General features: G+C 32.7%; 75 protein-coding genes and 1 tRNA gene (2 of these 76 cut by a window edge). 22 read left to right on the top strand and 54 right to left on the bottom strand.

The annotated features are described in order from the left end of the window. Both ACX119_RS05510 and ACX119_RS05505 read right to left on the bottom strand, forming a co-directional pair. Positions 1 to 1,313: the 5' portion of a hypothetical protein gene (locus ACX119_RS05510; RefSeq protein ID WP_459350300.1), read on the bottom strand. It extends 427 nt beyond the left edge of the window; the window shows 1,313 of its 1,740 coding nt (coding positions 1-1,313); the start codon lies at positions 1,311 to 1,313; the stop codon falls past the left edge of the window. Positions 1,314 to 1,316: 3 nt separating this feature from the next. Further along, entirely contained in the window at positions 1,317 to 1,577 is a 261-nt protein-coding gene (locus ACX119_RS05505) for a hypothetical protein (protein ID WP_459350299.1), read from the bottom strand. A 168-nt stretch (positions 1,578 to 1,745) separates the two neighbouring features. On the opposite strand from ACX119_RS05505, the gene purS reads away from it, so the two are divergent. Then, a complete protein-coding gene (purS, locus tag ACX119_RS05500; RefSeq protein WP_459350298.1) occupies positions 1,746 to 2,006 on the top strand; it encodes a phosphoribosylformylglycinamidine synthase subunit PurS in 261 nt (86 codons plus the stop codon). Positions 2,007 to 2,026: 20 nt separating this feature from the next. On the opposite strand, the gene ACX119_RS05495 is transcribed toward purS, so the two are convergent. Next, on the bottom strand, positions 2,027 to 2,407 hold the full coding sequence (locus ACX119_RS05495) for a hypothetical protein (protein ID WP_459350297.1): 381 nt from the start codon (positions 2,405 to 2,407) through the stop codon (positions 2,027 to 2,029). A gap of 132 nt (positions 2,408 to 2,539) precedes the next feature. On the opposite strand from ACX119_RS05495, the gene purQ reads away from it, so the two are divergent. The 11 genes from purQ to ACX119_RS05440 all read left to right on the top strand — a co-directional run bounded on the left by purQ (position 2,540) and on the right by ACX119_RS05440 (position 10,740). Then, positions 2,540 to 3,220 carry a phosphoribosylformylglycinamidine synthase subunit PurQ gene (gene purQ / locus ACX119_RS05490; protein WP_459350296.1) on the top strand — a complete coding sequence of 227 codons (681 nt, stop codon included), beginning with the start codon at positions 2,540 to 2,542 and terminating at the stop codon, positions 3,218 to 3,220. Further along, positions 3,217 to 5,382 carry a phosphoribosylformylglycinamidine synthase subunit PurL gene (gene purL, locus ACX119_RS05485; RefSeq protein WP_459350295.1) on the top strand — a complete coding sequence of 722 codons (2,166 nt, stop codon included), beginning with the start codon at positions 3,217 to 3,219 and terminating at the stop codon, positions 5,380 to 5,382. Before purQ ends, purL begins: the two co-directional genes overlap by 4 nt. Then, on the top strand, positions 5,375 to 6,808 hold the full coding sequence (gene purF / locus ACX119_RS05480) for an amidophosphoribosyltransferase (RefSeq protein WP_459350294.1): 1,434 nt from the start codon (positions 5,375 to 5,377) through the stop codon (positions 6,806 to 6,808). The genes purL and purF overlap by 8 nt, the downstream gene beginning before the upstream one ends. Then, a complete protein-coding gene (locus tag ACX119_RS05475; RefSeq protein WP_459350293.1) occupies positions 6,809 to 7,054 on the top strand; it encodes an Lrp/AsnC ligand binding domain-containing protein in 246 nt (81 codons plus the stop codon). It abuts the gene before it with no gap. 67 nt (positions 7,055 to 7,121) lie between these two features. After that, positions 7,122 to 7,403, top strand: a complete 282-nt coding sequence (locus ACX119_RS05470) for a DUF427 domain-containing protein (protein ID WP_459350292.1) — start codon at positions 7,122 to 7,124, stop codon at positions 7,401 to 7,403. A gap of 216 nt (positions 7,404 to 7,619) precedes the next feature. After that, positions 7,620 to 7,955 carry a hypothetical protein gene (locus tag ACX119_RS05465; protein ID WP_459350291.1) on the top strand — a complete coding sequence of 112 codons (336 nt, stop codon included), beginning with the start codon at positions 7,620 to 7,622 and terminating at the stop codon, positions 7,953 to 7,955. 45 nt (positions 7,956 to 8,000) lie between these two features. Then, entirely contained in the window at positions 8,001 to 8,825 is an 825-nt protein-coding gene (gene purC, locus ACX119_RS05460; RefSeq protein WP_459350290.1) for a phosphoribosylaminoimidazolesuccinocarboxamide synthase, read from the top strand. A 21-nt stretch (positions 8,826 to 8,846) separates the two neighbouring features. Continuing rightward, the gene (locus ACX119_RS05455) at positions 8,847 to 9,149 is read left to right on the top strand and encodes a hypothetical protein (protein WP_459350289.1); all 303 of its coding nucleotides are present in this window, start codon (positions 8,847 to 8,849) and stop codon (positions 9,147 to 9,149) included. Between the two features lie 329 nt (positions 9,150 to 9,478). Beyond that, positions 9,479 to 9,982, top strand: coding sequence for a helix-turn-helix domain-containing protein (locus ACX119_RS05450; protein WP_459350288.1), 504 nt, complete (start codon positions 9,479 to 9,481; stop codon positions 9,980 to 9,982). Between the two features lie 39 nt (positions 9,983 to 10,021). Then, positions 10,022 to 10,336 (top strand): hypothetical protein, encoded by a 315-nt coding sequence (locus tag ACX119_RS05445; RefSeq protein WP_459350287.1) that lies wholly within the window; start codon positions 10,022 to 10,024, stop codon positions 10,334 to 10,336. Beyond that, on the top strand, positions 10,336 to 10,740 hold the full coding sequence (locus tag ACX119_RS05440; RefSeq protein ID WP_459352000.1) for a PPOX class F420-dependent oxidoreductase: 405 nt from the start codon (positions 10,336 to 10,338) through the stop codon (positions 10,738 to 10,740). The genes ACX119_RS05445 and ACX119_RS05440 overlap by 1 nt, the downstream gene beginning before the upstream one ends. A 75-nt stretch (positions 10,741 to 10,815) precedes the next feature. Here ACX119_RS05440 and ACX119_RS05435 read toward each other — a convergent pair whose 3' ends face one another. Both ACX119_RS05435 and ACX119_RS05430 read right to left on the bottom strand, forming a co-directional pair. Then, positions 10,816 to 11,157 (bottom strand): hypothetical protein, encoded by a 342-nt coding sequence (locus ACX119_RS05435; protein ID WP_459350286.1) that lies wholly within the window; start codon positions 11,155 to 11,157, stop codon positions 10,816 to 10,818. A gap of 102 nt (positions 11,158 to 11,259) precedes the next feature. Continuing rightward, on the bottom strand, positions 11,260 to 11,745 hold the full coding sequence (locus tag ACX119_RS05430; RefSeq protein WP_459350285.1) for a DUF4352 domain-containing protein: 486 nt from the start codon (positions 11,743 to 11,745) through the stop codon (positions 11,260 to 11,262). A gap of 373 nt (positions 11,746 to 12,118) precedes the next feature. Between ACX119_RS05430 and ACX119_RS05425 the strand changes: the two genes are divergently transcribed. Continuing rightward, on the top strand, positions 12,119 to 12,793 hold the full coding sequence (locus ACX119_RS05425; RefSeq protein ID WP_459350284.1) for a hypothetical protein: 675 nt from the start codon (positions 12,119 to 12,121) through the stop codon (positions 12,791 to 12,793). 716 nt (positions 12,794 to 13,509) lie between these two features. On the opposite strand, the gene ACX119_RS05420 is transcribed toward ACX119_RS05425, so the two are convergent. The 25 genes from ACX119_RS05420 to psmA form a co-directional block, all read right to left on the bottom strand. Next, positions 13,510 to 13,632: a hypothetical protein gene (locus ACX119_RS05420; RefSeq protein ID WP_459350283.1), complete on the bottom strand. Its 123-nt coding sequence runs from the start codon at positions 13,630 to 13,632 to the stop codon at positions 13,510 to 13,512. 207 nt (positions 13,633 to 13,839) lie between these two features. Next, entirely contained in the window at positions 13,840 to 14,472 is a 633-nt protein-coding gene (locus ACX119_RS05415) for a hypothetical protein (RefSeq protein WP_459350282.1), read from the bottom strand. A 110-nt stretch (positions 14,473 to 14,582) separates the two neighbouring features. Further along, the gene (locus ACX119_RS05410; RefSeq protein WP_459350281.1) at positions 14,583 to 15,032 is read right to left on the bottom strand and encodes a DUF2299 family protein; all 450 of its coding nucleotides are present in this window, start codon (positions 15,030 to 15,032) and stop codon (positions 14,583 to 14,585) included. 116 nt (positions 15,033 to 15,148) lie between these two features. Then, complete coding sequence (locus tag ACX119_RS05405) at positions 15,149 to 15,376, bottom strand: hypothetical protein (RefSeq protein WP_459350280.1); 228 nt, start codon at positions 15,374 to 15,376, stop codon at positions 15,149 to 15,151. Positions 15,377 to 15,389: 13 nt separating this feature from the next. After that, on the bottom strand, positions 15,390 to 15,635 hold the full coding sequence (locus ACX119_RS05400; protein ID WP_297592188.1) for a hypothetical protein: 246 nt from the start codon (positions 15,633 to 15,635) through the stop codon (positions 15,390 to 15,392). 177 nt (positions 15,636 to 15,812) lie between these two features. Beyond that, positions 15,813 to 15,889, bottom strand: a tRNA-Asn gene (locus tag ACX119_RS05395). A gap of 73 nt (positions 15,890 to 15,962) precedes the next feature. Next, a complete protein-coding gene (locus tag ACX119_RS05390) occupies positions 15,963 to 16,250 on the bottom strand; it encodes a hypothetical protein (RefSeq protein WP_297592189.1) in 288 nt (95 codons plus the stop codon). 15 nt (positions 16,251 to 16,265) lie between these two features. Continuing rightward, positions 16,266 to 16,823, bottom strand: a complete 558-nt coding sequence (locus ACX119_RS05385) for a 50S ribosomal protein L6 (protein WP_459350279.1) — start codon at positions 16,821 to 16,823, stop codon at positions 16,266 to 16,268. Continuing rightward, a complete protein-coding gene (locus ACX119_RS05380; RefSeq protein WP_459350278.1) occupies positions 16,813 to 17,205 on the bottom strand; it encodes a 30S ribosomal protein S8 in 393 nt (130 codons plus the stop codon). The genes ACX119_RS05385 and ACX119_RS05380 overlap by 11 nt, the downstream gene beginning before the upstream one ends. Before the next feature lie 4 nt (positions 17,206 to 17,209). After that, the gene (locus ACX119_RS05375) at positions 17,210 to 17,389 is read right to left on the bottom strand and encodes a 30S ribosomal protein S14 (protein ID WP_316505232.1); all 180 of its coding nucleotides are present in this window, start codon (positions 17,387 to 17,389) and stop codon (positions 17,210 to 17,212) included. Then, complete coding sequence (locus tag ACX119_RS05370; protein ID WP_459350277.1) at positions 17,389 to 17,910, bottom strand: 50S ribosomal protein L5; 522 nt, start codon at positions 17,908 to 17,910, stop codon at positions 17,389 to 17,391. The genes ACX119_RS05375 and ACX119_RS05370 overlap by 1 nt, the downstream gene beginning before the upstream one ends. A gap of 4 nt (positions 17,911 to 17,914) precedes the next feature. Then, the gene (locus tag ACX119_RS05365) at positions 17,915 to 18,631 is read right to left on the bottom strand and encodes a 30S ribosomal protein S4e (protein ID WP_459350276.1); all 717 of its coding nucleotides are present in this window, start codon (positions 18,629 to 18,631) and stop codon (positions 17,915 to 17,917) included. Beyond that, positions 18,631 to 19,107, bottom strand: a complete 477-nt coding sequence (gene rplX, locus ACX119_RS05360) for a 50S ribosomal protein L24 (RefSeq protein ID WP_459350275.1) — start codon at positions 19,105 to 19,107, stop codon at positions 18,631 to 18,633. The genes ACX119_RS05365 and rplX overlap by 1 nt, the downstream gene beginning before the upstream one ends. A 4-nt stretch (positions 19,108 to 19,111) precedes the next feature. Next, positions 19,112 to 19,534, bottom strand: coding sequence for a 50S ribosomal protein L14 (locus ACX119_RS05355; protein ID WP_297592203.1), 423 nt, complete (start codon positions 19,532 to 19,534; stop codon positions 19,112 to 19,114). Between the two features lies 1 nt (position 19,535). Beyond that, positions 19,536 to 19,859, bottom strand: coding sequence for a 30S ribosomal protein S17 (locus tag ACX119_RS05350; protein WP_459350274.1), 324 nt, complete (start codon positions 19,857 to 19,859; stop codon positions 19,536 to 19,538). Further along, the gene (locus ACX119_RS05345; RefSeq protein WP_459350273.1) at positions 19,856 to 20,122 is read right to left on the bottom strand and encodes a ribonuclease P protein component 1; all 267 of its coding nucleotides are present in this window, start codon (positions 20,120 to 20,122) and stop codon (positions 19,856 to 19,858) included. The genes ACX119_RS05350 and ACX119_RS05345 overlap by 4 nt, the downstream gene beginning before the upstream one ends. Then, entirely contained in the window at positions 20,119 to 20,325 is a 207-nt protein-coding gene (gene rpmC / locus ACX119_RS05340) for a 50S ribosomal protein L29 (protein ID WP_297592209.1), read from the bottom strand. The genes ACX119_RS05345 and rpmC overlap by 4 nt, the downstream gene beginning before the upstream one ends. Continuing rightward, entirely contained in the window at positions 20,322 to 21,077 is a 756-nt protein-coding gene (locus ACX119_RS05335; protein WP_459350272.1) for a 30S ribosomal protein S3, read from the bottom strand. Before ACX119_RS05335 ends, rpmC begins: the two co-directional genes overlap by 4 nt. Positions 21,078 to 21,079: 2 nt before the next feature. Next, positions 21,080 to 21,538, bottom strand: coding sequence for a 50S ribosomal protein L22 (locus ACX119_RS05330; protein WP_459350271.1), 459 nt, complete (start codon positions 21,536 to 21,538; stop codon positions 21,080 to 21,082). A gap of 5 nt (positions 21,539 to 21,543) precedes the next feature. After that, a complete protein-coding gene (locus ACX119_RS05325; protein ID WP_297592215.1) occupies positions 21,544 to 21,939 on the bottom strand; it encodes a 30S ribosomal protein S19 in 396 nt (131 codons plus the stop codon). A 44-nt stretch (positions 21,940 to 21,983) separates the two neighbouring features. Then, positions 21,984 to 22,250 (bottom strand): 50S ribosomal protein L23, encoded by a 267-nt coding sequence (locus tag ACX119_RS05320; RefSeq protein ID WP_297592216.1) that lies wholly within the window; start codon positions 22,248 to 22,250, stop codon positions 21,984 to 21,986. Next, positions 22,247 to 23,059, bottom strand: coding sequence for a 50S ribosomal protein L4 (rplD, locus tag ACX119_RS05315; protein ID WP_459350270.1), 813 nt, complete (start codon positions 23,057 to 23,059; stop codon positions 22,247 to 22,249). The genes ACX119_RS05320 and rplD overlap by 4 nt, the downstream gene beginning before the upstream one ends. Further along, a complete protein-coding gene (locus ACX119_RS05310; protein ID WP_459350269.1) occupies positions 23,059 to 24,051 on the bottom strand; it encodes a 50S ribosomal protein L3 in 993 nt (330 codons plus the stop codon). Before ACX119_RS05310 ends, rplD begins: the two co-directional genes overlap by 1 nt. A 205-nt stretch (positions 24,052 to 24,256) precedes the next feature. Beyond that, positions 24,257 to 25,069: a putative RNA uridine N3 methyltransferase gene (locus ACX119_RS05305; RefSeq protein WP_459350268.1), complete on the bottom strand. Its 813-nt coding sequence runs from the start codon at positions 25,067 to 25,069 to the stop codon at positions 24,257 to 24,259. Positions 25,070 to 25,101: 32 nt separating this feature from the next. Further along, positions 25,102 to 25,839 (bottom strand): archaeal proteasome endopeptidase complex subunit alpha, encoded by a 738-nt coding sequence (psmA, locus tag ACX119_RS05300; protein WP_459350267.1) that lies wholly within the window; start codon positions 25,837 to 25,839, stop codon positions 25,102 to 25,104. Positions 25,840 to 25,891: 52 nt separating this feature from the next. On the opposite strand from psmA, the gene ACX119_RS05295 reads away from it, so the two are divergent. Continuing rightward, on the top strand, positions 25,892 to 26,308 hold the full coding sequence (locus tag ACX119_RS05295) for a DUF371 domain-containing protein (protein ID WP_459350266.1): 417 nt from the start codon (positions 25,892 to 25,894) through the stop codon (positions 26,306 to 26,308). Positions 26,309 to 26,552: 244 nt separating this feature from the next. Beyond that, the gene (locus ACX119_RS05290) at positions 26,553 to 26,891 is read left to right on the top strand and encodes a hypothetical protein (RefSeq protein ID WP_459350265.1); all 339 of its coding nucleotides are present in this window, start codon (positions 26,553 to 26,555) and stop codon (positions 26,889 to 26,891) included. A 16-nt stretch (positions 26,892 to 26,907) separates the two neighbouring features. Here the strand turns inward: ACX119_RS05290 and ACX119_RS05285 are convergent, their stop codons facing one another. From ACX119_RS05285 to bioA, 6 genes are all read right to left on the bottom strand, one after another. Then, positions 26,908 to 27,558, bottom strand: coding sequence for a Snf7 family protein (locus ACX119_RS05285; RefSeq protein ID WP_459350264.1), 651 nt, complete (start codon positions 27,556 to 27,558; stop codon positions 26,908 to 26,910). A gap of 94 nt (positions 27,559 to 27,652) precedes the next feature. Next, complete coding sequence (locus tag ACX119_RS05280; RefSeq protein ID WP_459350263.1) at positions 27,653 to 28,762, bottom strand: redoxin family protein; 1,110 nt, start codon at positions 28,760 to 28,762, stop codon at positions 27,653 to 27,655. A gap of 4 nt (positions 28,763 to 28,766) precedes the next feature. Continuing rightward, a complete protein-coding gene (locus ACX119_RS05275) occupies positions 28,767 to 29,501 on the bottom strand; it encodes a cytochrome c biogenesis CcdA family protein (RefSeq protein ID WP_459350262.1) in 735 nt (244 codons plus the stop codon). A gap of 201 nt (positions 29,502 to 29,702) precedes the next feature. Continuing rightward, a complete protein-coding gene (locus tag ACX119_RS05270) occupies positions 29,703 to 30,833 on the bottom strand; it encodes an aminotransferase class I/II-fold pyridoxal phosphate-dependent enzyme (protein ID WP_459350261.1) in 1,131 nt (376 codons plus the stop codon). Next, positions 30,817 to 31,788, bottom strand: a complete 972-nt coding sequence (gene bioB / locus ACX119_RS05265) for a biotin synthase BioB (RefSeq protein ID WP_459350260.1) — start codon at positions 31,786 to 31,788, stop codon at positions 30,817 to 30,819. The genes ACX119_RS05270 and bioB overlap by 17 nt, the downstream gene beginning before the upstream one ends. A gap of 75 nt (positions 31,789 to 31,863) precedes the next feature. Then, positions 31,864 to 33,147 (bottom strand): adenosylmethionine--8-amino-7-oxononanoate transaminase, encoded by a 1,284-nt coding sequence (gene bioA, locus ACX119_RS05260; RefSeq protein WP_459351999.1) that lies wholly within the window; start codon positions 33,145 to 33,147, stop codon positions 31,864 to 31,866. 113 nt (positions 33,148 to 33,260) lie between these two features. Here bioA and bioD point away from each other — a divergent pair, with 113 nt between their 5' ends. Continuing rightward, positions 33,261 to 33,947 (top strand): dethiobiotin synthase, encoded by a 687-nt coding sequence (gene bioD / locus ACX119_RS05255; RefSeq protein ID WP_459350259.1) that lies wholly within the window; start codon positions 33,261 to 33,263, stop codon positions 33,945 to 33,947. Between the two features lie 29 nt (positions 33,948 to 33,976). Here bioD and ACX119_RS05250 read toward each other — a convergent pair whose 3' ends face one another. From ACX119_RS05250 to ACX119_RS05240, 3 genes are all read right to left on the bottom strand, one after another. Then, entirely contained in the window at positions 33,977 to 34,525 is a 549-nt protein-coding gene (locus tag ACX119_RS05250; RefSeq protein ID WP_459350258.1) for a hypothetical protein, read from the bottom strand. Continuing rightward, positions 34,525 to 35,919 (bottom strand): hydroxymethylglutaryl-CoA synthase family protein, encoded by a 1,395-nt coding sequence (locus ACX119_RS05245; protein WP_459350257.1) that lies wholly within the window; start codon positions 35,917 to 35,919, stop codon positions 34,525 to 34,527. The genes ACX119_RS05250 and ACX119_RS05245 overlap by 1 nt, the downstream gene beginning before the upstream one ends. 105 nt (positions 35,920 to 36,024) lie before the next feature. Then, positions 36,025 to 36,729, bottom strand: a complete 705-nt coding sequence (locus ACX119_RS05240; protein ID WP_459350256.1) for a DsbA family protein — start codon at positions 36,727 to 36,729, stop codon at positions 36,025 to 36,027. 206 nt (positions 36,730 to 36,935) lie between these two features. Here ACX119_RS05240 and ACX119_RS05235 point away from each other — a divergent pair, with 206 nt between their 5' ends. After that, positions 36,936 to 37,892, top strand: coding sequence for a TackOD1 domain-containing metal-binding protein (locus ACX119_RS05235; RefSeq protein WP_459350255.1), 957 nt, complete (start codon positions 36,936 to 36,938; stop codon positions 37,890 to 37,892). Here ACX119_RS05235 and ACX119_RS05230 read toward each other — a convergent pair. Both ACX119_RS05230 and ACX119_RS05225 read right to left on the bottom strand, forming a co-directional pair. After that, the gene (locus ACX119_RS05230; RefSeq protein WP_459350254.1) at positions 37,882 to 40,572 is read right to left on the bottom strand and encodes a polysaccharide deacetylase family protein; all 2,691 of its coding nucleotides are present in this window, start codon (positions 40,570 to 40,572) and stop codon (positions 37,882 to 37,884) included. The two genes, ACX119_RS05235 and ACX119_RS05230, sit on opposite strands and share 11 nt — an antisense overlap. Further along, a complete protein-coding gene (locus ACX119_RS05225) occupies positions 40,550 to 42,382 on the bottom strand; it encodes a glycosyltransferase (protein ID WP_459350253.1) in 1,833 nt (610 codons plus the stop codon). The genes ACX119_RS05230 and ACX119_RS05225 overlap by 23 nt, the downstream gene beginning before the upstream one ends. A gap of 404 nt (positions 42,383 to 42,786) precedes the next feature. Between ACX119_RS05225 and ACX119_RS05220 the strand changes: the two genes are divergently transcribed. Next, positions 42,787 to 43,833 carry a type II glyceraldehyde-3-phosphate dehydrogenase gene (locus tag ACX119_RS05220; RefSeq protein WP_459350252.1) on the top strand — a complete coding sequence of 349 codons (1,047 nt, stop codon included), beginning with the start codon at positions 42,787 to 42,789 and terminating at the stop codon, positions 43,831 to 43,833. Between the two features lies 1 nt (position 43,834). On the opposite strand, the gene ACX119_RS05215 is transcribed toward ACX119_RS05220, so the two are convergent. Beyond that, complete coding sequence (locus ACX119_RS05215; RefSeq protein ID WP_459350251.1) at positions 43,835 to 45,091, bottom strand: hemolysin family protein; 1,257 nt, start codon at positions 45,089 to 45,091, stop codon at positions 43,835 to 43,837. A 146-nt stretch (positions 45,092 to 45,237) separates the two neighbouring features. Further along, the gene (gene thrC / locus ACX119_RS05210) at positions 45,238 to 46,575 is read right to left on the bottom strand and encodes a threonine synthase (RefSeq protein ID WP_459350250.1); all 1,338 of its coding nucleotides are present in this window, start codon (positions 46,573 to 46,575) and stop codon (positions 45,238 to 45,240) included. Positions 46,576 to 46,679: 104 nt separating this feature from the next. Between thrC and ACX119_RS05205 the strand changes: the two genes are divergently transcribed. Continuing rightward, positions 46,680 to 47,054 carry a hypothetical protein gene (locus ACX119_RS05205; RefSeq protein WP_459350249.1) on the top strand — a complete coding sequence of 125 codons (375 nt, stop codon included), beginning with the start codon at positions 46,680 to 46,682 and terminating at the stop codon, positions 47,052 to 47,054. A 302-nt stretch (positions 47,055 to 47,356) separates the two neighbouring features. Here the strand turns inward: ACX119_RS05205 and ACX119_RS05200 are convergent, their stop codons facing one another. The 3 genes from ACX119_RS05200 to ACX119_RS05190 form a co-directional block, all read right to left on the bottom strand. After that, the gene (locus ACX119_RS05200; RefSeq protein ID WP_459350248.1) at positions 47,357 to 47,686 is read right to left on the bottom strand and encodes a hypothetical protein; all 330 of its coding nucleotides are present in this window, start codon (positions 47,684 to 47,686) and stop codon (positions 47,357 to 47,359) included. Between the two features lie 70 nt (positions 47,687 to 47,756). Then, complete coding sequence (locus tag ACX119_RS05195) at positions 47,757 to 48,209, bottom strand: hypothetical protein (RefSeq protein ID WP_459350247.1); 453 nt, start codon at positions 48,207 to 48,209, stop codon at positions 47,757 to 47,759. Positions 48,210 to 48,253: 44 nt separating this feature from the next. Then, positions 48,254 to 48,802 carry a resolvase gene (locus ACX119_RS05190; RefSeq protein ID WP_459351998.1) on the bottom strand — a complete coding sequence of 183 codons (549 nt, stop codon included), beginning with the start codon at positions 48,800 to 48,802 and terminating at the stop codon, positions 48,254 to 48,256. Between the two features lie 576 nt (positions 48,803 to 49,378). Here ACX119_RS05190 and ACX119_RS05185 point away from each other — a divergent pair. Next, positions 49,379 to 49,576, top strand: a complete 198-nt coding sequence (locus ACX119_RS05185) for a hypothetical protein (protein ID WP_459350246.1) — start codon at positions 49,379 to 49,381, stop codon at positions 49,574 to 49,576. A 41-nt stretch (positions 49,577 to 49,617) separates the two neighbouring features. Then, positions 49,618 to 50,439 (top strand): hypothetical protein, encoded by an 822-nt coding sequence (locus tag ACX119_RS05180; protein WP_459350245.1) that lies wholly within the window; start codon positions 49,618 to 49,620, stop codon positions 50,437 to 50,439. Here ACX119_RS05180 and ACX119_RS05175 read toward each other — a convergent pair. Genes ACX119_RS05175 through ACX119_RS05165 form a run of 3 tightly spaced genes read right to left on the bottom strand, consistent with a single transcriptional unit; the run spans position 50,432 to position 52,813 of the window. Further along, a complete protein-coding gene (locus tag ACX119_RS05175; RefSeq protein ID WP_459350244.1) occupies positions 50,432 to 50,740 on the bottom strand; it encodes a zinc ribbon domain-containing protein in 309 nt (102 codons plus the stop codon). The genes ACX119_RS05180 and ACX119_RS05175 overlap by 8 nt on opposite strands. After that, a complete protein-coding gene (locus tag ACX119_RS05170) occupies positions 50,737 to 51,846 on the bottom strand; it encodes a thiolase family protein (RefSeq protein WP_459350243.1) in 1,110 nt (369 codons plus the stop codon). Before ACX119_RS05170 ends, ACX119_RS05175 begins: the two co-directional genes overlap by 4 nt. Position 51,847: 1 nt before the next feature. Continuing rightward, complete coding sequence (locus tag ACX119_RS05165) at positions 51,848 to 52,813, bottom strand: LLM class flavin-dependent oxidoreductase (protein WP_459350242.1); 966 nt, start codon at positions 52,811 to 52,813, stop codon at positions 51,848 to 51,850. A gap of 101 nt (positions 52,814 to 52,914) precedes the next feature. Here ACX119_RS05165 and ACX119_RS05160 point away from each other — a divergent pair, with 101 nt between their 5' ends. Continuing rightward, positions 52,915 to 53,061, top strand: a complete 147-nt coding sequence (locus ACX119_RS05160; protein ID WP_459350241.1) for a hypothetical protein — start codon at positions 52,915 to 52,917, stop codon at positions 53,059 to 53,061. A 10-nt stretch (positions 53,062 to 53,071) separates the two neighbouring features. Here ACX119_RS05160 and ACX119_RS05155 read toward each other — a convergent pair whose 3' ends face one another. The 5 genes from ACX119_RS05155 to ACX119_RS05135 form a co-directional block, all read right to left on the bottom strand. Further along, on the bottom strand, positions 53,072 to 53,740 hold the full coding sequence (locus ACX119_RS05155) for a nucleotidyltransferase family protein (RefSeq protein WP_459350240.1): 669 nt from the start codon (positions 53,738 to 53,740) through the stop codon (positions 53,072 to 53,074). A 62-nt stretch (positions 53,741 to 53,802) separates the two neighbouring features. Beyond that, complete coding sequence (locus ACX119_RS05150; RefSeq protein WP_459350239.1) at positions 53,803 to 54,039, bottom strand: hypothetical protein; 237 nt, start codon at positions 54,037 to 54,039, stop codon at positions 53,803 to 53,805. A gap of 1 nt (position 54,040) precedes the next feature. After that, positions 54,041 to 54,166 (bottom strand): hypothetical protein, encoded by a 126-nt coding sequence (locus ACX119_RS05145; RefSeq protein ID WP_459350238.1) that lies wholly within the window; start codon positions 54,164 to 54,166, stop codon positions 54,041 to 54,043. Positions 54,167 to 54,173: 7 nt separating this feature from the next. Further along, the gene (locus ACX119_RS05140) at positions 54,174 to 54,566 is read right to left on the bottom strand and encodes a hypothetical protein (protein ID WP_459350237.1); all 393 of its coding nucleotides are present in this window, start codon (positions 54,564 to 54,566) and stop codon (positions 54,174 to 54,176) included. Positions 54,567 to 54,600: 34 nt separating this feature from the next. Continuing rightward, a protein-coding gene (locus ACX119_RS05135; RefSeq protein WP_459350236.1) for a 5-(carboxyamino)imidazole ribonucleotide synthase crosses the window boundary here: on the bottom strand, positions 54,601 to 54,718 show its final stretch. Its footprint extends 1,025 nt past the window's final position; 118 of the gene's 1,143 nt are visible here — the last part of the coding sequence; the start codon falls outside the window, past its right edge; it ends in the stop codon at positions 54,601 to 54,603.

Here is a 54,718-nt window from a genome sequence, read left to right as displayed (position 1 = left end):
AGGTATTTCTTTAGTTTTGGGTATCTACTTTCATAGAATTTCAGTTGTCCAATATTCTCTATTTGTTTTGATATTCCAAATCTTTTAGCAAAACCTAATCTATCTTTTTGAACTTTATCAAACAACCAACGCCAATCTTCACCTAGAATGTTCTTTGATGCTCTTTTGATAATTACTAAATTTGCCTGATGTCTTACACCATCATACAAATCTTGGGGGTTTTGATAATCGCCCAAAAACCATGTTTTGAAGTGTCTTGCTTCTGGTATGAAATCAAAGATTGCTTTCTTTGATAGACCTGCTTTTGCTTCACCTGATAGTTTAGAACTAGGTGCAACACTTCTCAGTTCATTAATTACGATTGCAACTTTATGATGGGATTTCTGTTTCTTAGTCCAATACTTTCTTTCTTTACCGACATCTGATTCTTTTAGAGGGGTAAAATGTCCTGATTTATTCATCAAGAATTGAATCATTTTGATTATTGCAGTTAGTGTTTCAAATTTATCAACTTGACCCTCAAAGATTGCAGGGTTCATTACAACGATTCTGGATTCTTTTCTAGCATCAAGAACTATCTTAGTAAATTCATTCTTGAAAATTTCAGTTCTGTTTGCTGATGAGGGTGTGGTAAATTGTGCAACTTTGATTAGTGCTTTAGGTCTAAGATATTCAGGTTTTGCTAGTTTTCCCTCTAAGAGTAATCTTTTCTGTTCTGTAGTGATTTCTGAATTATACTGCTTGTATTCGTCAAAATCTTTCCATAATACACCATTGAATCTATCAAGTGATTCTTGATTTACCTCGATATAATCTGGAACTAGCCAAACTATAGGATATGCTTTAGAACACTTACAATGAAGTTCATTTCCCTTTAAGAAACTAATTCCTTTTTCCGTTGCTTCTACAAATTTTCTACCATCTTTTTCAATAAATCTAATAAATTTAGAATCTTCTAAGATTCCCTGATATTTCTCAAATTCTGGTATCTTGCCTATTTGGATTGGGGGTTTTGCAAATTTACCAAAATAATAATTCATTACATCTTTCATCTTGCTAAAATGATCACCACAATTCTTGTTAATTGCCCAATAGAGATTTTCAAAACTTCTAGCACCCCAAAGATGAAGAATCAATATGCCCTCATTGTAGAGTTTTTCTGCAGTAGCATCTACTGCAACACCTTTTCCTGAATTTCTCATGCCCTGATACAAAATTACCTGTGGCTCTTCTGGATCAAGCCATTTACTAGATGAGAGTTTCTTTACGACATTAGATTTTGATTTAGCAGAAAAAGTTTCGGTAGTGGACATATCTTAATTTGGTAAAATATCCAAACCCATCAATTTCTTTTTCATTACTTCATCTGAATGATAATAGAATGTGATTTCTTGTTCACATACAATACAGGTTTTCTTTATGTCGTTTGGTGGTTGAGGTAGTGCTTCGTTACCTGCAAACAAATGTCCTTGATGCCAACACATACTTTTGATTGGCACATCATCACTATCTTCTATTGATGGTTCTTGTAAATAATGTGAAGAACCAATCAAAAAGAATTTCAATTTGGATTTCATAAAATGGAATTATAACTAAGAATAGATATAGACCTCATGCGTACAAAATATGATATTTCTTTAGGTAGTTTTTAGGTATGAAAAAGGGTACAATGTATTTCTAATACATTGTCAATTAATAGTTAGTCGGAAGATAGATTAACCTCATTTTTAATTTGCAAATTACTAATGGCTGCATTTGAAGTTGATGTTGTGATTGAAAACAAACCTGGCATCAGTGATCCTGAAGGTCAGACAATACTAAATGATCTTGTTCTTAAAGGAACTCACAAAACAGTTTCCAAAATTAAGACTGCAAAGATGCTCAAATTCACTATAAAAGAAAAAGATAAAAAAACTGCACAATCAAAAATTCAAGAAATTTGTGATGATCTCAGAATTTACAATCCTATGGTAAGCAAAGTGACTTTTAGTTGTCGTGAAATTTAATATCTATTAAACTAAATTTTCTAGTTTCCTTTCAATCCTACAGATTCTTTTAATTCCACACTATGGTTGGTCCCTTTAGTATCATCCGTTGAACTTTCACCCGATACATCTAACTCTTCATTTAATTCAGTCTCCGTTATTTCAGATTCTGCACTAAATTGTTTTTCAATTATTCCCCAACCTTTTAGTTGTAGTTTCTCTGCAGTGGTAGATGTAACACAAGCTGCATCGCCTGACATTCTAATCATTAAGGTAAAACCTCCCTTGCAAATCACATCTTCTGCAGAAACTCCCTTTGACATTTGTTTTCTTGGTGAGTCTATTCCTTCTGAAAATACAACTGCTGGTAAAAGCCCGATAGAAAGAATTAATGGAATCAATGCAAAAATTAGTGCTCGCATGTTTTTGTGTGAAATTTACCTAAATAAAACAATGTCTGTTATGATTTTTTTAAGATTAAAGATCGCAAAGCATTCCTAACAAATAATCTCGCACTCGATTCAGATTAAATATTGCTGAATGTAATTGCTGGTGTGAAGGTTGGAGTTGTAGTTTTTCCTGGTAGTAACTGCGATCGTGATATGTATCATGTACTAACTGATGTATTTCATCTTGATGCTCAATATTTTTGGCATGAAAAAGGCCTTCCAAAAAATATTGATGCGGTAATTTTGCCTGGTGGCTTCTCTTATGGAGATAGATTACGTGCAGGCGTAATTGCAGCTCATAGTCCTGTGATTAAGGATGTTCAAAAGATGGCTGAAAAAGGAATTCCGATTTTAGGTGTATGTAACGGCTTTCAAATCCTAGTTGAAGCCGGATTACTTCCGGGCGTTTTACTCAAAAATGAATCTCTGAATTTTATGTGTGAGTGGACAAATCTGATAGTAGAAAATAATAAGACTCCATTTACAAACCAGTTTAAACCTCATGAGAAAATCCCTATCCCCATTGCAAATGGTGAAGGTAGATACTATGTGGATGAGAATACTCTAAAAGAAATCAAAAAGAAAAACCAGATTGTATTTAGATATGAAGAAGTTGTTAATGGTTCAACTGATAAAATTGCAGGTGTATGCAATGAAGATGGAAACGTTGTTGGTATGATGCCACACCCAGAACGTGCTACCGAATCTGAAATTAATCCAATTGATAACAAACCTTCTTCTAGAATTTTTGAATCATTAATGGTAAAAATGGGTGTTAAAAATTGAGTTTAGAACCTCAAGAACTTGAAGAACTAAAATCAAAGATTGGAAGAAGTCCTACATCTACTGAACTACAAATTGTAGCTGCAGAATGGTCAGAACACTGCTCTTACAAATCATCAAAAAAACATCTCAAAATGTTACCAATGAAAGGACCATTGGTAATTGTTGAAAAAGGATATGATTCAGGAGTCTTAGATGTTGGTGGTGGATATGTTGTCACTGCTCACATTGAAAGTCATAATCATCCATCTGCAGTTGAGCCCTATGGTGGTGCTGCAACTGGAGTTGGTGGTGTAATCAGAGATATTTTATCTGCTGGAACTAGGCCTATTGCTATTTTTGACGGATTACGATTTGGAGATATTGAAAAAGATCAACAGGCAAGGTGGTTATTCAAAAATGCAGTAACCGGAATTGCAGACTATGGTAATTGTTTAGGCATTCCGACCATTGGTGGGGAAGTGGAATTTGATGATTGTTATGAAAATTACGCTCTAGTTGATGTAGCAGCAATTGGATTTGGAAAAAAAGAAAATCTGATAAAAAATCATTCAAAGAAAGGGGACTTGGTAGTCTTGTTAGGTGGTTCAACTGGAAGAGATGGAATTGGTGGTTCTCAGTTTGCTTCTGATTCATTAGAATCTGAAGACCGTTCTGCTGTTCAAATCCCAGATCCATTTATTGAAAAATTAATCATTGAAGCAATTCTTGAGGCAAGAAACCAGAAACTGATTCATGCAATGAAAGACCTTGGTGGGGGTGGCTTGTCTTGTGCAATCTCTGAGACTGCTGATACACTTGAAATTGGAATTGAGATGGATGTTGGAAAAGTTCACACCAGAGAGTCTGATATGCATCCTGATGAAATTATGGTCTCTGAATCCCAAGAGCGAATGTTGATTGTTACCAGTAAAACGAAATTAAAAAAACTAGAAGAAATTTGTAAAAAATTCCATATTGGTTGTTCTGTTATTGGACATGTGACCTCTGATAAGAAAATGCATGTCAAAAAAGGCAAGAAGACATATGCAAATCTTCCAACTGATGTTGTTGCAAATGCAACCTTACTTGATTTGCCTTCAAAAAAACCTGCTTATCTTGATTCAATTGAAAATGAAAAGAAACTCAAACCAATATCTGACTATTCTAAAATGATGATGAAGTTTTTAGCATCACCTAATATTGCTAGTAAAATCTGGATTTATTCTCAGTATGATCATGAAGTTGGAATTAGAACTGTTGTTAAACCTGGAAGAGATGCATCTGTGTTGCGATTAGATAATGGTAAATTTTTATCTGCAAAAATTGATGGCAACCCTAAGCACTGTTTTATCAATCCGCGAGAGGGTGCAATTGGTTGTTTTGAAGAGGCATGCAGAAATGTTGTATGTACTGGAGCAAAACCAATTGGAATGCTTGATCATCTTCAATTTGGAAACCCAAAAGATCCTGAAATATTTTGGACATTTTTAGAATCCCTAAAAGGCTTGACTGATTTTGCAAAGTTTTTCAAGATTCCATGCGTTGGTGGTAAAGTCAGTCTATACAACGAAACCACAAAAGGACCAATAAAACCAACTCCTGTAATTGGTGTTTTAGGATTAATTGAGAAAAAACCCTTAATCTCTCAAAAAATCTCAGATGGGGATTGTCTTGTAATGGTAGGTGCCACCAAAGATGAGATGGGCGGTTCAGAATATTTTGAATATATTCACAAATTTATTGGCGGAAAATGTCCTGTTGTAAATTTTGATGAATCAAAGAAGAACATGAATTCTGTATTAGAAATTATTGAGAGGCAACTTGTAAAATCTGCCCATGATTGCTCAAAGGGTGGATTGGCAGTAGCTGTATCTGAGTTGTGTATGACTAATAATATTGGTTGCAAAACTTTGCTTGAAAAAATTCCAGGAGAAAAATTAGATGCTGACAGAATTTTGTTTTCTGAGACTCATTCAAGATATCTGTTAGTAGTAGAAAAGAAAAATCTAAAAGAATTAGAAAAAATCCTCCAAAAACACAAGACTGTTTTTGCAAATATTGGTAAATTTGAAGGTGAGAAAATTGAATTCACACATGGAGCAAAGTCGATCATAGATCTAAGAGTTGATAAAGCGCAAAAAACTTGGTTAAATTCGTTAAGGGATTTGGTTCTTCATGGTTAAGGAAAATTGCGGTGTAGTTGGAATTTTTAGTCTTAGTGGGACCAATGTTGTTCCAATGGCAATTGATGCACTAAGAGCACTCCAACATAGAGGACAAGAGGCTTGGGGTATTGCTATTCCAAACAAAACTCCTCTAAAACGCTTAGGTCTTGTATCCTCAGCATCATCTGATTTCAAATCTATATCTGAGGAGTATGCATCTCCTGCAGTTATTGGCCATGTGAGATATTCTACTATGGGTAGAAGTTCTCTTGAGAATGCACAGCCTCTCAAAGTAAAAGATCTTTGCATTGCTCATAATGGAACAATTGCAAATGTTCAGGAATTATCAAATTTAGTTGGTGGTTGCTCATTTACCCCTCAAAATGCAAGTGATACATTGGTTGCCGCTCAAAGACTTGTTTCATTAATTTCTGAAAATGGACAGATGGGAAAAGCACTATCGATTTTAAAAAATGAGATGGTGGGCTCTTACTGTTTTACATTTATCTCTGATGACAATTCTGTTTATGCAGCACGTGATCCAAAAGGATTCCGTCCAATGGTGTTAGGTCACAAAGAATCTGATAACACATACATTGTTGCATCTGAATCATCTGCAGTTTCTGCAGTTGGTGCTAAATTACAGCGAAATGTTAATCCTGGGGAATTAATCAAACTAAGCCAAAAAGGATTGGAGACTGAAATGTTCTCCGATGATACAAAACGTGCACACTGCTCATTTGAATTTACTTACTTTGCTCACCCTTCAAGTAACATGGAGGGAACGAACATCTATGTTGCACGAAAAAATATTGGGAGATTTTTAGCAAAGAAATTCCCAATCAAAGATGCAGACTTGGTAATACCTGTTCCTGATTCTGCTAGACCTGCAGCATTAGGATATGCACAAGAATTAGGTGTCTCCTTTGATGAAGGATTACTAAAAGACAGATATAGCAAAAAAGGCCCACTACGAAGTTTTATCGAGCCTCATCAATCAGATAGAATTGAAATTAACAGATGGATTATTCCAATTAGAGAAATTATCGATGGTAAACACGTTGTAGTAATTGATGATAGTCTTGTAAGGGGTACTAGCTCAAAGGCAATTATCAAGGCACTTCGCAGGGCTGGTGCTAGAAAAATTAGTATGGTGATTACATACCCTCCTATCAAATATCCTTGCTATGCTGGCATTGATTTTCCTTCTCAAGAAGAACTAGCGACATTCTCTAATGGAAAAGAAATGAATCAGGACGAAATCACTGAGATGGTAAGACAGAGTATTGGTGCAGACTTTTTAGGATACAATGATGCTGAAAATTTGGCTGCTGCTGTAGGTATTCCAAAAGATTCGATGTGTTTTACATGCTCTACTGGAAACTATGAATCATTAGGGATTACTCCTGAATTTAGAAGTAGAGAAGAGATGAAGGGTGAATAGATGGAAACTTCCTATGTTCTTGTAAAAAGTGAGATGGCTCATGAGATGGAGGTCATGAAAGAATTGCTTCAATTAGAACTTGTAAAAGAAGCAAAAGGTACTTTTGGTGTCTATGATATTTTTGTTAAACTTGAAGCAACTACTTATGAAGAAATTGAGAATGTAATCACAAAACATATCCGAAAAATACCTCATGTTCTTTCAACTACAACTCTTTCAGTAATTCCTGAACAAGACGGCAAATAATCCTGAATTTCTAACTAGGATTAAATCATGGGCTTTTCTTATATATACAAAACAAAACTTGTACAACATGAAAGCAATTTGGAATGATGTGGTAATTGCTGAAAGCAATGATACTGTAGTAGTTGAAGGGAATCACTACTTTCCATTTGAAGCAATAAAAAAAGAATATTTTCAAAAGACAGACATGACTTCTTTTTGTGGTTGGAAGGGAATGGCCAACTATTATTCTGTGACTGTAAATGGGAAAACCAACAAAGATTGCGCTTGGTATTATGCTGAACCAAATGATGCTGCCTCCAAAATTAAGGGAATGGTGGCATTTTGGAATGGCGTTGAAGTTAAAGAATAAGTTATTTTTTAAACAAAATCCATAGTCTACTTCCAACAAAGATTCCTACTGCAGCAATTATCAGAGCCGGCACAATAAAGAATCTTTCTTCCATGAATTGTAATACATCTTATAAAATTAATAGTTTCAAAAAAAGTTCTTAAATCTAAACAGCCCATATACTCCGTGAAACAATACAGCATTTTAATCGGAGTTGGTATCGCCGCTATTGGTATAATGGCCGTTATTTTTGGCTCTGATATTTTGAAATTGTCTATCTCGACTCAAGATTATGATATATTCGTTGATCCTATTTTGGATAAACAAAATTTGTTTGTCATGGGACGAGTAACAATACAAAATACGGGTTCACAACCTCTGACCAATGTTCATGTTAATTTTGGTTCAGGTGATACCTTGGATCTTGGAACTATCAAAGCTGGGCAAAAAATTATTGTTTCCCCTCCTCCTGAAAACCCTATGGAATTTGTAATGATATCAGCTGATAATGATATTTTTGTAAACAAAGCATATCGAGAGATGCCAAAAATGGTTGGCATGATGGGCTCTTGAACATTTTGCTAGCAGTTAAATTCCTTGATTTTCTAGTATGAATGCTTGAAGTTTCTTACAAGTGGAAAGGTAAAGGATCTTTATGATGTAGATGAGTCAACTTTACTATTCAAATTTTCAAATAGGGTATCTGCATATGATGTAAAATTCAAACAAGATATTCCAAAAAAAGGAGAAGTATTGTGCAAATTTGCAGAATTTTGGTTTAATGAATTAAAAGTCCCAAATCATTTTGTTAGACGGGAATCAGACACAGAAATTATTGTTAAAAAAATGAGGATGCTGCCAATAGAGTGCGTTGTTCGTGGCTATTTTTATGGTAGTCTTGTGAGCAGGTGGAAAAACGGTGAAGTCACTGTACCTGAAGGAACAGATACTACACTAGCTGCAAAACTGCCTGAACCCATATTTGATCCTACAACAAAGTCTGAACACGATATTCCAATTAACAAAGAAAAGGCACTTGAGATGAGTCTGGTAAATGAAGAACAATACAATTGGCTGAAGAAGACTTCTATTGAAATTTACAAAAATATGGCTCAAATTGCAGATAAGGCTGGTTTTATTTTAGCAGATCTAAAACTAGAGTTTGGGATTTTAGATGATCAAATTACCTTGGGTGACTCTATAGGACCTGATGAGTATAGGCTGTGGCCAAAGGACTCCTTTGAAGTTGGGAAAATACAAGAAGCCTATGACAAGCAGCTTTTGCGTGACTGGTTAACTGCAAATGGATATCAAAAGCAATTCGATGATGCACGTAAAAACGGAGAAGAACCAATTCCGCCTCAAATCCCTGATGAGATTATTGAAAAAATGACTCAGAGATATGTAATTGCTTATGAAAAATTAACTGGAAATACTCTTTAGTGTTTCACTTGTAAGATTATCATGGAATCTGAAGACAAAAAAGAACTTGAGACACTACTTGATATTGTGATCAATCAAATTCCTTCGTACTCTAATATGGTAAATTCTGCAAATTGGGATGTTGATATTCATGATTGCATCTTTGGAATGGTATATCATTCATTTGTTGCAAAATCCACTGATTACATGAATAACAAACTTACTGACAACAATCTGCCCCAAAACGCTGAATCTACATTTGAGATGATGAATTTAATTTCTGAGGTCTTCAATGAAAGACTGGCTGACATTAGACAAGCCATTGTTTCTGCATCTAAACTCTAATCTGTTCGTAGAACTTTTTCTCAACTCGAATTGTATATTTGATTTTTCAAAAAATACTCCCTGACAGGTATTTTGACAACATAACTTTTCAAAGCTGTCGTTTTTTGATATTTTCTAATATTTTTCAAACCATTACAAGAAACATTCAATCTATACTAAATTAGTTGTATTGCTATCAATAATTCTGATTGCATTACAATAAATCTTGTAGTGATGATGATATATTTGATATTACTACTAGAATTATTAGAGTATACAAAAATTGATGCGATTAGACAAAAAAATATGATACAAGGATCTTTTAGATCAGATGTAAAGAGGGTATTATCATGTCTACGTTGTTAGAAAAACAAATCAAAGTTAATCGTATTGTTACGACAAGTACTGAACATGCACGTGCAATTGAAGACCCTGCACGTGCAAAAATAGTTGAAATTTTATATCATCAGGCATTATCTGCTGACCAGATTTCAACTGCTCTAAAGAAGACTGGATACAAAAAAGCACTCACTACAGTTCGACATCATTTAGAAATTCTTAAAGAAACTGGACTAATTGAGATTGCAAAAATTGAGGAATCAAGAGGAGCCATAACAAAATACTATAGTACATCCACAAAGCTTTTGGATTTTCAGACTCCTGAAAACTTTGAATCTACATATTCCAAAATAATTGATAACACGTCTACAAAGATTGAAAAAATTCTCAAAGGACTGGCACCAAAAACTACCAAAACAAAAGGAAAAAAATCACCAGAGTATTCTCAATACTTGGTAATGGAAATCATGAATAGAGCAATGACTAATGTGTTAGAAAATTCTAGCAAAAAATAACGGCAAAACCTCTAAGTATTTCTTTATTGAAATCTTATCATGGTTCGTGTATTTTACAGTCAAAAAACAGAAGATCTAATCCAAAAGATGACTTTGACTAATTGGAGAACGCAAGTACAAAGTGATCTAACACAAGAACATCAGAACATGTCTGATAATTGGAAGATGTGTGCAATTGGTGAGAGAATACGCATTGAAGGTCGTGATCTTGAATCAATAAAAGATCTTTCACCTGAAGCGATCAGATTGGGATATGAGTTTTCAGTTGCAATGCAAGAAAAAGACAATGAAAAAGCATTAGAAATCATTACAATGATAGAAAAACTCCCAACTATATGGCGTGATGAGAATTGATTGATCAAAAAGTTGTAAAACTGTTTTCTGAAAAAAATTTAGTATTTGTTGCAACAATAATGAAAGATGGTTCACCACAAGTGTCTCCAGTATGGGCAAACTATGAAGATGGATATATCTTGATCAATACTGCAGAAGGCAGAGTAAAACACAAAAATATTTTACGTGATCCTCGTGTTGCAGTTTCTGTTGTATCAAAAGATAATCCACTTGATATGACAACAATTCGTGGAACAGTTGAAAAAATAATTCCTGATTATGATTACAAACATGCAGACAAACTTACACAGCAATACATGAACCGTAATCATTATCCTTTCAAACGTGATGAAGAAAAAAGAATTATTCTAAAAATAAAACCAAACAAAATCTTTGTTTTACCTGAATTAAAAATGAATGAATAAAATATTTCTAAACTCGAATTTAGAAATATTTGAAAAATAATAAAAATAAATTAAGAAAAAAGTTGGCAGGACAGCTTAACGTCGACGTTTAGCTGCCTTTCTCTTTGGAGCGGCTTTGCGTTTAGCTGCCTTTCTCTTTGGAGCTGCTTTTTTAGCTGCAGTTCTTCTCTTTGGAGCGGCTTTGCGTTTAGCTGCCTTTCTCTTTGGAGCTGCTTTTTTAGCTGCAGTTCTACGTTTTGGAGCTGCTCTTCGCTTTGCTCCGCCACTTCGGGTTGCTGCTGCTTTTCGTGCTGCTGCTTTTCTCTTTCGAGATGCAGCTGCTTTTGCTGCTTCAGCTGCTTTTTTAGCTGCATTTCTCTTTCGAGTACGTGCTGCTTTTTTAGCTGCTTCTGCGCGTTTGGCTTTGGATATTGCCATGACATTTTTCAAAAGTTATTAGTGTTATATGGTAAAAGTCACACATAACTACGTAAACTATAGTAAAATTTGACACATTTTTTTCATTTTAGAAAATTGCGATCAACAATTTGTTATGCAAACAACAGCTGTATCAACTGTTGATTGTTCTTTTTGTGGTCTGATAATTATTTTGTATTTTTTTTCATCATCAAATGGAATATCAAACTGTGTTGTTCTTTCTACTGGTTTGTTTGGCTCTAACCACTCTAACAACAAGTCTTTTGAAGAAAATTCTCCATAAACTGCTTTGTGTTTTTGTTCTTTCTCATCTACAAGATAGAATTGTCCGCCTGACAACAAAGTTTTTTCATCTCCGTTGTTTTTTGCAGTGATTCCGATCTTGACAAATGTGTTTTCTGGTGAGACTTCCTTACTTCCTTCATTTGTCCCCTCAAATGTAATGATGTACTCTACTGGACCAACAGTGACTGTTTGTCCTGCTACTGTTTCAATGAAATTGGTCTGATATTGTGTGTACATGTACATTGCAGCACCCATTGAAGCAATAATTGCACCAATTACAATAACAAGTCCAAGTCCTGCCATGAAAAATCTGATTTATTTTGGTATATAGTTGAAACGATAATTTATCCTGAAATATTGATTTTTGAGACTTTTTTTGCTAGAATTTTTCTTGAAATTATACTGTTTTCAGAGTAAAATTATTCCTAAGAGTACTTTTTCATCAAAATGCCCTACCTAATCCTGACTATTTTTATGAGATCTAAAGTATCTGTAATATTTTTTACATGCACAGGGTTATGTGGTAAAGTTTCCTAGTGTAATTAGATCAAACCTTAGGGTTTTAGTCATTGTTCTCATCCTTTGGTTTTGATCTTTTTTCTAAAATACTATGTTTGTAATATTTTCATATTACGCACAGTTACTCTTTTATTTCTCATGTTCGGGACTTGTACCAATGACTAAAACAAGAACAATTTTTGCCATTACTTTGGCGGCTGTTTTTGCTTTTTCTCTTGTAGTTGCACAAAGTGCAGATGCAGGTAAAAAAGCAGGACATTTGGTAACGGATACTGAAGTTACTGTTGCTGAGATTGATGGTGAAGAATTCCTTAAGGCAACAATTACAACTGATGGACCGATTAAAAATAATGGTCAATTAGGAGCCTATGGTTATGCGTTGATTACAGATGATGGTGTTGGAAACAATGTTTTGGCACTAACCACACACATGTGTGCATCAGACAGTCCTGTTCAAGGAAATGCAAACAATAACCGATGTCCAAACCCAGTAGGTTTATTGGATTTTGCCTTTACACAAGCAAATGATGGACCTTTATTCCATGCTCATATCCTTGATCTAAAAGCTGCAACACCTGAGTGTGCTGCTGTTGATGGGAGCTCTGGTCTTGAGGTTGATGTAGCAAGTTCTATTGCAACTAACGGTGGTGTTCCAGGAGTTTCTCCTGATTACCCAATCAAAGTTAGTGGAAAAACCATCACAGTTGGTAATGTTCCTGTAAGCGTTTTGAATGATAATACAGTTGATGCTGTTGCTTCGTTTGAAATTGTAGGACTTGCCACCGGTAACACAATTACAAATCTGTGTATTACCAATGCTTCATTTGAGTAATTTTTACTCTCTTTTTTCTTTATTTTCTGAATAAAATTTGGGGGTTTAGCTTTTACGCACGACTCTAAAAGATCATACATGTTTAGCTGGGAGAGCTTGGTGGATTGATGGTTGCATTTCATATCTAGGCACAAGTGTTACACCCCCCCTCAAAACGCATGTTTTTGAAAATTTCATAATGTGCCTAAATGTACTAAAATTCATGGGGGGTTTAACGCCTAGGCATAATTTTACAAAATTGCTCATTTTAGAAAGTTTTCTAAAATTGATGATATCCAGTTGGAAATTTGTAAAAACAAGTCAGATGAAAAAATTCTAAACGAATCAAAAGCATTGTTTGTTGATTCAAAGGATTGGTTTATTGCCGATTCATTGATCTGTAAAGCCAAGTAATGCATGTATTTCTTATTCAAAATTATGATTTTACCTACTGCATGTGCATTTGGACACACATTTTTCTAGAATAAGGGGGGTATTTTCACCCCAAACATGTCATGATTTTGGTATTTTTCTCATTTGCAGGTTATTTGACCTGTTTTTGGCTTTTTTATAGCCTATGGCATCTGTGTTTTTTGCTCTTTCAACTCTTTATGAACAGTTTTTGCAATGAAATGTACTGCCAATACTAAACCAATCACTTTGAACATGTTATTCATCTGGTTTGACCTCCTTGGTATCATAGGTATCAAGAATCTCGTCTATCATTTTGATGATGCTCAATTTTGAACCATCTCCCATTTTGTGGTAGCATTTTCTAGTCTTAGTTTGTTGACATTAATGCTGACATTTATCTCAAAGTTCTTGGTTGCATGTCTGAAAAAAATATTGACAATACTCATTTCACAAACACCATTAAAGTTGCAATTGCGGTCAAGAGAAAAACCTTGTTTTTCGAAGCCTTGAATTTGAGAATCTGACTTTCAATAAAGCCTGTTTTTGGTGAAATTATTGTTTTCATAATTGTATTATTTTGAATATTAGATTTAAGACCCGCGTAGAACTGATAAATTATCTATTTTTTAATAAGGTTTAAAAAAAGAAAATGTTCATGGATTAGTCCATGATTGGGTTACTGTATTTTGTTTTCCTGCACTAGCGCTTTGATTTGGAATTAGAGTCAAATCTATTCCCAAAACATTTCCTGCATCAATGCTGGCACTACCAAAATCTGTGTGACCATTACTCTTTTGACAGAATTCTATTCCACCAGAAATACTACACCAAGTATTAGAACCACTTGATGAAGATGACCATTGTCCATCTCTAGTAACTGTTGCAGAAACTACTCCTAATCCGGATGTCCACCATGCACATTCACCAGCTTGTGAAGGCCAATTTCCTACTGGTAATACAGTAAATCCTGTTGTGTCTGCATTAACAGAAAGTGTATTTGTTCCACTGCCTTTCAAAACAGATTTATCTGCAATACAAAAACCGTCCCCCACATTACTATTGTACCAGAGATTTACATCATTGCTGTTGGCAATTTGTTGTACATTGACACTTGCATAAGATACTGGCCAATTAGAGGCCCATGCACCAAGACTATCTCCGTTGATTTTTTGTTGGAATGTTTTTGTTTTTGCTTCAGCTTCTGTCATCATTGTACTTGAAAGCATGATTGCTCCAATTGCAATGATCGCAGTTGCTAGTAATAATTTGTGTGTTGTTTTAGTCATTAAATTAGGCACGATATTAAAATATTTAAGAATTTATGAATTACATAAATAATCATAATATTATAATAAAACCCTATTTTTTTCCAAAAGTTTATTATTTTTTAATTTTTTTAAAATGTCTTCATTAAAAATCTGGATGTTTTTTCATGCATTTCAGATACTTTATCGATTGCATCAAACATTGTTTGCTGATTGATGTTTTCTTTATTGTCAAGTACTACATACACTCCTATTTTCTGCTTTCCTTCTTCTGAGATGAACTTGTTAATTGCCTGAATAGAATAGCAATAATCATTTACTTTTTTCTCAAACCTCTCTTTTTCTGCCTCGTTGAATCCAAGATATCTTGAGATTTGATTATTCTTCATGACTACCTTTGCACCAATCACAAGAATTCCTGGTTGTGATTTTGGCTCAAACACATCCATGGGAATACCGTATTGTCCTGCATGTTTTATTAGAATTTGAAACGAGTTTTCTGAATTTTTTACATCTTCAAAGGATAATCCTTCATGAATTAACCATCTCTCAACGTTATCTCGCATTCTTGCCGCACTCATATCTTACACCTGATTTTAGTTCTATATGATTCTAAATTCGATGATTACAAGTCTGAATTTTTAATGTTTCTAAATTCGAATTTAGAAATAATGAAATCTTTTACCTGAAAAACAACTTAGATGTTAACATTAAATCCTGAATCCATACCTGGCACTGATGAAGCAATCAAAATATTGAAGATGATTCCAGCTATCATCATTACTATTCCTAGAAATAAACAGTTCCTAGCCTTTCTTGGATCATCACGACGCAAAATAAAAAATGCTATAATACCACCAATTAATCCTAAAAAAAATGGCAACAAAAACCAAGCATTACTTCTTTGTTTTTCGGGAAATGACATCTTATTTTTGAACTTATTTTGAAGCTGCTTTTTTCTGTATCTGTGTGATCTCAATTTCTACTGTTTCAAGTGGATCTTCTACTTGATTTCGCCTAATAGAGAACATCTTGGGTTTTTCAAAGTCGTCAGTACAATCAGGACATGCATAAACTAAAACTCTGTGTTCATTTGGTGCCTTGGGATTTGATAATCTTGGATAATACACCAATCTTGCACCACAATCAACACAATATCTGTTGGCCCTTCTAGTTCTGACCAATGTAAACCTCCTGCATTATACTAGATATGCGATCATCTATTAGATCTATGTTGTCTAATAGAGTAAACTAATTGCTATCAACCGATCAATTTTTCTAAATTCGAATTTAGAAATATAATTAATTTAATATCTTATGTTTTAAAAAATAATATTTCAAAACTCGAGTTTAGAAACAAATGGCGCCGCCCATCAGACTTGAACTGACGACCGTCCGATTAACAGTCGGATGCTCTACCACGCTGAGCTAGGGCGGCAACATGTTTGTACCTTGGTAAAAGTGATTTAATCCTTGCGACTATTCAAATTAGACCTAGTTTTGATTTTATGTTAGTTAAATTTTGCAAAAAACTCTTTGATTTCATTTGAGTGACTTTCAACTAATTCAATAATTTCAATGTGTTCTTCTGCAGTTGGTTCTCTTTTATGAACAATTTGAAAAGCACTTAATGCTGAGCCGACCATCTCGCCAACAAAAAATCCACACAAAAAATCCCCCACATTTTCACAATCCCACGTCTGTCCAACACGTGGCGATGCACCTGCTGTTTTGTATAATTCTAAAGTTTGTTCAATTAAATCAGTTGTTTGCTTGGAAAATTCAGGATCAAGGGTCATAAAAAACTAGAACGATTATTTCTCTAATCCTTTTTTCTTCTCAAAGACATAAACACCATCTAGGAAAACCCTGTGGTCTTTGTTTTTTACTTTGGATTTTAATTCAATATTGGCTGCAGTTTGAGTGATATCTGTTAAAACTTCACCAGTTAAAATTACATCTTCGCCTTTTGGAATTACTTTGGTGTTTCCAACAATCTTTGTGACTCTTGGTGCTCTTTCCCCTTGGAAATTCTCAATTAATATTTTCTTTCCCTCTACTTTAACAGTAATTGGAAAATGGGAAAATACTACTTTCATTTTAATTGTATATCCTTCTACTAGTCCTTCGCAAATATTTCTAATTATTGAACGTGCAGTGTGTAAAATTGAATAATCTTTTTTTCTAGTACCTATTGCCTTTAGAGTGACTTTTCCATCTGCAATCTCGATGTGTACTGGAATGTCTCTGAAATTTTTGAAGGTTTTACCTAGTGGTCCAACAAAACTTAGCATGTTTTTGTTTTGTGTTATTGTGACTCCTTCTGGAATCTCAACTACATCTTGGAATTTTTCGACTTGACTAGTAGACATAACCTATCAAAAATCCTCCTATTCCTTTTTCTGCTGCTTCATGATGTGACATAACTCCTTGATTAGTTGTAACTAAAAGCATCCCTCTATTATAAGCGGGCAAATACTGCTGCTCCCAATTGTTAAATTCATCATTTTTAACTTTGAATCTTGGTGATATTGCACCACATTTTGTAATTTTTGCCAATAATTTTATTTTGAATTTTCCGCCTCTTTTATCATCAATGTGTTCAAATTCTCCAATGTATCCATCTTTTTGCAAAGTTTTGAGAACCTCAATTCCTAATTTTGAAGTTGGAAGTATAGTACAATCTCCTTTTCTTCTTGTTTCATTATTGTATAGCGTGACAAATAGATTTGCTAAAATGTTTGTTGCTGGCATATTATCACCGATTTTTCCTAAATCCTAATGAAACAGCTACTTCTCTGAAACATCGTCTGCATAACATCAAGTCATATTTTTGTATAACTGCTGTATAATCTCCACATCTCTTACACCATCTTGAACCTCTGCCAAAATCATGCTTTTTTCTTCCTGTTGCTTCATATGATCTGTCTTTTGCCATTATACTATTACAACTCCAAATTCTTTTGTTAGATATTCTTTTGCTTCTCTACTGCTAATGATGTGAGTTTTTCCTACACTAGCTTTATGTTTACTTCTTCTTCTAATTCCAAAACCTGGTCTTGTTAATGTAACAGAAATTCCTAGTCCTAAAATACCAATTTGTGGATCATACTTTACACCTGGAATATCTATGTGCTCTTTAATTCCAAATGAAAAGTTTCCAAAATTATCAAATGATTTTCCGTTAATTGCATTACCTTTTGCTTCCAATAATCTTTTTAGTAGTTCTACTGCATCGTTTCCTCTAACTGTAACTGCAACTCCTATTGGTTCTCCTTTTCTAATTCCCCAATCTCTTTGGGTTTCTTTTGCATTTCGTGCACATGATTTTTTACCTGAAATTTGATCAAGGGCTCTTTTTGCAATTTCAATTACATCCCCTGATTTTCCTACTCCCATATTGAGTACTACTTTTTCAAGAGAGATTTTTTTCATTGGGGATTGAGTTACTTGAGACATATGATCACTTTATTTGAATTACTGGTTCCTCTTTTCCGATAGGCATAATGATGTCTGCTGGAATTTCGATTTTTCTGCCTTCTAATGCTAGGACAACTCTTTTTGGTAGGATGAATGTTCCTTCTTCTAAACTTTCAACTTTACCTATTTCTCCTGCATTAATTCCACGTGTTACCAGACCTTGACACCCTGATTCTAGTTTAATTGTATCAATAATTTTGACATCTGGAATTTGGATCAAACAAGTATCTCCGACATTTAGCTTTGTATCTGTAATTGTTGAACGTCCATCATGGAAACCAATCTGTGTTTTTCCAGAATTAATTGTAGTTTTACTAACAACTCTAACGAGTTTTTTTGATTTTTCTGTGTCTTTGATTTTAATTGGTTTTAGTAGTTTACCATCAGTTGGAACTAGACGGTAAATTTCTTTTACATTTTCTAATTCAACAACATCCATTAGTCCAATTGCATGATGAAGTGATTTTCTGACCACTCCGTCTATCTTTACTTTGCCTGAATAAATAGCAGTTTTAGCTTCTCTGAGTGAAGTTACTATTTTTAGCATATCTCTTAGAAAAACAGCTGTTGGAACTGAATAATCTTTTTTGTGTGGTCCTGGTTTGACTGTAACTACAAATCTCTTATCTTTTCTAGCGATTCCCCAAAACTGAGGAGCCATTTGTCGTTTGAGTTTTTTACTTCCTGAAATGCTTACCATTAGTTCTCATCATCCTTTTTTTCAGTTTTTTCTACTACTTTTGTTTCTTTAGGCGTCTCTTTTGGTGCTTCTTTTACTGTTTCTTTTGGTGTCACCTTTGTTGGTGTCTCCTTTGGTTGCTTTCTTGGATCTTTGCCTTCTAATTTTGAGATTCTCCATTTGTCATCAGAATTAAGTGATGTTACAACTAAGTTTGAAGTATGAATATAGACATCAAACTTGTCTCCTTTGGTTTTTTCTTTTTTAACACCTTCAATAGCTACACTACTTTTTTCAGTAGAAATTTTTGCAACTTTGCCTTCTACCCCTGTAAATTCTCCTCTTAGAATTTTAACGCTGTCTCCTTCAATAACTCGTACACTTCTTTTACCGTATTTTTTTTGCAACTCTTTTGATAATGCACTTCCAAGTTGTTTACTTCTTGTTTGGAATGTTGCTTGATAAATTTGATAATTACGCATTTTAGTTGGTTTCATTTTATTATACCACCATTGATGCCAAGTTAGCTACTCTCGGCCATTTTTCTGTAGCTTCTGCTGCAACTGGTCCTTTGATGTCTGTTCCTTTAGTTTCTCCTTCTGGGGTGATTAATACTGCTGCATTATCTTCAAAACAAACTCTTACACCATTTAATCGACGAACTGCATATTTTTGTCTAATAATTACTGCACCATATACTTGCTTTCTTAATTCTGCTGGTCCTTTCTTTACAACTACGTTACAGAAATCACCAACTGCTGCTGCTGGTAATCTTGAAACTCTAGTTTTATGTCTTGGAACATTAATAATTTCTAAAATCTTTGCTCCAGAATTATCTGCACAAACAATATTTGCTCCTACTGGAATGGATCTTGTTACATATGGTCTGAATTCTTCTACGCCTTTACCTGCTTGCTTTGCCATTTTAAGTTCTGACCTCCACAACTACATAAGATACTGATTTTGATAGTGGTCTGCATTCTGCAGTAAGTACATGATCTCCAGATTCTACATCCATACATCCAGGTACATGTGCATGAATGATACTTCTGCCTCTGGCATATCTCTTAAATTTACTAAAGTACACTGGATCATCTTTTTGCAGTGTGATTGTTTGTCTTGCTTTATTTCCTGTTACTTTCCCATCAAAGAGTTTTCCTCGAATTGATAATCCCCCATGAAATGGACAGTTTTTATCAGTACACTCTCTTTCTGGTTCTTTTACATTTAATCCAATACTTCGAGTCATGCTTTTCCTCCTATTCTGTCAAAAGATCTTTTGGTTATTTTTGAACCCTCTACGACAACCTCTTTGTCCTCTATTGAGAAACTCCAACTGCTTGTTGATTTTGCTATTGACTTTTGACCTTTTTTAGTATCTATTGTAAACATTGATTTTGTTTCATTAACAATCCTTCCATTTAATCCTACTACTTGGGGATTGGATGATTGGATAATTCTTGTATCTAATCCAATAAACTCATGTGATGTGATATTATCTGCAGTGATCATTTCTCTTTCCTCATCTCGTTTAGTCTAGTTAGCATTCTTGCAATGTCGTGGCGTATTGGTTTTAATTTTCCACTTTCTTTTCTTAATGTTCCTTTAGCTGCATCAACTCTAAGTTTTGATAATTCACTTCTACTTTCCTGAATCTTGCTTTTAAGATCTTTTTCATTTAACTGTCTAATTGTTTTCATACTGAGTCGGGTCATTTGAATAAGTTCTCCTCTTCTTCTAATGTTTCAAGATCTTTCATTTTTTCCTCTTCTAATGCAATTTGTTCAGATTCGGTTCTTGCTTTCTTTTCAGCTGCTGTCTCATCTCTCATCTTACCTGTCCCTTCATCTTTAACTTGTCTTGGTTTCATTGTTTTTTCAGTTCTCATTTCAAATTCTGGAATTAATTTTTCATTTCTTGCAATTCTAATTCTAATACCAATTAAACCCATTGCAGTTTTTACATGTGCAATATCTTCATCTACAATTACTTCTGCATGGTGTCCTGCTCTTGGTAAAATTCCTGCTGTGTGCTTTTCAAATGCGGAACGATCTCCTCTAAGTTTTCCTGAAATTGTAATTTGTACTCCCATTGCTCCATTTTCCATAATTTGTTTTAATGTCCACATTGTGGCTCTTCTAAATGCGGTTCCACGCTCAAGATGTGCTGCCATTCTATTACACATTACACTTGGAGATAACTCTGGTTTTTCAATTTCAACTACTGAAATTTGTGGGTTTTTTAATCCAAAATCTGTTGCAAGTTTGTCTGTTAATTCACGAATACCAGAACCTTTTCTTCCAATTACGATACCTGGTCTTGTAACATGTAATGAAACTCTTGTTCCTGTTGGTGTTTTTGAAATTTCTGCATGTGAAAATCCTGCTTCTTTGATTGCAATTCTTAGATAATCTTTGAGCAGCATCATGTTGTAGTTGTCTTTGATTACGTTTTTGACTGCTGACATTTCTAAATCTCCTGTGCCACCAATTCTACATGTGTAAGTACATTATTTTTGGGAGTTGCTCTACCCATTGCTCTAGGAATAAATCTTTTAACAATTACACCCTTGTGCACTGTTGCATTTACAATTTTTAATCTATCCAAATCCATTCCTTTGTATTCTGCATTTGATTCTAAATTATCTAAAACCTTGATGAATTCTTTAGCTGTTTTTTGTGGATATCGTCCAGACATCATACCAGGATCTGCTTTGTGTCCAACTTGATTCTTAAATCGTCTAAATGCAATTGCTCTCTCTTTGTTAATTACTGCCTGAAGATAGTCTCTGGCTCTTTCAATCGATAAACCCTTTATTGAAACTGCAACTTCACGTGCATGTTTGTGGGAGATGTCTTTCTCTCTTAATGAAGAACGTACATGACGTGTTGGGTCATAATTTTGGAAAGCGTAATTGAATCTACCCATAATTCTCACTTCAATGGTACGTAGAGACTGGATCTTGATGCACCAACACCTGGGGCACCGTGTGACACTCTCTTGTTTGTTATGACATATTCTCCCAAATAATGTCCAATCATTTCAGCTCTGATATTGACTGGAACAAAATCTTTTCCTGAGAAAACATTTACTGTAACTCCTACCATGTATGGCAGAACAATCAAATCTCTAAGGTGAGTTTTGATAGGATTCTTTAATTTGCCTGCTTTAGCAGCTTTAATCTCTTCAATTAATTTTCTTTTTCCATCTGTAATTCCTCTTGTAAGTGATCTTCTTTGTCTGGCATTAAACAATTGGAATAATTTCTCTAATGACATATTCTCCAATTCTTCTTTGGGGATTCCTTTATACAAAAATTCTTTAACCATTCTTATTCTCCTCTGTTAGTGTTCTTCGAGTTTTATGGTCCATATTATAGCATTCCTATCTTTGTAGCCAAATCCCTTGCTTTTTCTGTATTTTCAAACTGAACAAATGCTTTTTTGCCATAAATTGTTCTAGCAGTGTTGACATTTGTTACTTTTTCTTTGTAAAGTGTGTTGACAGCTTCTGCAATTTGTGGTTTACTTGCTGATCTTTCAACAATGAAACATATTTTATTTTCACTTTCAACCATTGCAAATGTCTTCTCTGTAATGTATGGTTTGATAATGATTTTACTAGCTTGATCTACATTCATTTTGTTTTCACCATGATCTCCAAATGTGTTGATTTTATCTTTGCAATTTCTTCTATTGCCGATTTTGAATAAACTGTTAATCTTATAGGATCAGAACCGGGTGCTAAATCTAAGACACTTAGTTCTTTGACACTTGTAGCTTCGACTCCTGGGAGTGCACCTATTGCCTGTCTAAGATTAGCTGCATCTTTAGTTACAAACAAAACACTCTTTCCAATTTTTTTACTTCTGCCTCTAAGTGATGGTTTTCCTGAACGTGGCTTTCTTACTTCCAATCTTTTTACATCTTGTGCCAGTTTTAATGATTCTAATATTTTAGAAATATCGCTTGCTTTTGCAACCTTTTCTATATCATCTGATACAATGATAGGAAATGATTCAATACCCTCAATCTTATGTCCTCTTGATTCTATGATTTCTTTTGATGCAGTTGCAGCAATTGCAGAGCATAATGCTAATTTGTTTTCTTTCTTGTTTAATTTTTTGTAAATTACTTTTCCTACAATAGGTGGATGAGCTTGTCTACCTCCTCTAGTTGATGCTACTTCTCCTCCTTGTCCTTGTCTTCCACCTCCACCGCCTCTCATTCTTGCAACACGAGATACACCTTGACCCGTTGGGGGATCATTTGAGTCAGCAACAACATCTTGTCCTGCTGATGGATGTCTTCCCTGTGGTTGGAATTTGTGTGAATTTAGATTGGTGAATGCTTTGTGAATAAGTTCTCTTCTAAATGGAGTTGTGAAAATTAGTGGAAGTTCGATTTCTCCATCTTTTGTTCCACTGGTTGTATACACTGGAGTTTTCATTAGATAACTACCTCTAGGATATTTGGTTTGATGATTTTGGTTGGAGCATTTCTGATTTGACTTCTTAATTTAATCAATCTTCTATATGTTCCAGGAACTGAACCTTTTAGAATAATGAAATCGCCTTTTACTAATCCAAAATGTTTGTACCCTCCATCAGGATTTATCTTAATTTGATCATCGTTTGTGTTTCCCATTATCATGATTCTTTTATCGTATTCAATTCTTTGATGAAATCCCATTTGTCCTGCTCTTGGTACAGTATACATTACACTTTGTGGCGAGATTGGACCAAGAGAACCGACTTCTCTAACTGTCTTTCTTGATTTGTGCTGTTTCTTTTTCACTCCCCATCGTTGAATAACACCTTGCCATCCTTTACCTTTTGTAATTGCTGCTACATCAACAGTTGCACCCGTTTCAAAAATTTGATCAATCTTAATTTCTTTTCCAAGTAATTCTTTAACATGTGTAAATTGTTTTTGTATATCTCCGCCACTAACTGAGGCCTCAAAAATATATGGTTTCTTTTGTTCTAATCCTGCAGCACTAGGAGATACTGCAACGATTGCAAAAATTTCTTTAATTTTTCCTAATTTTTTTTCTGCGTTATCTAATGCACCTTCTTTGTTTTTTAGTGTAATCTCTTTTGCGATAAATTTTGGTATGTCTTCTGCATACACATCAAATTCTGCATGCATTCCATCATGATCTTTAGAATATCCTCTAACTCCTAAAATTAGAACCGGTGGAGTAACTAAAACAGTTCCTAGACTGACTAGTTGTTTTCCTGCATTAGGTGTTTTATCTCTGTCATCAATAGTGACAATTTGTACACAACCAGCTTTGAAACCACAATGAGCTAAAATTTTAGGTTCTTCAGAATCAATTTTAGGCCATGCTCTTATTCTTGCTTCCATGCTTTTAGCACGTCCTCTAGGAGAATATGCGAGACTTCCTCTTCTTGGTTGATGATTCTTTCTAGCACCCATGAATAAAACACATCATCGATTACCCTCTATTAAACCATGTGAGATGTCGTTAACCAGTTTAAAATTACAGGTTAACCAACTATGCCTAAAATTTTATGGTTGGAACAAATCATTTACAGTATTCCAAATTGTGAATGCACCTAAGATAATTCCAACAAATCCGATCCCAATAGCTAAGAGTAAGAAATTCTTTCTTTCTTTCATGTTATGAATTCTTTTCCAGATTAATTATTGCTAGTGTTCCAAGTAATGCTTCTTCAAGTCGTACTGTTTGTGTAGCTTGATTTGGAAAAAAGTTTAGTGCTTTAGCATTTTGTACGTTTTTCATTTTTCCACTTAGAATCTCATGAACTCCTTTTTCTGGAGATCCAAAGACTACCAATGTGTCTTTATCTGATTTTGTATATTTTGATAACTGCTCTCTTGTTGCAGTTTTCCCTTTTCTTGATGTGATAATGATGTTGCCTTTCCACTCGGACAATAAAGAAAAAAGATTTGCTCTTTCTTTTACCGAATATCCCCAGTAAGATTGAATTTCATCTTTACTAATCTCTTTTACAGATAATTTAGGGTATCCTTCTTTGAATTGGATGGTGACTCTTTTACCAACTGGTGTTTTCCCAAAAAACTGAATTAGTTGATTAATTCCAGCATCAACAAATTTTTTGCCTTTAATACTAACAATAATTCCTTCTCTAATGTCTCCACGATTGATTTTTTTTGGATTGGCAGGTGTTATGTGACTTGGAATTCTTAGTGGTTGTAGAACCCCTGCAAATTTTAAATCATTCATTTTTGGAAATAATCTTCTTCTCAAAAATTGCGGTGTTTCTAAATACTTTAAAATCATTACCAACAGTGCTCCATCTGTTTTATTTTCGCCTTCTTGATACACATAGATTGTATCAATTTTGAAAATTGCACATGCTCTTGCCAGAACTGAAATCTTTCTAGTTTTATCTATTTTTAATGATTCGTCAGAAAGTGATGATTCTGGAATTGCTACGGATAATTTCAATCTAATTAAATCTCACAATCTGTTAATGATACTTAGTTTTTCTCGTGTGGATATTTTTCTTTTGCAATTTTTGCATAATTTGTAATCTGTTCATCTGAAACTAACTCATACAAGCCAGTATCTGTTTTAATGCATGCCATTCTAATGTGACTAGTACCTTCTTTATCTTCACTTGATAGATAAATTCCTGCAGTAGCTAAAACCGATGCATCTTCTAATGAAAGATCTTGATTGTAAGTTTTTTCTAAAAAGTCTGTTACTTGTTCAGAACCTGAACCAATTGCAATTGCATCATATGAAATGTATGTTCCACTTGGATCTGTGAGATATAATTGAGGAGTTTTGTTTACAACTCCTCCTAAAATCAATGCAACTCCAAATGGTCTTACACCTGCATACTGTGTATATTGTTGAGATTGATCAGCTAAATGTTTCGCAATGGTTTCAACTTCAACTGGTTCATCATAAATCATTTTGTTACTTTGTGAGAAAAATCTTGCATTATCCACTTGACTTCTTGCATCTGGAATGTATCCCGCAGCTGCAACTCCTACATGATCATCAATTTGAAATATCTTTTGGGCTGTATCTGAGATTTGTAATTTTCTTGGCTTTTCTTCTACTGCAATTATGATTCCGTCTTTACATTTTACACCTACTGCAATTGTTCCTCTTCGAACCGTTTCAATTGCATACTCTACTTGGTAAAGTCTACCATCCGGAGAAAATACTGTAATAGCTCTGTCATAACCTTGTTGCGCAGGAAGCATTTAATTCAAATGCTTTGAAAGTTTAATTTAAGTCTAGCCTATCACTTTTGGCGTGAGGTATCAAATTCAGTTTTCTGGACATGAAAATATTAGATCAAATCATACAAAAACTATAGAAATTACAAAGGAGTCTAATCTTACCCCTCAAGGTGATTGTATAGTTGGTGTAAATGCTACATCAAGTTGTGCTGATTTGCCATCAGAACTAAAAGAAAAACTAAAAAATTTTGATACTAAAGTAACACTCTCCATACGTGTTGGTGAATATGAATTTGTTATAGCTGGTAAGGGTCATCCTGGATTACTTTTATCCCATAAGGAAGACATTGTAATTAGAAGAAGTGATTTTGTTTGCCCTCGAACGTTGGCAATAAAATGTGACAAATCTTCTGATTTGCTACCGCGAGAGATGGTTTCATTGTTGCAAGATCCCAATACAAAAGGGATCTTTACAATTAGTGTCGATTAAGGATGTGACAATTTTATACTCTCTATTTCTATTTCTATTATGGGTCGTAAAACCAATTTTTTCATTTTGATCCCTTTGGCAGTATTTGCTGCAATTATCCTTGGATTTGGAATGTACAACACATTGTGTAAAAATGTGAATATTCCTTTGAGTTGTTAGACGCTAAATTCTTTTCAAATATTTCCTGTTTTGGTTAATTCTGATTTAGCAAGAATCTCTTAAAGCATGTCTCTTTAGATTTTTTATGGTAAAAACTATTGAATTACCGATATCAAAATCTCCTACGGATTTAGAGTTGAAAAAACTAAAAGAATATTTCAAAGAAATGCCTATTCAAGAAATTCTTACTGGACTCAAATTTGCAAAGAATAGGTGGTCTGCAAAGGATGCGGGAACCTTGAAGGTAGGAAGAAAAAGTATCATTCAAAAAGAAATCCACTCTGTCACAACTGAGCAAGCTCAATGGCGATTAAAAAATTGGAAGATGATGATTGCAAATTATCGTAGACGTGGATACAGTTATCCTACAATATCTAGAATTAAAAAAATTTTAATTCAAAAAAGTAAAAAGAAATCAAAATAAAAATTAATTATTTATTTTAGATAAAAACATCTGATTTTTTTTCTACAATCTGATGTTTGAGACTATCTGGAACATCTGGTATTACCGCTTTGGTTTGACCTGCAATGACACTATGTGCTTCTTCGAGAATTGCTAATGTGTCAGCATTTGTCTCGGTTCCAACATTCATAGTTTCACCCATGTTCATAGATGATCCTGACATCACATCACCTAATATCTGTGACAAGTCTTGCATTGATGCATTTGCCTCAGGCATGATTCCATTTAGTGATGGACTAAGACCTTTGATGATTGACATACATGGACTAAGTGTGACTACTACATCACCTAGTTCGGAAACTGTATCTAATCTAAGTTTAATTTGCTCCATACTGAGTTTAGCACCACTGACCATATTCTTCATTTTTCTTACTTGTGCTAATTCTCCTGCATAAGCTTGAGCGTAACCATTCTTGTTATTTCTCTGAGCATTGACTATTTTTTCAAAAATAACATCGTGTTTTTTCTTTAGTTTTTCATCTATTGAATCTAATTTTGAGATTTGAAATTGTAATTTTTTTTGTGCAAAATCAATTTTGTTTTTTAGTGGCTCATCAGGTCTTACTTTGCCCATAAATTTTTGTGATATGCTCTCTCCCTCTGTTTTATTCCAAGAATTACTAATCATATCCTATTTACCTTGATCATTGTGGAAAATTTTGTTTTAAACAGATTTGTCACTCTTACTAGTGTAACTGGAGTTACAACTAGGGGTGGTTACATTATCCAAAAGTGAATGTGAATATTTGAAATCCTTTACCTTTAATCTTAATTTCCATAATGTGTGACGAACTGGTCTCACTTGTAATGATGTTGTATAATCCAGGCTCTGATACGATTAAGTGATTATCTGAGACTATGTCTTTTCCTGAATATTTTTCAGTAAGAGGATTGCCATCAAGAAATACCTCTAATTCTGCATTATTTGCTGTAACGATGTTTACCTCTTTTGCATTATATTGTAATTTAATGGAGCCTTCATTTGAAACTAATTTCATACTGTCTGCTAAATTCATCCACTCTCCTATTGGATAGAATTTATGAAGATCAATTTTTTTAGGATTAGAATATTTTACTAGTTTTTCTGGTTGAAATCCCTCATCGCTTCCCAATTGATTTCTATTTTGAGCAAAGTAATACCCAAAATACAATTCAGGTGTTCTAAAAATCGTATGTTCAAACTCTTCAATTGTTACTAGTGGAACAGTAGATGCAGTTTGAATTCCAAGTGATGATGATCTTTCTTCTAAAAGTTTCTGAATAACTTTTTCTGTTTCTTGATATTTGCCTTCTCCGATATGATCATATCTGATGAATCCTTCATGATCTGCAATGTATTTTCTTGGCCAATATCTATTCTCAAATGCCTTCCATGTTTCCATATCGTTATCTAATACTACAGGATAGTTGATTCCGTATTTGCTAATGGCCATCTTTACATTTTCAGGATCTTTTTCAAATTCAAATTCAGGTGAATGAATTCCGATAATCAATAATCCTTGATCTGAATATTTTTCATCCCATGCTGTTATGTAAGGTAGTGTTCTGATGCAATTGATGCAACTATATGTCCAAATATCATAGAGCACCACTTTGTTTTTAATTTTATTTTTCAACTCTTCCGATGACGTATTGAGATAATGTTGTATCCCAACTAGCTCTGGTGCCTTTTTGAAACCTGATTTGTCTATCATTCCTGTTGAATCTGATTCTAAAATATTATTGGAAGAAATGTTTTCTTGATCAAGTGTTGAAAAAATCATGCTCATTACACCGATTGCTGTGGCGATTCCTATACCCAGAATTAATGCTGTTTTAATTTCTTGTTTCATTTCTTTATCCTAAAAATAATAATTCATTGAGAAGTGGAAAATTTGCAATGTATGCTAATTGATTTGTAAAAACTAATATTCCTAACACCATGATGAATCCTCCTAATATCAGATTATAATATTTTAGATGTTTGCCCATCGTTCTAATAATTCTAGTAGCTCTTGAATAAAATACCCCAATTAAAATAAATGGAATTCCTAAACCTAATGAATATACTAAAAGTAAATTAAATGCAACTGATGGTGTGGTTGCAGCTAGTGTGAGAATTGTTCCAAGAATTGGACCTACACATGGTGTCCATCCTGCTGCAAAAGCTAAACCAAACACAAAAGACAGTGGATAACTTGCTTTGGTTCTTTTAGGAAAGAATTTTTTTTCTACGTTTAATTTATTAATTTTTGTTGATAATAGTAAAAATATTCCAAATCCTACAATAATTATTCCGCCCACTTGGTTTAGTCCTTCAACAATACTTCCAGTTGACGTTGATAGAACACTGTTGATAATTACTCCTAGAGTTGAAAATACTACTGAGAATCCCAAGACAAAAAATACTGAATTTAATATGATGTTTGTTCTGTTGATTGTTATTGTCTTGGAACCTTTATTTTGATTTAATTCTGAAAGTGTTGTTCCAGAAATATATGCAAGAAAAGCTGGAATCATGGGTAAAATACATGGAGCTACAAATGATCCAAGACCTGCAAGTGCAGCAACTGCAAGAGTGATTTCAACCATGAATTATTTTTATAATTTTTCCTTTAAAGCCTTCTTCCATATCTTTACCCAATGTTTGTGCAATCCGTTTTTAACTGGGTAATTGAAAATTTTATTATGAATAAAAGATTCATTATTGTAGGTATTGCATTAGGAATTGTAATCACCCTGGCAGTAATTATTGGATCCCCTGCACTTGGCGGATTTGATTCTATGCGCTAATTACAAAAATTTCTTAAATCCTTTCTCAAAAACATTTAGCGCATAATCGATATCTGTTTTTGTTAGCCATGCCGTAACTGAAATTCTTAACCTGGCTTGATTATTAGGAACGGTTGGATATCTGATTGGCTGAGCATAAACACCATTTTTGAACAAAAAACTACCAAAGTCCAAAGCTGCCTTTTCATCTCCAATAATAATTGGAATTATTTGACTCTCTGATCTAACCTCATAACCTATTTTCTTAAGCCCTTTTGATAGATGTGAGATGTTTTTTTCTAATCTCTTTTTTTGTTTTTCTCTGTTTGTTTGAATTCTCTGTATAGCATACTCGATTAAAAATGATGGTAATGCTGATGTATAGATAAATGATTTTGCTTTGTTAATGCATAAATCAATTACGTTATTTTGTGATGCAACATATCCTCCAAAAGATCCTAGGCCTTTACTTAGACTGCTAATGTACACATCAATTTTTTTTGTAACATTAAAATGACTTGGAGTTCCTTTACCATCTTTTCCAACCACAAAATCCCCATGTGCATCATCAATTATTGTAATGGCATTATTTTTTTCTGATATTTCGGTAATCTCTTTAAGTGATGAAAAATCTCCATCCATACTGAATATTCCTTCACTAATTATGAATTTGTTTTTTGCTTTTGATTTTATTTTTTTGTTTAAATCATCCATATCATTGTGTTTGTAAACTGAAACTTTTGCATTTGATAGTTTGCATGATTCAATGATGCTGGCATGATTTAGCTCATCACTTAAAATTAAATCGCCTTTATTTACAATTGAAGATATTGTTCCTAAATTTGCCATGTATCCTGTAGGATAAATTAAACTTTTTTGTTTTGATTTATGTTTTGCAAGTATGTTTTCTAATTTTTTGTATGATTTATCGTTGCCAGAAACAAGTCTTGAACTAGATTGTAATTGATTTATCTTAATTTTAGTTACAGGAATTCCAAGATAATCATTTGAACATAAGTTGAGTAATTTTTTTCCATCAATAATTATATCTGCTTTGCTTGCTTTTCCATATCGTAAGCTTCTATACAGATTGTTTTTTCTTATATTTTCTAGTTCTAAATCAATAAAACTTAGTTTATGCTTGAAGGCCAATCTTCTCTATCATTTCACGGTCTTTTTTAGCCTCATTTCCACCCATAGTCAAGTATCCTGAAGTAATTATTCCGTTTGCACCACTTTGAAGTAGTTCTTCGCCAGAGTCATTTAGATTAAGTTCTCTACCTCCAGATATTTTGATCACTGATTCTGGCAATAGGAATCTAATGACTGCAAATATTCTAACAATTTCTGAGTTAGGAAGATGTGTTTGTAACTCTAACGGTGTACCTGGAACTGGAACAAGTATGTTAATTGTTACTTCTTCTGGGAATATTCTAGCCAATTCCATTGTCAACTCAAATCTTTGCTCCCTGGTTTCCCCTAGACCTATAATGCCACCTGTGCATAATTCCAAACCTGCATCTCTTGCAATTTTTAATGTGTTTAATCGATCTTCGTATGTATGAGTTGTACAGATTTCTGAAAATTTAGATTTTGCAGTTTCTAAATTATGATTGTATCTTTTAACATTTAATTTTTTTAATTTTTCTGCTTGTTCTATCGTAAGAAATCCTAAACTACACTCTACACTTATTCCAACTTTATCGTTAATTTCAGTAATTATTTTACATACTTTTTCAAAATCTTTTGGTGATGGCTCTCTCCATGCTGCAACTAGACAATATGATTCAGCTCCTTCTTGTTTTGCTTTTTCTGCTTTGAGAACAACTTCTTCTGGTGATGGTAATTGATATGTTTCAATACCTGTATCAAAAAAAGCAGATTGCCCACAAAATGTACAATCTTCACTGCATGCATTTTTTTTAATATTGTTTAATTGTTCAACATCTACTTTATGTCCATTGAAATCTCTCGTAATTTCATTTGCAGCCTGTGCTAAACCTTTTAGATATTCATCTGGAATGTTAAATAATTTATGAACATCATCGGCTGATAATCCATTTCCGGAAAAAACTTTCTCTTGACACTCTTTGATGAATTCCAACATCCTAACTCATTAAACATTATTCTATTTATAACAATAATGGAATGGTTAACCTTGGATGTTCAGGGGGGTTAACGGCTAAATTAATTGGGTTTTTGCTGATTTAATGGTGCTAATCACTCTGTTTAGGAGTAGATTAAGCTCATTTTCAGTAATTGCCAAGGGGGGAACAATCATTACAATATTGCCAAGTGTTCTTAGATAAATTCCATGTTTTTTCCCTTCTTCAAAAAATATTTTATTGATTGATTTTTTGGGGTTAACTGGTGTTTTTTTCTCTTGATTTGAAACAAGTTCAATTCCCATCAGCATTCCTTTATGTCTAATATCCCCAACAATATCTATTTTAGATATTTCTTGATAGTATTTTTCAAAAACTTTTTTTGTTTTTTGTATTTTTTGGATCAACTTATTTTTTTGATACATGTTTAGATTCTCATTAGCAACTGAGGCAGCAATTGGATTTCCAGTAAATGTATGTCCGTGAAATAGATGTTTCCATTCATTGAATTCTCCTAAAAATGAATCATACACTTTTTTATTTGCCAAAGTTGCAGCCATAGTAAGATACCCTCCAGTCAACATTTTTCCAAATGAAACAACATCTGGAATGCTTTTTTGTTTCTCATACTCTACCATAGATCCTAATCTGCCAAACCCTGTAGCAATTTCATCTAGTACTAATAATACATCATGTTTTTTACATAAATTGCTAATTTTTCTTTGAAAATTATCTGGGTAAATTATTACCCCTCCTGCAACTTGTGCTCCACTTTCCATTACAAATGCCGCAATATCATTATTTTCTTGAAATCTTTTCTCAATTTTTTCTATGCATTGATTTTCATATTCTGAAAAAGTTAATCCTTTTGGAACTCTATATGCATTAGGAACTGAAAATTGTATTGTTGAAAATAATTGTTTTTTAAATTTTTTAAAAAATTCAGGAACATATCCTACTGACATTGCTCCAAATGTGTCTCCGTGATAACCGTTTTTTAGGGTTACAATTTGAGTTTTTTTTGTTTCTCCAATATTTTTCCAATATTGAAGTGACATTTTGATTGCAATTTCCATTGCCGATGAACCATTGTCCGAATAAAATACCCTGTGCATACCAGGGGAAATACCTATGAGTTTTTTTGCTAATTTTTCTGCAGGCTCATTTGTAAGATTAAACATTGATGAGTGTTGAAGTTTTTTACTTTGATTTTGAATGGATTTAATTAATTTAGGATTAGAATGTCCCCAAACATTACACCACATTGATGCGACTGCATCTATCATTTTATTTCCCTTAGAATCGGTTAACCAAATTCCCTTGGCACTCTTTATTTCGTCAAATGAATCCCATTCATTCATTTGAGTATTTGGATGCCATACAAAACTAGTATTTTTCAAACATTTTTAATTATTTTTTTGTTCTTAATAATTAAACGACAAGATTAATCAACACTAATTATTCATGATATTTGTTGAAATCACTATTCATTACAGGGACTGATACTGATGTGGGCAAAACCTATGTTACAGCAGGTTTGGCCATACTCTTTCGAAAAATGAATTTTGATGTAGGTGTTATGAAGCCATTTGCTGCTGGAAATCAACAAAAAAAGGGTTTCAAATCTGAAGATGTTGAAATTATTGTAAAAGCTGCACAAGTAAAAGATCCTGAAAATCTCTTAAATCCTCAATTTTTCCCTATTCCTGCATCCCCCTTTACTGCTATGAAGACACTGAAAATCACACCAAAAATTGATTTGGTTCTTTCAAATTTTAAAAAATTATCAAAACTACATGAGATGTTATTAGTTGAAGGAATGGGTGGTATCATGACACCTATACTCAAGAACTATTTTGTTACAGATTTGATAAAAGACATGAAATGTCCTACAATTATTGTTACAAGAACTAAAGTTGGAACCATCAATCACACTGTAATGACTGTAAAAATGTGTCAAAAATATAAAATTCATATCAAAGGAATCATCATCAATGATTTTGATAATGATGGTTACAAAATAAATGAACTAACACGTGATTTGAAGCATTTAACTAATATTCCTATTTTAGGCTCAATTCCTTTTATTGAAGACCTGAGTGATTCTTCTATGTACAAAATTTTTAAGAAAAATCTTGACACAAAATTAATTTTAAAATAAATATATTGATATTCTAAAAAATTATTTTGCTAAATCTTCAAAATTTTGAATTTATTATTGCCGCCAATATTGGTGAATTTGGCAATTTCAAAAATAATTTGAGATAATGTATTGTTTTCTTTAGATATTACAAATAATTTCTTTTCAACAGCAATATTTTCAGACAAAACAACCCAAATATTTTCTGATACATTTTGAATCTTCTCTAATTGAGAAATTTTCTCTTTGATTATTTTTGGATTAGATGATTTAGGTATGCAAACTAACAATGTCTTTTTTTGATCCATCTCTAGTGTTTTGGTATCTGGAATTACAATGTCTAGCTCAATTCCATCATAATCAATTTTTCTTTGACTTGGGATCAATGCATTTGTAAGCAGATAATGTAAAATTCCTGTTGCCAAAATTCCCAACACTTCATCTTTTTCTCCCAAAGTGAGCACATAATCGTAACAGTTTTGGATAATCTCGTCAATTATTTGATCAAATTTCTTCTTTGAGATTAATTTTGGAATAGTTTCTGAATTTTTAATATAATTAAATAGATAATCCTTTACAGGGTTTGGTTCTTCTTGCATTATTCATTGAAGATGTAACGTCTTTCACCTCTAGTCTCTTTTTGAGTATTCACATTAACTAGTACGAATTCTTTTTCTGAATGAAGCATTGCCTCCTCAGGACTTAATTTATTCTCGTGTAGTTCTTCGTATTCCTGCCATGTTAGTTTTTTCCTTGGTCCAATCTCCACTTCTAAATTCATGTTTTTTACCATCTCTTTGTATTCTGGCTGAATTACTCCGCTGAAGACCATGGCACTACTTCCACTACCATATGAACCAAAGCCCACTCTTTTTCCTTCCAAATCTATTCCTTTTTGATATTCAAATTCTAAACAACTTCTAAATCCAAGATACAATGAAGCAGTATACAAATTACCAATCATACTAGATGCAATTAATGAGCTTGAAAGTTTGGATTCATACACTTCTTGATACTGTTGAGTTTTGGTAAAGAGTTTTGTAAATTCATGATCTCTTGCCATAAATTCTTCATCGCTTAATACAGATTCAATTGTACCTCGTGGATCTTTTGGAACTGGTTCTTCCATACCAATTTCTTGTAACACTTTTTTCCATCTAGGTAATTGTCTCCATTCATGTCTAACTAAATATGCTAATGCCTTTTTTCCCATATTGCTGTATGGTAAGTGCATGTTGATGTAGTCCATATGATCAAGTATTGTCTCTCCTGGTTCGATTTTGATCAAACCTGATGAAATAACTTTTTTCTTGTATGCTTCCAAAGCTTTTCTTACTTGTATCATGTATAATAGATTGGAATATTGTCCATGAACTATTGGAGTTTCTTTTCCAAATGGTCTGTAAAAATCATATTCATCTTTAATTGATGTACTAGTTACCTTAGGATCAAATGCTAATAGACGAGGGTTGTCATTGAGAAGCATAACTACAGCTCCTGCACCTTGAGTCATCTCTCCACTTGAACCCATGTCATATTTTGCAATATCTGATACTACTACAAGTGCATGTTTTCCTTCTGCTTCTCCAGCTCTAATCCAATTAGTATTGTCATATAGGGCATAAGAGCCACTTACACATGCAAATTTTGTTTCTACACCACCACAGTGCTCAAATGCACCTTGACCATAGACTTGTTCTAACATTCCGATAACATAAGAATTCATCGCCTTTGATTCATCAAATGCAGATTCTGTTGATACATACAACCTTCCAATGTCTTCTGGTGATAGCTTATTTCTCTGCATAATTTTCAAACAAGCATTTGCTGCTAAACAAGCAGGGTCTTGATTGGCATCAACTATTGCCATCTGTGATACCCCCAATCCCTTTTGTAATTTTATAGGATCTAATCCTCTTGCTGCTGCAAAATCCGCTGCATCAATGTATAATCTTGGGATGTATATTGCAATATCATCAATCCCTGCTGCCATAAGCTTGCCTCCGATATTTCACTAATAAGGTTATTGTGTAAATTCTAACTAACTAGGAATAGAAATTTTCATACATTTTTATAATTTTTGTATCTGATCGCTAATTTATTTGGCAAGTTCTGCCTCAAAGATGTTTTCAAATACCTCATAAGGTTGTGCCCCAAAGATATGTGTGGTCTTTCCATCAGGACCTATTACAAAAAATGCCGGAGTTCCAGTTAACTCTAATTTTTTTGCATCTTCATTACTTGCAAGAATTGTTTTAGAATGAATCCCTTCTATCATACACTGTGACCATTGATCAATGTCTAATTCTATTTCTTGGGCAAATTTTAAGAGGTTTTCCGAGGATGCCCATCCGTTATTTTCACCAGTCCAATTTGTATACAAAATGTCATGATACTCCCAAAACTTTCCTTGATCATTTGCACAATGCGCACCATGTGATGCATTTACAGAGTCAGGACCAATTATGTTGTAATCTTTGAAAATCATTCTAACTTTACCTGTTTCAACATAATTTTTTAAAATAGGATCTTCGGTTGTATGAAAGAATACATTACAAAAGTGACATTGATAGTCTCCAAATTCCACTAATGTTACCTTTGCATTTGAATCTCCAAGAATTGGGGACCCATTCATTAAAAATGTCTCCATAGTGATTGATGGGGGTCCAACTTGTTCTAATTCTGGAGTTGGTTCCAAAACTAGTTCTGCCTCATTTGAAATTCCATCAAATATCAGGAATGCTACTACTAGTGAAACTGATGCAATAATGGCACCAATTGCCAATGATGGACCATGTAACATGCCTCTGAGTTTTTATCAAGACATTTAGTCGTTTGTGATTTGATCTAATTTTGTGGAAAAATAGGATATTTTTAATCTTAAACTCCGTTTTTGATGAATTAGCGTGGATTTTTTGCAAAACCTAAAAAATTAATGCTGTCTATCTATTTTTAGTACTCTTATTTTTATAAACAATTTTAATTTGTGATTATATAGGAAAGCAAATTATGGGAATTAAAGAAGATGTTTTGATAATTGAAGATAGCCCTGCTATTGGGATGCTTTTGAAGAGCTACTTGGAAAAATTAGGTTTCTCACATATTCATATTTGTGACAGTGGTGCTGGCGCAATATCTACATTTAGTGATCTTATTGAACAAAAAAAATCGCCTATTGTATTTCTTGATTATATGCTTCCTGATATGGATGCACGTTCTGTTCTTACCCAAATTCAAGAAGTTCAACCAAATGCACGAGTTATTTTAGAAACCGCCACAGAGAAAGATGATGAGGGAATTAAAGATCTTATTAGGCTAGGTGTTTACCAATACATTGAAAAACCAATAAGATTTGAAAGTCTAAAAAATCTAGTTGATACATTAGAAAAAGAAGATTCCTTTTTCCAAAAAGAATCCGAACAAGTCACCATATTAAAAAATGCCGAAGAAAAAGTTTTAGCAAAAACACATGAGCAAATTAATTTTATTTTACAATCAACACATCAAATCAGTTTTAATAAAATAACCAATATTTTGGGATTTTCAACTGCTGCTGTTACTTCGTATTTGGAAAAATTAATTCAAGAAGGGAAAATTATTGAAATAGGGCAGAAAAAAGAAATTGCCTGCAATCAATGTGATTCTGTAAAAACATCTCAGGTATTTTTTTGTCCCAATTGTAAAGGTTCCAATTTCAGATTAGGTAAATTGATAGAACATTATGATTGTGGAAATATTACCGAAGAGCAAACATATCAAGATGACACATGTCCTAATTGTAATAAGGAAATTAAAGCATTAGGAGTGGATTATAGAGTAATGAAGAATCACTATATCTGCAATGATTGTAAAGAGTTTTTTCCTGAAATTTCAACTGATTACCTTTGTTTAAATTGTGAAAATAAATTCAAACTAGAGGATTGTCGATGGAAAAATAGCACATGCTATAAAGTTGTTAATATGTAATGATTCCCTTTTTTACTAAATACTCTATTCCTTGAACAAATGTTTTATCATCAATAGAGCCATCTGCCCACCATCCAGCATTAGATTTTATCCATGCAGGTACTAGTTTGTTATTTGATGTGCCTTGAGATTTTTCAGATACAGTAATGATTCCCTTTTTTACTAAATACTCTATTCCTTGAACAAATGTTTTATCATCAATAGAGCCATCTGCCCACCATCCAGCATTAGATTTTATCCATGCAGGTACAGATACTACTAAATTTGAATTAATTTTCCCAATTGGAACTATATCATAATTATTCTCTTTTAACATCTTGATGAGATCAACTAAATTATCAATGTTATTTTGATTAGGTGTATTCGTGTATGTTGAATTAATTACTGATGAAAATTCTTGGGGTTGAATTGAAACAACTGCAAATCCATAATTTGTAATTGATTGAATTATTTCTTCAAAAACCTGCTGTGTTGCTTTTATTTCAAAAAGATTTTTTACCGAATTGAATTGTCCTGTAGATGTAGTTTGTGGAAACCTATAGATGATTTCTCCCTTTAAATTAAAAGGTGGAGAACCCTCATTAATTAAACTGGTACTGATGTGGGTAATTTGATTTTCTTCTAAAATTTCTAAGGTATTGGAATTTATTTTATTATCTGGTGGGATGAAAACATGTGGTGCAATGTTAGTTGTTGCTTGAATCAATTCAATAGATTTTTTTAGATTTTCATTCTGTTCATTTTTATCGTAGTTAGTGTATGGCGTTAATCCTAAACCTTTAGTTGCTATTTCTAAATTTGAGTTTGATTTTGCAGAATTTTCTTTAATAAAATCTGTTATTTTTTTATCCATTCCAAAAGCATCACCAATAATTCCTACAGTTAAGGGGGATTTGTTTTCAAGAAATGCACTCATAATGCTAATTTGAACCTCATTTAACCAATAATCTTGTACTCCATCTAGTCTAAACGCAACACAATTGCATGTATCATGTTTTTCAACTATCTCGCCAACTACGTCTTTGTCTGCTGGTTTTACATCACTTGTTTTAACTATTTTTGAATTTAATTCTGAAAGTTCATCTAATAACAATCCAAATTCTGCTATTGCTTTTTGATTTGGTCCACCATAAACACCATTTTCACTTAAAGAAAATTCTTGGGGATGCATCATAATTATTGCATATCCTCTCTCATTGATACTTTGAATTATTTTGTTTTTGATACTATTGTTATCATTCATTGTCCAAACAGTTCGATCAAATAGTTTTCCAGTTTCTGTTGTTGCAGGTGCAATAAACAAATCTTGATCAATTTTTGTGAGGCTATTATCTTTGATATGTGAAATTAGATGTGTGAATCCGTTATTTTTTAGGATGTTTATTGTATTTTTATCATACATATTTTCAGGAGGGATGAATACAGAAGGATTTACACCATAAACTTCAAAGATTCTTTTGTTTGTCTCTAGAATGTATTTTTCTTGAATTTCATAACTTTTACTGGTCAGTATGTCGTTATTCCAACTATGGTTAGCAATTTCGATGTCTCCCTCAATTAACTTCTCTTTAATTTTATCACTGATTTTTTTATCAAACCCAGTTACATTTCCTATCACTCCAATAGTTAATGGAATGTTTTTTTCCGAAAACAAATCAATTATTTTTGTCTGAGTTTCAGAAAGCCAATAATCTTGTACATCATCTAGTCTAAATGAAATACAATTACACGAAATAAATGGTGTTTCTAAAATATCTGCAATTTTTACATTTTTATAAATACTGAACTTGTTTGTGTCCCCAATCACATGAATTTTCGTTTGAGGCCAAAGTGTATCTTCTAATTCATTATTGGATGTAATTTTGACAATATATGTGCCTGATTTTAAATTTGAAAATTGTGCATCTCCTCTAAAAGTCACATCTGAAGATGCAATCTTATTTCCATGAAGATCATTAAGGGTTACTTTATAATTTCCATCATTGGATGTAATTTTTTTTGAACCTGAATATAGATTTATGATTATTAATTCCTCTACGACTTCTGGAATATTGGTAATGATTTTTTGATCAAATGCAATTCCAGCTTGTAGTTTTATTGGAGAATATGATTTTAGAAAGATTTCTCCTAGATACACATCTGCTATATAGAAATCCTGTTGTCTGTTAGTAGATTGAATCCAATAGCGCAATGTTTTACCCTGATCATTTGTAATTCCCTTTTTCCACTCTGTATTGTCTTGGGATTTTACAATTACTGTGGCACCCTGAATGGGATTGCCGTTTTTGTAAAATACCCCCAGTTCTAATCCTCCGGATAATGGTATGTTGATGATTATTTTCTCAGATTTTTCCTTTAATTGTACATATCCTACATCAGCATACATTCCATTTGCGTATACTTCTATCTTATAACGATGATTTTTTGGAACTAAAATACTATCAGGGTTTTTTTCTAATGGCTTTTCTAAGTAGGGGGTTTTACTAAAATCTTGATACACTATTAGATTTATTCCGTTGAAATCTGCCCTGTCACCGTTAGTGTATTTAATTTCAATCTCAATAGTTTCAAATTCTTCGGCATACACATGTTCAAATGTAATGAAGGAAAATACAGATGCTAAAAATAATATCATCCATGTCTTATTATTTGATAATTTACACACCAATTCTTTTTGCACTTGTCCACGTAGCCCTTTTATTTTGAATTTGTTCTATAATTGCTTTTAGTAGTAATGCATCTACAATCTGTTTAAAGCCGAAGACTAAAAATCCTGCATGCCACAACAGTTTTGGATCTTCATCATCTATTCTAATTGCCAAAGCAGACATTAGGTAATGGACCACTGTAAATATTAGGGATATTTGTAATACGTATAACCAATCTCCTAAAATTATGCCTAAAATTGCATTAGCTGCTGCTGTAAATCCAACTATTGGTGTGATTACCATTCCCAAAAACAGATAGGGTAATGACAATCGTTGTAAATACCCAAATCGAGGGTTGGTTAATGCATCTGAATGTCTTTTTAATACCTGAATATTTCCTCTGTACCATCTTTTTCTTTGTGCAAAAAAATCTCTAAATGTATTTGGTGCCTCAGTATACGCTGTTGCTTTTGAACTACCTTGAGTGATTAATCCTGCTTTTAACAATTTTATAGTTTGATCAAAATCTTCCACAATCGTCTCTTTGCCATAAGCTCCTGATTCTGTTAATAGAGATTTTTTAAATGCCCCTAATGCACCGGGGACAATTGTTATTGATCCAAACACATCAAATGCTCTTCTAACAATTTGAATACCTGTAATGTATTCTAATGCTTGACATTTTGTTAGCCAATTTACTCTATTTCGAACTTTGATATTTCCCGCAACTGCTGCAACATGCTCACTTATTTCAAATCCTTTTACAATTTCTTTTAATGAATTTCGTCCAATTATTGTATCTGCATCAACAATTACAATTATCTCTCCAGTAGAATACACTAATCCGTAATTTAATGCCGAAGCTTTACCGCCATTCTCTTTCTGTAAAACCTTGATTTGTTCTTTGAATTCTGATGCAATTTCTAATGTCTTGTCTTTGCTTCCATCATCCACAAAAATGATTTCTTTTTTAGGATATTTAGTTTCAAGTAAACCCTCTATGGTATTTTTAATTACTTTTTCTTCATTATATGCAGGAATTATTATTGAAATTTTTGGATATGATTTTACATTTTCTTGTATGTCTTCTCTATATTTACTCAAAACTGCCATTGGTACAAATAACATGGTAGACCAAAATGAAATGGTCATTGCCCAAATTAGAATAATTCTAACTGGGGATTCTAGTAATGTGTATCCCTCATATGCAATCATTGTCGCAATTAGAAATGGAGAAACAAGTAAGAATAATAAAAAGACTGATGGTCCTTTCTTACCTTTGACGTTTTTAGAGAAAATTTTTCCAGTAGCCCCCACTAAATGATATATTGTAATTGCGCCCCCAAGACCCATTGCTATCATGCTGATAGGACCTAAAATGAAATAGACAGATGTAATCAAAAATACAAAAATTATTCCTGTAATAATAAACTGAACTGGATCTTTTCCTTTCCTTCTTGTTTTTCTCCTTTCTATATCGTTAATAATCGATTTTGTATGTTTTCTAAAAGTAGATTTTTGGAAACATTGCGAATGATACCATTTATTATTTTCACGAATAGACTTGTCATCTAATTTAATTTCGTTATTGCAAGTTGAACATTTTGCAAGATTTGGATTTAGAAAGATTCGATTGTTTTTTTGATTAATGATATTTGAATAGTCCTCATCTGAAATCTTATCAATTTTAACTTCTAAAATTTTTTCAATATATTTTTTGTCAGATTTTAATAACTCTTTTTTTTGTCTGATTCTTTTTTTCAAATACTGATTTCTCCCATCATCTCCAACAGAATTTTTTATTGCTTCATCCAGTTTTGAAATTAATAACTCTCTATCCAATTCGTCTATTCATCTTGCCTCATTAGTGATTATATGTAATCGCGTCATGAATTTTTTCCTTAAAGTCTATTTTTTTGACTATTTTTCTACTAGCCTCTCTACTAAGAGCAAACATCTTTTTAGAAAAAAAGCTTCATAATTCGGCAATATTCATCAATTTTGAGGAAAATCAGAGAGAACCCGTAGTAATAATCATCAGCACAAGATGTTAAATTTCAAGATAGATAATGTTTTGACGTGTTTTTATGAAGTGAGAGGGATTCTGTAAGGATTTTTAAAATAAAAGATTATGAAAAAATGAATTCATTAAACAGTATGAGTTTTAGTTTTAAAAAAATCAGGATTTGCTTAACTTTAACTTTTCATAGGTTAATGTAAATAAATGGGGGAATTACACCCGAATTATGAAAAGGGTTTTTGTTAATGGATATGGCTCAATAGGAAGCAGAATAACCTCTTTTCTCAAAGATGATCCTGAAATCCAAGTAATCGGGGTTGGAAAATACTCTCCTGATGACAAAGTCGATATTGCAATTTCTAAAGGATTAGACGTTTATGTTCCAGAAAATAAATTAGAAAATTTTTCAAATTATAAAATCAGTGGAACCATTAATGATGCATTAGATAATTGTGATTTAGTTATAGATGCAGCACCTGGTGGTCATGGCTATAAAAATAAAATTAATCTGTATGCACCAAAAAACATTCCTGCTATTTATCAAGGCGGAGAATCAATTGAAGGTACAGAAGCAGTTTCGGATTTATTATTTAATTCTCGAGTGAACTATGATGATGCAATTGGAAAACAACATGTGATGCAAGGTAGTTGTAATGTCACAGGTATGGGTAGAGTGCTAGAGCCTTTACGCCATAAGTTTGGAGATAAAATAATTCGTTATGATGTCACATTGGTTAGAAGATGGGCAGATATTGAACAAATAGAAAAAACTGTTGTTGATACAATCGAGATGACTGAAAAACCCCATCATGGTGATGATGTTAAAACATACTTTGGAAAAGATGCCCCCCTATTTGTAAGAGCAATCAAAGTACCAACCAGACAAATGCATTTACACATAATGGATGTTAGATTCAAAGACCTTGCCCCAAAACCATCAGAAATCCATGAATTATTTATGAATGAATTCGGTGTTGCTGTTCTTTGGACTGCTAAAGGAACTAAAGATGTAAGAGATTACGCTCAAACTATGGGATTTAATTTTACTGATACCAACATGATACACATACATGCTAACATGACTGCATCCATAGGAGATACTACTCAATTGATGTATTCTGATGATCAAACAGGAATTGTAATTCCAGAAAATCACATGTTAATGCAAGCAATGCTTTATGGAAGATCTTACAAAGATGCTTTTTCACATACAGAATCAATATTTCATATGCAAGAAAAAAAGCAAAAATTACAAGAACATTTTAAAAAATAATTTATTTTCTAATTTTTTCAATTCTAATTTCAGTAGGAATGTTTTTAGCAACTTTTTCTACTATGATTCTAAGATTCTCTATTTCTAATTTGTCTCCAGCTTGTGGTATATCGTGGAGTTTTTCATGTAGGAGACCATTAAGAGTTCCATAATCATCGCCTCCTTGAAGATTTGATTTGAAAATTTCATTTATTTTGTCTAACTCTATTTCTCCATTTGTAACAATGGTATCTCTATCTATAGAATGATATTCTGATTTTGATGCTACATCAGTTTCATCTTCAATTTCTCCAATGATTTCTTCAATTAAATCTTCTAAAGTAACTAAACCTTCCACTCCTCCATGCTCATCTATCACTATTGCCATGTGTGTTTTTCTCCCCTTCATTTCTTTTAGTAATGAACTGACCATTTTTTCTTGAGAGACAAACACTGGATCTCTTGATATCTCTCCTAAAGTTTTCATTTTATTTTCATCTCCTTCCATTTCCCGTAGAATATCTCTAACATGAACAAACCCAATAATGTCATCCTTGGTTTCCCCATAAACTGGAATTCTAGAATGAGCATTTTGATTAATTATTGGAAGTGCTTCAAATAACAACATCTTTGCAGGCAAAGTTGCCATTTTTACCCTGGGGGTCATGACAACTCGAACTACTGTATCATCAAACTGCAATGCCTTATGTACCAAATCACGTTCATGTGATTCTAATGCTTCATCTCTATGGCCTTGATCAATAATACCCTTAATTTCATTTTCAGTTAAAGCAGGTGGATGATAATCACTTCCAGTTAATTTGATCATTACTCGAGTGATTCTTTCTAAAACCCATACAATTGGATACATTGCATAACTAAACATCATTAAAATTCCACTTGAGCGAAGTGCAACTTTGGTTGCATTTGCGTTACAATATGTTTTGGGTGTAACCTCTCCAAAAATAATAATTAAAAAGGTCATAATTCCAATTGCAATTCCAAGTCCACTATCTCCAAATATTTTAATTGCAACTACTGTTGCTAACGCAGATGAACCTATGTTTACTAAATTATTGCCTAGATTAACAGCAGACATCATCCATCCTGGGTTGGATTTTAGTTTTTGAAGTGCTTTAGCACCACGTCTTTTTTCTTTAACTAATTGTTCAACTGTAGCTTTACTCGTACCAACTAATGATACTTCTAAACCACTAAAAAATCCTGATAATCCTATTAATGCTGCTAATGCGGCAAGCTCAACCCATAATTCTACCAAGTTACTAACCTCTTAAACTCCCTAGTAGTGAATTCACTATCATTTATTTTATTTGCACCATCTTTTGGCTAAATTAATTTTGTAAGCCTTGGATTTAACTCTTGGTATAATCTCATTTTAAAAATATTCAAAGGCTGGAATCAAGGCTAATTTTTTGGAGGTTTTGCAAATTTGTTTTCAGGATTATTATGATAGTCTACTGGAAGCATTGCATCTTTTTGTCTTCCTGTTAAAATTCCAACAACCACATCATCTTTTTTAATAATTCCTTCATTCATTAATTTTTTAACACCTACTACTGATGCACCAGATGCCATTTCACAATCAAATCCATTTAGACCAACTACTGACATTGCATCAAGCATTTCAGAATCTGAAACTGTTGTTACAACACCATTTGTGAATTCTAATGCTCGCAATCCTTTTAGAATATTTGCGGGCCTTCCAATTTGAATTGCTGTAGCTTTAGTTTTTGGTCTTAATCCTTCTTTGTCAAGATGTTCATAATATTTAGATATTAATTCTGTATTTGGTTCCCCTTTGTTCCATCTTAATTCTTCATCTTCAAATTTTCCATTATACAGATCAGACAGAGTACTTGCTCCTTCAGAATTAATCACGGCAATTCTTGGAATTTTTTTAATCCATCCCCATTGATATAATTCCATCAAGGCTTTTCCACAACTAGAAGTATTTCCTAAAGCTCCTCCAGGATATACTATCCAATCAGGAACTTCCCAGTTAAGATACTCTAATGCTCTAAACGGAATAGTTTTCTGTCCTTCAATTCTAAAGGGGTTGATAGAATTAACCGTATAACCATCATGGTTTTGTGCATCATCTAATGATTGTTTTAGTGCATCATCAAAATTACCATCTACTTCAACAATTTGTGCTCCGAATTGATATGCTTGACTAAGCTTTCCTGGTGCAATTTGTCCTGCAGGAATATAGACATCACACTTTATTCCTTCATTTGCAGCAAACATTCCAGCTGATGCAGATGTATTACCTGTTGATGCACAAACTATTTTTTTTGCTCCAACCATTTTTGCATGAGTGACTGCTGTAGCCATACCATTATCTTTGAAGGAACCACTTGGATTGTATCCTTCAGGTTGTAACCATAAATTTTCTTTGGAGATTCCAATAAATTCAGCAGGTTTAGACATTTGGTATGGCTTTGATTGTCTACCTTCTGCACCATCAAGGGATACGAGATATTTTGAGCATTCATCAATATTTTCAGTATCTATTTGACAAAAATTTAATAATTCTCTGAATCGCCATACTCCGCTTTCATTGAATATGCTTCCCTGTGGGTTTCGTCTCTGATAAAATACTTCTTTTAAATTATCTGAAGGGGTATTTTTGTAGATTACATCTAATAGATGTCCCTTTTCACATTGAACATTTGTATTAGTAATTGGATATTCAAGAGCACATCTTGGATCAATACATTTGAGATAAGCATCCCCTTGCATTGTCATTACAGTTAATCGGTGATAATTTAAAGCAAATGTGTAAATTTTACACAAGTCAAGCTATTTTTCCTAAACTTTAGATTAGATTAAGCCAGAAATTGTTCATGGTTAGTTATCATGAATATCTAAAAAGCATTCTAAACCAAATATTGGACTCTTATTTGAAACTTCAAGAGATTAAAGACAGACCAGGAGATATTGATCTAATTATCAAAGAATTGATGAAAATTAATGGTTTTACAAGAGTAATTTTAAACAAAATTGATTCTCAAAATATTCAATCTTCTGATTTTAAGCCATTAAAATCAAAATTAAAATTTTATATAGAAAATTATTATTTTGAGCAGGAAATAGAGACAATGTCTACATTATATTCAAATGATGTTGGAAGGGTAAAAAATATCCGTCTAAAGATTTTAGAGGCACTTGATGATAAAAAAATGATGGAAGACATTCGGGAATTATCTGAAAAATTATGACTGAGGCAAAAAAATGTGTTTTATGTGGATGTCAAGACCACAAATTATTTGGATGCTCAAGACATATTTCAAAAAAATGTAGTTGTTTTAAAAAATAAAAATACTAATCAGTTCAAATTACTTTTTTTTAGGTCCAGATCTTTCATGGAAATTTAAACAACATTTACATTCTTTTTCTAAACATTCGGACTCACTATGATGTCCACAAATACCGCATTCACAGCTTCTTGACATAATAGTAATTATCTTATTTAGAATATAACATATACCCCAATTTTTTCTGAGTTTGAGGTCAAATGAGATTATTTTTTAGGTTTAGATTTTGCTTTTGCTTTTTTTACAGGTTTTTCTTTTCCTTCTAACTCTTTTTCAATTTCTTCTGCTTTATGATCAACTGCTTTAATAATTTCTTGAATAAGTCCATCCAAATCACTATCTTCTGCCGGTGGTTCAACAGTACTGGCTATTTCATTAATTGTGTTGGATATTTCGGTACTAACATCATCAAAACTTTCTGGATCTTCATATGCTGCATTATAGAGGTTTTTTAAATTGTTAATGTGGCCAATTACCTGTTCTGTTAAAACTATTCTGTAATCAGTTCCATTAATTTCGAACTCTTTTGAACTCATAACCATTTTCATTTTCTTTTGTTTATAATGTTTTTCAGAGAAAAATTATTGGTCTTTATGTACTTTTTAATTAAAACACAATGTAATCCATTGCAGAAGCATCACTAATTAGTCTAGTATGTTTTGAACCTACAACATACCCATTCTTAATATCACTTGCAGGAATCCATCTATTAGTTGAAGAATAATGTCGTTTTTCAGCTAGTTCTCTTTCTATCGATTCAATGTCAAACTCTGCTTCTTCAACTTGTTGGGTGGTTAGATGCTTAATTGTCACTAGAATTTTTGTCACTTTTACACGATCTCCGAATTTCCATTTAGAAGGAGGAGTCTCATCAGATACTTCTAGAACTTTAATTTTCATTTGTTTGTTTCCAAATGCATCCTGACTAATTAACATCCTTTCATCTGTAAATTCCTCAAAACTGATTCTTGAGTTAACTTCAGCATCAGATACTGTCTCTAACAATGATTCATGGTTTTTTTCAGTAGATGAAATATCTGATTCTTCTTTAGACAACATATACGGTAATCCTTCATCCTTAAAAAACGATATGAAACTAATGTCTAATTTGGCACTAGTCGATGTTTATTTTTAAATGGCATGGGGTATTCTTTAAGAAATATCTCTTTTCGGGTACCATTTGATTTGGCAAACATTTTACCTTCATAAGTACAAACACAATCAGTAATTTCTAGCGAATCATCCCATACCTTGTAAAATTCTCTCAATTCCCTGCTCTCATATTTACCAATGTCAATTCTTTTTTTGGATAGAAACTTGAAAGCCAAAATAACATTTCTTTTTTTATAAATATCAAAAGTTTTAATCCAATCCATACATCTTTGAATTTGATCTGCAGGAACTGGCAGGGATGTACTTGTTCCTGATTTTGCTTCTATTGTAAAAATCATACTTTCTTCTGTATTCACTGCTAATACATCAGGAAGTGCAATGCTTGGAGACCCTAATCGGAATGCTTTCCAGTATTTTGTAGTCTTAAATCGCTTAACTAGGGTATCTTCCCACTGATATCCTCTCTGTCGTCTAGTTTTTGCTGCTTTTTGATTATTTGTTTGAGATTTTCCAATAATTTTCTGTTTTGTAACTGTAATTGCACTAATTTTCTTTTTCAATACCATATGATTCTATTTTTAGATATAGTAAAGCAGGTAATTACATAATAACTATTGAAATTGGTTGAGTTTTTCGTTATATATTGATGATACTTAAAACAAATACTAGCCACATAATTTGTGGAAAATTATTCATATGAAAATAAAAAAATTGTAAATTTACTAATTGTGGATAGAAAAGTTACAATGACTACATGATTCGTGTTCGTCTTTGGAATAAGACAAACCACAATTTGTGCAAATTACTGACATGTTCATATTCTTGTCAATAAACTAGACCTTAAGTATGATTGTATTGTTCAAATTCTAAAATAAAAAACGAGGATTGTTAATCCTCATAGTTTTCATCATCAAATTCTGATTCATCATCAAAATCATCGTCTATGTCTGAATTGTAGCTCATAGCAAATCGAGATTGACAATCTAGGATTTAAACAGCATGAATGATTAATTCTTTGAAAATTATCGGGGGAGGGGTTGTGGAATGTAGATCTATTTTCATACTATTCTAAATAAAACCAATATCTAAAATACTGCAAATAGATAGTCCCAGTATTGCCTGACATTATAATAGAGCAATTACTAGAGCAAAGAGATGCTTATCTTAGTATGCTAAAACATCTTGATTTTCAACTAATTTTAGAACCCGCAGACAATGATGTTCAAAATATTGAAAAATTACAAGAATCTACTGTAGAGCAAATAAAAAAAATCGAACAGGAACTTGCATACATTTCAAATTCAAAAAAATAAATTGCAATGAGTTTATCAAACCCGATGAATTTATTGAGGATATGTTTGATGATTTGATCAATAAACTAATCCAAGTTAAAAGAGAATTTTCAAAAAATTATTCTGGCAGTGCCCATATTCAAGAAGTAATTCCAGCATTTTCTTCAAAAGAGATTGAACAAAATCATTTAGAATTATTACATGATTTTGCAAAAAAAAATCCAATATATTTTAATTCATATGAAGAAGAAATCAATGGGATAAATTGTACTATCTATGAAGGAGACATTAATGATTATTGGTTAAACAGTATTAAACATGGTTCTAGCTGTCAACCATTCTATCCCACATGGATAATATCTGCATACATTTTAGCATTAATTTCTAAACAGATGGGATTCAAAGAATTAATAGATGTCGGATCCGGGGATGGAAGAATATCTTTCTGTGGTTCTGTTGTAGGTTTGGATTCACATAGTATTGAAATTGATGATGGGTTAGTTGCACTTCAAAAATTAATTTCGGAGAAAACAAATCAAAATTTTAATCCGCGATGTGAAGATGCAATGATATTTGATTATTCAGAATTGTCTTTGAGGAAACCTCTTTTTTTCATTGGCGGATTAGCACAGATGGGAGGAGATATTTTAGCAACAGGCGTGATTGAAAAAATAAAATCCCTACCTAGTATTTCAAAAAATACGGGTATGGTTTTTGCAGGTACTAATTCAAAAAGACAATTATCTAACAACCAAAATCATGGAGGATGGAATGAAGTAATTATTCATAACAATCTTAATTTGATTGATACTGTGTTATTGCCAACTGTATGGACATTTGATCAAGAATCAGAAACACCTTATATTTTTACAAAATTCAAATAACATTGAAAAAATAATTTCCATCATTAACCCCACAACTCTCTATTTTGACTATCTGTCCAATTTCTGGTGGGTTTTTTATTTTTGCCATTACTCTAATTTCTTTTTGAAATTCAACTAAACAAAAATAATCTCCATTATTGCCTGAAAATTCTAAGATTTTACCTTCATTTATTATCCTATCCAGAGTAATCAATCCAAAACAATTGTTACAAAAATCAGTCGGAGGCCAACAAATTCTCTTACAATCCACACATACTGGAACATAAAATTTCCCTAAAGATAATTCAGATTCAAAAGTCATTTTTCTAAAATTAATACTGTTGAAGATGTTGAGGCGGCAGACATATTATGTACCAATCCCATATTGGGATTATCAATTTGTCGATTAATTGCAACGGATTGAAGCTGTTGTGTAATTTCTATAGTTTGAGCAATACCTGTAGCACCAAGAGGATGTCCAGAACCAATTAATCCACCTCGAGGATTGATTTTAAAATTATTTGTCTCATGAAGTTCCTTCACTATTTTCATACCTTCACCTTTATTTGTAAACCCTAAAGATTCTAAAGCCATGGGTTCACAAACAGAAAATGCATCATGGATTTCTGCAACATTAATTTGATCAATTTTACAATTGGCCATCCTCAATGCTTCTTTTCCAGCAAGAGCGGAAGACTCCATGCTATCAAAGGAAAGATTTTTTGTAAATCCTGCCGAAGTTGTTTTTTGACCTATACCAGTAATCCATATGGGGTTGTCAGTAATTTTTTTTGTTAACTCCTCATTTGTAAGAAGAATTGAAGCAGCTCCACTACAAGGTCTAGAACAATCTAGTAATCTTAGATCATCGGTGAGTTTTTTTGAATTAATAACGTCTTCAATTGTATAATTTTTATCTGAAATTGCATTAGGGTTGAATTTTGCTTGTTTGTGATTTTTTACTGAAACTATAGCCAAATCTTCATCTGAAATTGAGAATTTACGTTTGTAAGATTTGGAAAAAATGGATGCCCAAAAAATGGGATGTTTGAATTCACCTCTTGAATTATCCCATTCTAAAATATTTCCTGGACTATCATATCTTTCTGCCCCTGATACCAACACCATATCTGCAAGTCCTGATTGGATATACGAATAAGCAGAAACAATTGAATTTGTGCCTGAATTACAAAGACTTTCGATGGAATGAGCAATTTTAGGTTGAATTCCGATGTTTTCAGATAAAATCGCTGATAGATATTGCGAATTATTATTTGTAGATACTAATACTGCATCAATATCATTTTTATCAATTTTGGAATTACTTGTTAACAAATTTTTTGTTGCATTTAGAAGAAGGGTTTCAATTTTTGTGTCATTTTTTGTAAACGGAATAATTCCATATGCTGAAATTCCTATTTTTCCCATCTTACTCATCCGAAAATATTTTTTTAAAAAGGTTAAAAGAATCCAATACGTCTCCAACAGGATTAAACTGCAATATTGGTAAATCCATTCCTGTTTCTCTAAAACTTGTAAGTTGCTGTTTACATTCATCTAAAGTACCACAAATAGATAATGATTTTATCATTTTATCTGAAACTAGTTGATGATTAATTCTAAATTCTGATTTTTTATATTCTTCAAAAATATTTTTCACCTCACTATTGAATCCATTATTTGCCAAAAATTCGCGATAAATTTTTCCTACAGATACATAAAATGCAATTGTTTTTTTAGCACGATCAATAGCATCATCAGAGTTATCTGAAATACTAGTAATGATTTGGCATGAAACATCGATTTTATTTTTATTTTGCATTTTAGATATAGTCTCTTTCATTTCATTTTTAGGACGTAGATAGAAAATCACTCCATCACCAATACTCCATGTTAAATCAACCATTTTTTGATTAACAGCTGCTATGTATATTGGGATTTTATTTCTAATTGGTTTTATTAATAATGAAAAATTCTTTAATGAAAATATTTTTCCAGCATAGTTGATTTCTTTTCCGGATATAGCCAATTTGATAATCTCCACATATTCTTTCATTCTTTGTAAGGGTGATTCAAAATTGACACCGTGAAATGATTCTACTATTGGCAGACTACTTGTACCTAATCCTAAAACAAGTCTACCCTTTAGCAAAGAATCAGTTGTTGCAGCACCCATTGCAATTAAAGAGGGACTTCTGGAATAGATGTTGATAATAGATGAGCCAATTTTTTGATTTGTGGCTTTATTTCCAACATTACTCAGCATTGAAAAATTCTCCATTCCCCATGTTTCTGGAATCCATACAGAGTCTAGTTTTGTTTGAGATGCATTTTGAGCACAATCTAGCACTTGGTTAATTGTAAGAAGTGAGCCTAAACTACACGCTATACGCATACAATCAATGCAGTGTATTGGATATTCTAGTGTATCTGTTTTAGTATTAGGTGAATTTTGATTGAGGCCGAGTATTATGAGAATATTTTTAGAATTAAATTATGAGTGAACTAGTATATACAGAAAAACAACCTGAAGAGAGTACTTTCTGGAATAATGTCATTAAATATGCAGCAATTAGCAAAGATGAGCCCTTTGTTGAAGAGGTTGCATACATGATGGTAACTCTGCATCGAACAGGCGCATAATTTTTTAAAATTATTTTATTATTTTATTAATTTCCTTAGAACAATCTTCCATATCTTTAAACGAGTCAATCGAAAACCATTTGACATTTTTGAATTTCACTAAATTTAGTTTACCTTTTTTAGCATATTCTGGAAATAATGTTTTTTCTATATCTCCTTTATCAGGTAAATTTTTCAAAACACTGTAAGCTAAATGATAAATCCCTGCATTCATCCAAATATCTGAAATTTCTTTTTTTTCTTTAAAATTAATTATTTTATCATCATCAATTTCCAAAACTCCGTATTTGGTTCTTAATTCAATTGTTGCAACAGAATTTTGTTTTGCAATTAGTTTTTTTAAATCAATGTTGGTGATAGTATCACCATTTATCACAAGAAATGATTTTTCTTTTATCATTTTACCTGCTTTTTTGATTGCGCCACCAGTACCTAATGGAGTTGCTTCATTTGAAAACTTTATTTTTAAATTTAATTTTTTTAAATTCAAATAATTCTCGATCATTTCTTTTTTGTAACCCGTACAAATTATAACTTCCTTTATGCCAAATTTTTGAAGATATTTTATTTGCCATTCAATTATTGGGACATTGTTAATGGATACAAGTGGTTTTGGGATATAATCAGTAACTGGTTTTAATCTTTTACCTTTTCCCCCAGCAAGAATTATTGCTTTCATCAAATTCTTCTAATTTTTAGACTATATCAAAATTCTCACTGGATGACTCTATCTGATTTTTATTATTTTTCATCATGGACAACATCATCACCTACAACATCTTCCATTTTTTTAGCAAATTCATTATAGATTTTCTCTAAATCTGATAATTGTAGTTCAACACCTAAGAGTTTCATTGTTTTTTGCCATGATTCAATATACTTTTCATCATCTAGTCCTTTTCCCAAAGTTTCTGCTATGGAATGAACTCCTTCAGTTTTTCCTAGTGAATAAATCGCAATTTCTCTTTCAGATAACACACTAACCACTTTCTGTAAGATAATAGTGTAATTCAGTATAGCACTCTACGCAATATTCCTGAAAATCAGTATGATCACAGTCATAGACTTTTTTAACATCATTGTTACATTTGGAACAAACTGGCATGATATTATTAGTTAGATTTTGCTATTTTAATTCCGCCCAAAGCCAATTGAATAATAGATGGAATAAACAACATTGCAGTGGATGCTATTGGATCTCTATCCGAGGATTCTGCTCCTGGGGAAGGATTTGCCAAAACTACAATTCCGCCAATGATGATTAAAATTCCCGAAATAATTATCATAATACCTAATCCTTTGGAGGGTTCTTTTCTAGAAATAAAAAATGCAATTATTGGTAGAATCAAAGCCGGTCCACCCAAACCCATTCCTCGCTGCATATGATCTAATGGTAAAAATCCATGATCATTGTCTGAAGACATTGCAACTGCCACATCTGCTGCATATAGAACAAGTAATCCTATTGCGATCCCTGTAATGATTAATGAAACAGTTAATGCCATAAATGATTTTTTTCATCACAACTAATAAACCTAATCAGATAGATTGAACTACTGCCTTGGGTTTTATGATTTCTAATTTCACCAACAAATGTTCGATAGATTCATTCTCTGAAGCAACTAAATTAAAATGACCAAGTTTTCTCATAGGTTTT

The sequence above is a fragment of the Nitrosopumilus sp. S4 genome, assembly GCF_054515835.1.
This window is presented reverse-complemented; position numbering and strand designations above follow the sequence as displayed.

Bases quoted from the DNA above. Each gene is read 5' to 3' on its own strand.
- ACX119_RS05505 (WP_459350299.1), bottom strand. From the start codon at position 1,577: ATGAAATCCAAATTGAAATTCTTTTTGATTGGTTCTTCACATTATTTA.
- purS (WP_459350298.1), top strand. From the start codon at position 1,746: ATGGCTGCATTTGAAGTTGATGTTGTGATTGAAAACAAACCTGGCATC.
- ACX119_RS05495 (WP_459350297.1), bottom strand. From the start codon at position 2,407: ATGCGAGCACTAATTTTTGCATTGATTCCATTAATTCTTTCTATCGGG.
- purF (WP_459350294.1), top strand. From the start codon at position 5,375: ATGGTTAAGGAAAATTGCGGTGTAGTTGGAATTTTTAGTCTTAGTGGG.
- ACX119_RS05475 (WP_459350293.1), top strand. From the start codon at position 6,809: ATGGAAACTTCCTATGTTCTTGTAAAAAGTGAGATGGCTCATGAGATG.
- ACX119_RS05470 (WP_459350292.1), top strand. From the start codon at position 7,122: ATGAAAGCAATTTGGAATGATGTGGTAATTGCTGAAAGCAATGATACT.
- ACX119_RS05465 (WP_459350291.1), top strand. From the start codon at position 7,620: ATGGCCGTTATTTTTGGCTCTGATATTTTGAAATTGTCTATCTCGACT.
- ACX119_RS05455 (WP_459350289.1), top strand. From the start codon at position 8,847: ATGGAATCTGAAGACAAAAAAGAACTTGAGACACTACTTGATATTGTG.
- ACX119_RS05450 (WP_459350288.1), top strand. From the start codon at position 9,479: ATGTCTACGTTGTTAGAAAAACAAATCAAAGTTAATCGTATTGTTACG.
- ACX119_RS05445 (WP_459350287.1), top strand. From the start codon at position 10,022: ATGGTTCGTGTATTTTACAGTCAAAAAACAGAAGATCTAATCCAAAAG.
- ACX119_RS05435 (WP_459350286.1), bottom strand. From the start codon at position 11,157: ATGGCAATATCCAAAGCCAAACGCGCAGAAGCAGCTAAAAAAGCAGCA.
- ACX119_RS05430 (WP_459350285.1), bottom strand. From the start codon at position 11,745: ATGGCAGGACTTGGACTTGTTATTGTAATTGGTGCAATTATTGCTTCA.
- ACX119_RS05425 (WP_459350284.1), top strand. From the start codon at position 12,119: ATGACTAAAACAAGAACAATTTTTGCCATTACTTTGGCGGCTGTTTTT.
- ACX119_RS05420 (WP_459350283.1), bottom strand. From the start codon at position 13,632: ATGAGTATTGTCAATATTTTTTTCAGACATGCAACCAAGAACTTTGAG.
- ACX119_RS05415 (WP_459350282.1), bottom strand. From the start codon at position 14,472: ATGACTAAAACAACACACAAATTATTACTAGCAACTGCGATCATTGCA.
- ACX119_RS05410 (WP_459350281.1), bottom strand. From the start codon at position 15,032: ATGAGTGCGGCAAGAATGCGAGATAACGTTGAGAGATGGTTAATTCAT.
- ACX119_RS05405 (WP_459350280.1), bottom strand. From the start codon at position 15,376: ATGTCATTTCCCGAAAAACAAAGAAGTAATGCTTGGTTTTTGTTGCCA.
- ACX119_RS05390 (WP_297592189.1), bottom strand. From the start codon at position 16,250: ATGACCCTTGATCCTGAATTTTCCAAGCAAACAACTGATTTAATTGAA.
- ACX119_RS05385 (WP_459350279.1), bottom strand. From the start codon at position 16,823: ATGTCTACTAGTCAAGTCGAAAAATTCCAAGATGTAGTTGAGATTCCA.
- ACX119_RS05380 (WP_459350278.1), bottom strand. From the start codon at position 17,205: ATGCCAGCAACAAACATTTTAGCAAATCTATTTGTCACGCTATACAAT.
- ACX119_RS05375 (WP_316505232.1), bottom strand. From the start codon at position 17,389: ATGGCAAAAGACAGATCATATGAAGCAACAGGAAGAAAAAAGCATGAT.
- ACX119_RS05370 (WP_459350277.1), bottom strand. From the start codon at position 17,910: ATGTCTCAAGTAACTCAATCCCCAATGAAAAAAATCTCTCTTGAAAAA.
- ACX119_RS05365 (WP_459350276.1), bottom strand. From the start codon at position 18,631: ATGGTAAGCATTTCAGGAAGTAAAAAACTCAAACGACAAATGGCTCCT.
- rplX (WP_459350275.1), bottom strand. From the start codon at position 19,107: ATGAAACCAACTAAAATGCGTAATTATCAAATTTATCAAGCAACATTC.
- ACX119_RS05355 (WP_297592203.1), bottom strand. From the start codon at position 19,534: ATGGCAAAGCAAGCAGGTAAAGGCGTAGAAGAATTCAGACCATATGTA.
- ACX119_RS05350 (WP_459350274.1), bottom strand. From the start codon at position 19,859: ATGACTCGAAGTATTGGATTAAATGTAAAAGAACCAGAAAGAGAGTGT.
- ACX119_RS05345 (WP_459350273.1), bottom strand. From the start codon at position 20,122: ATGATCACTGCAGATAATATCACATCACATGAGTTTATTGGATTAGAT.
- rpmC (WP_297592209.1), bottom strand. From the start codon at position 20,325: ATGACCCGACTCAGTATGAAAACAATTAGACAGTTAAATGAAAAAGAT.
- ACX119_RS05335 (WP_459350272.1), bottom strand. From the start codon at position 21,077: ATGTCAGCAGTCAAAAACGTAATCAAAGACAACTACAACATGATGCTG.
- ACX119_RS05330 (WP_459350271.1), bottom strand. From the start codon at position 21,538: ATGGGTAGATTCAATTACGCTTTCCAAAATTATGACCCAACACGTCAT.
- ACX119_RS05325 (WP_297592215.1), bottom strand. From the start codon at position 21,939: ATGGTTAAAGAATTTTTGTATAAAGGAATCCCCAAAGAAGAATTGGAG.
- ACX119_RS05320 (WP_297592216.1), bottom strand. From the start codon at position 22,250: ATGAATGTAGATCAAGCTAGTAAAATCATTATCAAACCATACATTACA.
- rplD (WP_459350270.1), bottom strand. From the start codon at position 23,059: ATGAAAACTCCAGTGTATACAACCAGTGGAACAAAAGATGGAGAAATC.
- ACX119_RS05310 (WP_459350269.1), bottom strand. From the start codon at position 24,051: ATGGGTGCTAGAAAGAATCATCAACCAAGAAGAGGAAGTCTCGCATAT.
- psmA (WP_459350267.1), bottom strand. From the start codon at position 25,839: ATGCTTCCTGCGCAACAAGGTTATGACAGAGCTATTACAGTATTTTCT.
- ACX119_RS05290 (WP_459350265.1), top strand. From the start codon at position 26,553: ATGGTAAAAACTATTGAATTACCGATATCAAAATCTCCTACGGATTTA.
- ACX119_RS05285 (WP_459350264.1), bottom strand. From the start codon at position 27,558: ATGATTAGTAATTCTTGGAATAAAACAGAGGGAGAGAGCATATCACAA.
- ACX119_RS05280 (WP_459350263.1), bottom strand. From the start codon at position 28,762: ATGAAACAAGAAATTAAAACAGCATTAATTCTGGGTATAGGAATCGCC.
- ACX119_RS05275 (WP_459350262.1), bottom strand. From the start codon at position 29,501: ATGGTTGAAATCACTCTTGCAGTTGCTGCACTTGCAGGTCTTGGATCA.
- bioB (WP_459350260.1), bottom strand. From the start codon at position 31,788: ATGTTGGAATTCATCAAAGAGTGTCAAGAGAAAGTTTTTTCCGGAAAT.
- bioA (WP_459351999.1), bottom strand. From the start codon at position 33,147: ATGAATGAATGGGATTCATTTGACGAAATAAAGAGTGCCAAGGGAATT.
- ACX119_RS05250 (WP_459350258.1), bottom strand. From the start codon at position 34,525: ATGCAAGAAGAACCAAACCCTGTAAAGGATTATCTATTTAATTATATT.
- ACX119_RS05245 (WP_459350257.1), bottom strand. From the start codon at position 35,919: ATGGCAGCAGGGATTGATGATATTGCAATATACATCCCAAGATTATAC.
- ACX119_RS05240 (WP_459350256.1), bottom strand. From the start codon at position 36,729: ATGTTACATGGTCCATCATTGGCAATTGGTGCCATTATTGCATCAGTT.
- ACX119_RS05235 (WP_459350255.1), top strand. From the start codon at position 36,936: ATGGGAATTAAAGAAGATGTTTTGATAATTGAAGATAGCCCTGCTATT.
- ACX119_RS05220 (WP_459350252.1), top strand. From the start codon at position 42,787: ATGAAAAGGGTTTTTGTTAATGGATATGGCTCAATAGGAAGCAGAATA.
- thrC (WP_459350250.1), bottom strand. From the start codon at position 46,575: ATGCAAGGGGATGCTTATCTCAAATGTATTGATCCAAGATGTGCTCTT.
- ACX119_RS05205 (WP_459350249.1), top strand. From the start codon at position 46,680: ATGGTTAGTTATCATGAATATCTAAAAAGCATTCTAAACCAAATATTG.
- ACX119_RS05200 (WP_459350248.1), bottom strand. From the start codon at position 47,686: ATGAGTTCAAAAGAGTTCGAAATTAATGGAACTGATTACAGAATAGTT.
- ACX119_RS05195 (WP_459350247.1), bottom strand. From the start codon at position 48,209: ATGTTGTCTAAAGAAGAATCAGATATTTCATCTACTGAAAAAAACCAT.
- ACX119_RS05180 (WP_459350245.1), top strand. From the start codon at position 49,618: ATGTTTGATGATTTGATCAATAAACTAATCCAAGTTAAAAGAGAATTT.
- ACX119_RS05175 (WP_459350244.1), bottom strand. From the start codon at position 50,740: ATGACTTTTGAATCTGAATTATCTTTAGGGAAATTTTATGTTCCAGTA.
- ACX119_RS05170 (WP_459350243.1), bottom strand. From the start codon at position 51,846: ATGGGAAAAATAGGAATTTCAGCATATGGAATTATTCCGTTTACAAAA.
- ACX119_RS05165 (WP_459350242.1), bottom strand. From the start codon at position 52,813: ATGCGTATAGCGTGTAGTTTAGGCTCACTTCTTACAATTAACCAAGTG.
- ACX119_RS05160 (WP_459350241.1), top strand. From the start codon at position 52,915: ATGAGTGAACTAGTATATACAGAAAAACAACCTGAAGAGAGTACTTTC.
- ACX119_RS05155 (WP_459350240.1), bottom strand. From the start codon at position 53,740: ATGAAAGCAATAATTCTTGCTGGGGGAAAAGGTAAAAGATTAAAACCA.
- ACX119_RS05145 (WP_459350238.1), bottom strand. From the start codon at position 54,166: ATGCCAGTTTGTTCCAAATGTAACAATGATGTTAAAAAAGTCTATGAC.
- ACX119_RS05140 (WP_459350237.1), bottom strand. From the start codon at position 54,566: ATGGCATTAACTGTTTCATTAATCATTACAGGGATCGCAATAGGATTA.